The 57,671-nt window shown below is 31.7% G+C and carries 60 protein-coding genes (2 of these 60 only partly in view); 35 read left to right on the forward strand and 25 right to left on the reverse strand.

Annotated elements, in window-relative coordinates:
* Positions 1-2,442 carry the 5' portion of a gliding motility-associated C-terminal domain-containing protein gene (locus tag C7447_RS09785; RefSeq protein ID WP_170245980.1) on the reverse strand. It extends 438 nt beyond the left edge of the window, so 2,442 of the gene's 2,880 nt are visible here — the first part of the coding sequence; the start codon lies at positions 2,440-2,442; its stop codon lies beyond the left edge, outside the window.
* A gap of 330 nt (positions 2,443-2,772) precedes the next feature.
* On the opposite strand from C7447_RS09785, the gene C7447_RS09790 reads away from it, so the two are divergent.
* On the forward strand, positions 2,773-4,125 hold the full coding sequence (locus tag C7447_RS09790) for a UDP-N-acetylmuramate--L-alanine ligase (RefSeq protein ID WP_148870338.1): 1,353 nt from the start codon (positions 2,773-2,775) through the stop codon (positions 4,123-4,125).
* Here the strand turns inward: C7447_RS09790 and C7447_RS09795 are convergent.
* The 6 genes from C7447_RS09795 to C7447_RS09815 form a co-directional block, all read right to left on the reverse strand.
* Positions 4,109-5,173, reverse strand: coding sequence for a nucleotidyltransferase family protein (locus C7447_RS09795; protein ID WP_148870339.1), 1,065 nt, complete (start codon positions 5,171-5,173; stop codon positions 4,109-4,111). The genes C7447_RS09790 and C7447_RS09795 overlap by 17 nt on opposite strands.
* Positions 5,163-6,296: a phosphoenolpyruvate carboxykinase (ATP) gene (locus tag C7447_RS09800; RefSeq protein WP_148870340.1), complete on the reverse strand. Its 1,134-nt coding sequence runs from the start codon at positions 6,294-6,296 to the stop codon at positions 5,163-5,165. The genes C7447_RS09795 and C7447_RS09800 overlap by 11 nt, the downstream gene beginning before the upstream one ends.
* A 59-nt stretch (positions 6,297-6,355) precedes the next feature.
* Complete coding sequence (locus C7447_RS14800; RefSeq protein WP_170245983.1) at positions 6,356-6,529, reverse strand: hypothetical protein; 174 nt, start codon at positions 6,527-6,529, stop codon at positions 6,356-6,358.
* Positions 6,530-6,554: 25 nt separating this feature from the next.
* Complete coding sequence (locus C7447_RS09805) at positions 6,555-8,699, reverse strand: T9SS type A sorting domain-containing protein (RefSeq protein WP_148870341.1); 2,145 nt, start codon at positions 8,697-8,699, stop codon at positions 6,555-6,557.
* Between the two features lie 330 nt (positions 8,700-9,029).
* Positions 9,030-9,209, reverse strand: coding sequence for a hypothetical protein (locus C7447_RS09810; RefSeq protein ID WP_148870342.1), 180 nt, complete (start codon positions 9,207-9,209; stop codon positions 9,030-9,032).
* A gap of 25 nt (positions 9,210-9,234) precedes the next feature.
* On the reverse strand, positions 9,235-12,555 hold the full coding sequence (locus C7447_RS09815) for a beta strand repeat-containing protein (RefSeq protein ID WP_148870343.1): 3,321 nt from the start codon (positions 12,553-12,555) through the stop codon (positions 9,235-9,237).
* A 698-nt stretch (positions 12,556-13,253) separates the two neighbouring features.
* Here C7447_RS09815 and C7447_RS09820 point away from each other — a divergent pair.
* A complete protein-coding gene (locus C7447_RS09820) occupies positions 13,254-13,502 on the forward strand; it encodes a hypothetical protein (RefSeq protein WP_148870344.1) in 249 nt (82 codons plus the stop codon).
* Between the two features lie 245 nt (positions 13,503-13,747).
* On the opposite strand, the gene C7447_RS09825 is transcribed toward C7447_RS09820, so the two are convergent.
* The 4 genes from C7447_RS09825 to trkA all read right to left on the reverse strand — a co-directional run bounded on the left by C7447_RS09825 (position 13,748) and on the right by trkA (position 17,716).
* Positions 13,748-14,356: a phage tail protein gene (locus C7447_RS09825; RefSeq protein ID WP_148870345.1), complete on the reverse strand. Its 609-nt coding sequence runs from the start codon at positions 14,354-14,356 to the stop codon at positions 13,748-13,750.
* Between the two features lie 23 nt (positions 14,357-14,379).
* The gene (locus C7447_RS09830) at positions 14,380-14,733 is read right to left on the reverse strand and encodes a hypothetical protein (RefSeq protein WP_148870346.1); all 354 of its coding nucleotides are present in this window, start codon (positions 14,731-14,733) and stop codon (positions 14,380-14,382) included.
* A gap of 137 nt (positions 14,734-14,870) precedes the next feature.
* Complete coding sequence (locus tag C7447_RS09835) at positions 14,871-16,370, reverse strand: TrkH family potassium uptake protein (protein ID WP_148870347.1); 1,500 nt, start codon at positions 16,368-16,370, stop codon at positions 14,871-14,873.
* Positions 16,370-17,716, reverse strand: coding sequence for a Trk system potassium transporter TrkA (gene trkA, locus C7447_RS09840; RefSeq protein ID WP_148870348.1), 1,347 nt, complete (start codon positions 17,714-17,716; stop codon positions 16,370-16,372). Before trkA ends, C7447_RS09835 begins: the two co-directional genes overlap by 1 nt.
* A gap of 193 nt (positions 17,717-17,909) precedes the next feature.
* Between trkA and radC the strand changes: the two genes are divergently transcribed.
* From radC to C7447_RS09855, 3 genes are read left to right on the forward strand one after another with little or no spacing between them, the layout of a single operon-like run.
* The gene (gene radC, locus C7447_RS09845) at positions 17,910-18,596 is read left to right on the forward strand and encodes a RadC family protein (protein WP_148870349.1); all 687 of its coding nucleotides are present in this window, start codon (positions 17,910-17,912) and stop codon (positions 18,594-18,596) included.
* 57 nt (positions 18,597-18,653) lie between these two features.
* Positions 18,654-19,958, forward strand: coding sequence for a polysaccharide deacetylase family protein (locus C7447_RS09850; protein WP_148870350.1), 1,305 nt, complete (start codon positions 18,654-18,656; stop codon positions 19,956-19,958).
* Complete coding sequence (locus tag C7447_RS09855) at positions 19,958-20,863, forward strand: hypothetical protein (RefSeq protein ID WP_148870351.1); 906 nt, start codon at positions 19,958-19,960, stop codon at positions 20,861-20,863. The genes C7447_RS09850 and C7447_RS09855 overlap by 1 nt, the downstream gene beginning before the upstream one ends.
* On the opposite strand, the gene C7447_RS09860 is transcribed toward C7447_RS09855, so the two are convergent.
* Both C7447_RS09860 and C7447_RS09865 read right to left on the reverse strand, forming a co-directional pair.
* On the reverse strand, positions 20,853-22,115 hold the full coding sequence (locus C7447_RS09860) for an oligosaccharide flippase family protein (RefSeq protein ID WP_148870352.1): 1,263 nt from the start codon (positions 22,113-22,115) through the stop codon (positions 20,853-20,855). The genes C7447_RS09855 and C7447_RS09860 overlap by 11 nt on opposite strands.
* Positions 22,112-23,218, reverse strand: a complete 1,107-nt coding sequence (locus C7447_RS09865; protein ID WP_148870353.1) for a glycosyltransferase family 4 protein — start codon at positions 23,216-23,218, stop codon at positions 22,112-22,114. The genes C7447_RS09860 and C7447_RS09865 overlap by 4 nt, the downstream gene beginning before the upstream one ends.
* 76 nt (positions 23,219-23,294) lie before the next feature.
* Between C7447_RS09865 and C7447_RS09870 the strand changes: the two genes are divergently transcribed.
* The 4 genes from C7447_RS09870 to C7447_RS09885 are packed head-to-tail and all read left to right on the forward strand — an operon-like array spanning position 23,295 to position 26,708.
* Complete coding sequence (locus tag C7447_RS09870; RefSeq protein WP_148870354.1) at positions 23,295-23,978, forward strand: YjjG family noncanonical pyrimidine nucleotidase; 684 nt, start codon at positions 23,295-23,297, stop codon at positions 23,976-23,978.
* A 33-nt stretch (positions 23,979-24,011) separates the two neighbouring features.
* Positions 24,012-24,557, forward strand: a complete 546-nt coding sequence (locus tag C7447_RS09875; protein WP_148870355.1) for a hypothetical protein — start codon at positions 24,012-24,014, stop codon at positions 24,555-24,557.
* 2 nt (positions 24,558-24,559) lie between these two features.
* Positions 24,560-25,951 carry a DUF5723 family protein gene (locus C7447_RS09880; protein WP_148870356.1) on the forward strand — a complete coding sequence of 464 codons (1,392 nt, stop codon included), beginning with the start codon at positions 24,560-24,562 and terminating at the stop codon, positions 25,949-25,951.
* 1 nt (position 25,952) lies between these two features.
* Entirely contained in the window at positions 25,953-26,708 is a 756-nt protein-coding gene (locus tag C7447_RS09885) for a hypothetical protein (RefSeq protein WP_148870357.1), read from the forward strand.
* Positions 26,709-26,769: 61 nt separating this feature from the next.
* Here C7447_RS09885 and C7447_RS09890 read toward each other — a convergent pair whose 3' ends face one another.
* From C7447_RS09890 to C7447_RS09900, 3 genes are all read right to left on the reverse strand, one after another.
* Complete coding sequence (locus C7447_RS09890) at positions 26,770-27,261, reverse strand: VOC family protein (protein ID WP_211354913.1); 492 nt, start codon at positions 27,259-27,261, stop codon at positions 26,770-26,772.
* Positions 27,262-27,327: 66 nt separating this feature from the next.
* Positions 27,328-27,897: a sigma-70 family RNA polymerase sigma factor gene (locus tag C7447_RS09895; protein WP_148870358.1), complete on the reverse strand. Its 570-nt coding sequence runs from the start codon at positions 27,895-27,897 to the stop codon at positions 27,328-27,330.
* A 42-nt stretch (positions 27,898-27,939) separates the two neighbouring features.
* Complete coding sequence (locus C7447_RS09900; protein ID WP_148870359.1) at positions 27,940-29,211, reverse strand: replication-associated recombination protein A; 1,272 nt, start codon at positions 29,209-29,211, stop codon at positions 27,940-27,942.
* Between the two features lie 76 nt (positions 29,212-29,287).
* Here C7447_RS09900 and C7447_RS09905 point away from each other — a divergent pair, with 76 nt between their 5' ends.
* Positions 29,288-29,995 carry a rhomboid family intramembrane serine protease gene (locus C7447_RS09905; RefSeq protein ID WP_148870360.1) on the forward strand — a complete coding sequence of 236 codons (708 nt, stop codon included), beginning with the start codon at positions 29,288-29,290 and terminating at the stop codon, positions 29,993-29,995.
* Between the two features lie 23 nt (positions 29,996-30,018).
* Here the strand turns inward: C7447_RS09905 and rlmB are convergent, their stop codons facing one another.
* The 9 genes from rlmB to C7447_RS09955 form a co-directional block, all read right to left on the reverse strand.
* On the reverse strand, positions 30,019-30,756 hold the full coding sequence (rlmB, locus tag C7447_RS09910; RefSeq protein ID WP_148870361.1) for a 23S rRNA (guanosine(2251)-2'-O)-methyltransferase RlmB: 738 nt from the start codon (positions 30,754-30,756) through the stop codon (positions 30,019-30,021).
* Positions 30,757-30,842: 86 nt separating this feature from the next.
* The gene (locus tag C7447_RS09915) at positions 30,843-31,715 is read right to left on the reverse strand and encodes a hypothetical protein (RefSeq protein ID WP_148870362.1); all 873 of its coding nucleotides are present in this window, start codon (positions 31,713-31,715) and stop codon (positions 30,843-30,845) included.
* Positions 31,716-31,737: 22 nt separating this feature from the next.
* Positions 31,738-32,580, reverse strand: coding sequence for a hypothetical protein (locus C7447_RS09920; protein ID WP_148870363.1), 843 nt, complete (start codon positions 32,578-32,580; stop codon positions 31,738-31,740).
* A gap of 12 nt (positions 32,581-32,592) precedes the next feature.
* Positions 32,593-34,008 carry a SusD/RagB family nutrient-binding outer membrane lipoprotein gene (locus C7447_RS09925; RefSeq protein WP_148870364.1) on the reverse strand — a complete coding sequence of 472 codons (1,416 nt, stop codon included), beginning with the start codon at positions 34,006-34,008 and terminating at the stop codon, positions 32,593-32,595.
* An 11-nt stretch (positions 34,009-34,019) separates the two neighbouring features.
* Positions 34,020-37,196: a SusC/RagA family TonB-linked outer membrane protein gene (locus C7447_RS09930; RefSeq protein WP_148870365.1), complete on the reverse strand. Its 3,177-nt coding sequence runs from the start codon at positions 37,194-37,196 to the stop codon at positions 34,020-34,022.
* 766 nt (positions 37,197-37,962) lie between these two features.
* Positions 37,963-39,399 carry a tetratricopeptide repeat protein gene (locus C7447_RS09935; RefSeq protein ID WP_148870366.1) on the reverse strand — a complete coding sequence of 479 codons (1,437 nt, stop codon included), beginning with the start codon at positions 39,397-39,399 and terminating at the stop codon, positions 37,963-37,965.
* A gap of 17 nt (positions 39,400-39,416) precedes the next feature.
* On the reverse strand, positions 39,417-41,339 hold the full coding sequence (locus C7447_RS09940; RefSeq protein ID WP_148870367.1) for a TonB-dependent receptor domain-containing protein: 1,923 nt from the start codon (positions 41,337-41,339) through the stop codon (positions 39,417-39,419).
* Between the two features lie 267 nt (positions 41,340-41,606).
* The gene (locus tag C7447_RS09950; RefSeq protein WP_148870368.1) at positions 41,607-42,257 is read right to left on the reverse strand and encodes a carboxypeptidase-like regulatory domain-containing protein; all 651 of its coding nucleotides are present in this window, start codon (positions 42,255-42,257) and stop codon (positions 41,607-41,609) included.
* 123 nt (positions 42,258-42,380) lie between these two features.
* Positions 42,381-44,054, reverse strand: a complete 1,674-nt coding sequence (locus C7447_RS09955; protein WP_148870369.1) for a BamA/TamA family outer membrane protein — start codon at positions 44,052-44,054, stop codon at positions 42,381-42,383.
* Between the two features lie 177 nt (positions 44,055-44,231).
* Between C7447_RS09955 and rpsL the strand changes: the two genes are divergently transcribed.
* From rpsL to secY, 25 genes are all read left to right on the forward strand, one after another.
* A complete protein-coding gene (gene rpsL, locus C7447_RS09960) occupies positions 44,232-44,606 on the forward strand; it encodes a 30S ribosomal protein S12 (protein WP_018943587.1) in 375 nt (124 codons plus the stop codon).
* A 32-nt stretch (positions 44,607-44,638) separates the two neighbouring features.
* Complete coding sequence (rpsG, locus tag C7447_RS09965) at positions 44,639-45,115, forward strand: 30S ribosomal protein S7 (RefSeq protein ID WP_148870370.1); 477 nt, start codon at positions 44,639-44,641, stop codon at positions 45,113-45,115.
* A 3-nt stretch (positions 45,116-45,118) separates the two neighbouring features.
* Positions 45,119-47,236, forward strand: coding sequence for an elongation factor G (fusA, locus tag C7447_RS09970; RefSeq protein ID WP_148870371.1), 2,118 nt, complete (start codon positions 45,119-45,121; stop codon positions 47,234-47,236).
* Positions 47,237-47,241: 5 nt separating this feature from the next.
* Positions 47,242-47,547 carry a 30S ribosomal protein S10 gene (rpsJ, locus tag C7447_RS09975; RefSeq protein ID WP_148870372.1) on the forward strand — a complete coding sequence of 102 codons (306 nt, stop codon included), beginning with the start codon at positions 47,242-47,244 and terminating at the stop codon, positions 47,545-47,547.
* 239 nt (positions 47,548-47,786) lie between these two features.
* Positions 47,787-48,404, forward strand: a complete 618-nt coding sequence (rplC, locus tag C7447_RS09980) for a 50S ribosomal protein L3 (RefSeq protein WP_148870373.1) — start codon at positions 47,787-47,789, stop codon at positions 48,402-48,404.
* Positions 48,404-49,033: a 50S ribosomal protein L4 gene (gene rplD / locus C7447_RS09985; protein WP_148870374.1), complete on the forward strand. Its 630-nt coding sequence runs from the start codon at positions 48,404-48,406 to the stop codon at positions 49,031-49,033. Before rplC ends, rplD begins: the two co-directional genes overlap by 1 nt.
* A gap of 8 nt (positions 49,034-49,041) precedes the next feature.
* A complete protein-coding gene (rplW, locus tag C7447_RS09990) occupies positions 49,042-49,329 on the forward strand; it encodes a 50S ribosomal protein L23 (protein WP_148870375.1) in 288 nt (95 codons plus the stop codon).
* Between the two features lie 13 nt (positions 49,330-49,342).
* On the forward strand, positions 49,343-50,167 hold the full coding sequence (gene rplB / locus C7447_RS09995) for a 50S ribosomal protein L2 (protein ID WP_148870376.1): 825 nt from the start codon (positions 49,343-49,345) through the stop codon (positions 50,165-50,167).
* A 6-nt stretch (positions 50,168-50,173) separates the two neighbouring features.
* Positions 50,174-50,452, forward strand: a complete 279-nt coding sequence (gene rpsS, locus C7447_RS10000) for a 30S ribosomal protein S19 (RefSeq protein WP_148870377.1) — start codon at positions 50,174-50,176, stop codon at positions 50,450-50,452.
* Positions 50,453-50,458: 6 nt separating this feature from the next.
* A complete protein-coding gene (rplV, locus tag C7447_RS10005) occupies positions 50,459-50,863 on the forward strand; it encodes a 50S ribosomal protein L22 (protein WP_148870378.1) in 405 nt (134 codons plus the stop codon).
* An 11-nt stretch (positions 50,864-50,874) separates the two neighbouring features.
* Positions 50,875-51,594 carry a 30S ribosomal protein S3 gene (gene rpsC, locus C7447_RS10010; RefSeq protein ID WP_148870379.1) on the forward strand — a complete coding sequence of 240 codons (720 nt, stop codon included), beginning with the start codon at positions 50,875-50,877 and terminating at the stop codon, positions 51,592-51,594.
* 19 nt (positions 51,595-51,613) lie between these two features.
* Positions 51,614-52,045 carry a 50S ribosomal protein L16 gene (gene rplP, locus C7447_RS10015; protein WP_148870380.1) on the forward strand — a complete coding sequence of 144 codons (432 nt, stop codon included), beginning with the start codon at positions 51,614-51,616 and terminating at the stop codon, positions 52,043-52,045.
* An 11-nt stretch (positions 52,046-52,056) separates the two neighbouring features.
* Positions 52,057-52,248, forward strand: a complete 192-nt coding sequence (gene rpmC, locus C7447_RS10020; RefSeq protein ID WP_148870381.1) for a 50S ribosomal protein L29 — start codon at positions 52,057-52,059, stop codon at positions 52,246-52,248.
* An 18-nt stretch (positions 52,249-52,266) separates the two neighbouring features.
* Positions 52,267-52,524, forward strand: a complete 258-nt coding sequence (rpsQ, locus tag C7447_RS10025; RefSeq protein ID WP_148870382.1) for a 30S ribosomal protein S17 — start codon at positions 52,267-52,269, stop codon at positions 52,522-52,524.
* A gap of 1 nt (position 52,525) precedes the next feature.
* Positions 52,526-52,894: a 50S ribosomal protein L14 gene (gene rplN, locus C7447_RS10030; protein ID WP_148870383.1), complete on the forward strand. Its 369-nt coding sequence runs from the start codon at positions 52,526-52,528 to the stop codon at positions 52,892-52,894.
* Positions 52,895-52,907: 13 nt separating this feature from the next.
* Positions 52,908-53,216: a 50S ribosomal protein L24 gene (gene rplX, locus C7447_RS10035; RefSeq protein WP_148870384.1), complete on the forward strand. Its 309-nt coding sequence runs from the start codon at positions 52,908-52,910 to the stop codon at positions 53,214-53,216.
* Positions 53,217-53,218: 2 nt separating this feature from the next.
* Positions 53,219-53,770 carry a 50S ribosomal protein L5 gene (gene rplE, locus C7447_RS10040; RefSeq protein WP_148870385.1) on the forward strand — a complete coding sequence of 184 codons (552 nt, stop codon included), beginning with the start codon at positions 53,219-53,221 and terminating at the stop codon, positions 53,768-53,770.
* Positions 53,771-53,772: 2 nt separating this feature from the next.
* The gene (gene rpsN / locus C7447_RS10045) at positions 53,773-54,042 is read left to right on the forward strand and encodes a 30S ribosomal protein S14 (RefSeq protein WP_148870386.1); all 270 of its coding nucleotides are present in this window, start codon (positions 53,773-53,775) and stop codon (positions 54,040-54,042) included.
* A 384-nt stretch (positions 54,043-54,426) separates the two neighbouring features.
* Positions 54,427-54,825, forward strand: coding sequence for a 30S ribosomal protein S8 (gene rpsH, locus C7447_RS10050; RefSeq protein ID WP_148870387.1), 399 nt, complete (start codon positions 54,427-54,429; stop codon positions 54,823-54,825).
* Between the two features lie 15 nt (positions 54,826-54,840).
* Entirely contained in the window at positions 54,841-55,386 is a 546-nt protein-coding gene (rplF, locus tag C7447_RS10055) for a 50S ribosomal protein L6 (RefSeq protein ID WP_148870388.1), read from the forward strand.
* A gap of 14 nt (positions 55,387-55,400) precedes the next feature.
* On the forward strand, positions 55,401-55,751 hold the full coding sequence (gene rplR / locus C7447_RS10060) for a 50S ribosomal protein L18 (RefSeq protein ID WP_148870389.1): 351 nt from the start codon (positions 55,401-55,403) through the stop codon (positions 55,749-55,751).
* An 8-nt stretch (positions 55,752-55,759) separates the two neighbouring features.
* Positions 55,760-56,284, forward strand: a complete 525-nt coding sequence (gene rpsE / locus C7447_RS10065; protein ID WP_148870390.1) for a 30S ribosomal protein S5 — start codon at positions 55,760-55,762, stop codon at positions 56,282-56,284.
* Positions 56,285-56,295: 11 nt separating this feature from the next.
* Positions 56,296-56,478 (forward strand): 50S ribosomal protein L30, encoded by a 183-nt coding sequence (gene rpmD / locus C7447_RS10070; RefSeq protein WP_148870391.1) that lies wholly within the window; start codon positions 56,296-56,298, stop codon positions 56,476-56,478.
* A gap of 14 nt (positions 56,479-56,492) precedes the next feature.
* On the forward strand, positions 56,493-56,942 hold the full coding sequence (gene rplO / locus C7447_RS10075; protein ID WP_148870392.1) for a 50S ribosomal protein L15: 450 nt from the start codon (positions 56,493-56,495) through the stop codon (positions 56,940-56,942).
* Between the two features lie 13 nt (positions 56,943-56,955).
* Positions 56,956-57,671: the 5' portion of a preprotein translocase subunit SecY gene (gene secY / locus C7447_RS10080; protein ID WP_148870658.1), read on the forward strand. Its footprint extends 607 nt past the window's final position; 716 of the gene's 1,323 nt are visible here — the first part of the coding sequence; the start codon lies at positions 56,956-56,958; its stop codon lies beyond the right edge, outside the window.

The following is a 57,671-nucleotide window of genomic DNA, read 5'->3' on the forward strand; positions in this document are numbered from 1 at the left end:
AAGCTCGAAAGGATCCTCTGTAGAAATAATTTCTTCTAAGTCAAGAATTGTTAGATTGTCTAAAGCACATAATAAAAGGCTTCCTGTTAGTACTGGTATTGGTGGATCTATAATAGTAACATTGAATTGTAATCGTGAAGTGCTTTCACATATACTTATACTCTCTACAGCGAAGTAACTCGTTCCGTTTACAAGTTGCGTATTTGATTCTAATATATTGCCATCTGTTGCACTATCATACCATACTAATGCTCCTCCGTTTGTGGTAGCATTTAAATTAGCAATTGTTGCATTGTCGCTTGCACAAAAAATAGGATTAATATCTGGAGATGTAACCATTAATGTTGTGATGACTGATACAACAACCACAGCTCTTTCTGAACTATGACAATTATTATTAGGGTTGGTTGAAGTAACATAATAGTCTTCACTATCTAGAAGTAGTGTAGTAGGGTCTAATGGAGTTGTTGAGGTGTCATCTTCATACCATGTTAAGTTTTCACCAGAATCCACAACTATGTTTGAAATAGTAGGCCCGTTTGACCCATAATCAGAAAAACAAAAAGTTTGACTGGTGTTTAAGGTAGGAGGATCTGGTATTCCTCCAATCGAAAAACTTTCTGTTAGTTCAAATTCAAATTGAGTTCTACAAGGAGTTGTGTCATTTTGTGTACTTTTTAAAATCACTTCGTAATAGCCTTCTTCAAGGTTAGTGATATCTACTTGATAATTAGCTTGGCCACCAATAAATACAATTGTGTTATCTATTAAAAGTTCTGGGTTACCAACTTCAGTTACTTCATAGGTAACGGTGTATTCTCCAGTAGAAAGAGGAGGGGCTACAACATTAACTTCCATATTGGTTGCATTACACTGATTATCTACAATAAGATTTAATTGAATTTCTTCAGGAATGGGGTTTACATTAAAAGAGCCTGTAATACAATCTGTCATTAGTTCAGATGGTTGGAGTATATTAATGGTATAGCCATTATTTTCCGTTATTTGTAACAATGAAGAATCAATTGTAAATGTTCCTTTACCGTTTATAAAATCTAAAGGATCTGTAGTAATATTTATAGTATTTAATTGCGGGTCATTTAGAGAGTAAGTGATTTGAAATGTATCGTTTAAGGGGTTTCCTGTACTATCTAATATATTTTCAATATTAATTATAGCATCTTCATCAATACAAATATCATCAATAGAGACCATAGGGTCTTGAACAATAAAAGTTGAAGAAGGTACGTCGATTTGAATATCACAAAATTTGGTTAGCTCTAAATTTACAAGACTAATTATGGATACAGAATATAAACCACTTGTAGATTTCCCAGGAATTGGTAAGACGAAATTCCCATCAGAGATAGTGAAGTCAGATAAAAATATATTATCAATTAATGAGTTATTACTGTCATAAACCTGATAATTTATTAGGTACGAATCACTATGAACTTCATCTGGAGACGTAGAAAAATCATTCGGTAAAAATAAAACATCATAATCAACACTTACATTAAGAGGTTTGTTTACACAGTTCCCTATAATATTTTGAACACCAGATAAAACGTATTGTTTTTCAATAAAAATAGTTATTGTAGTTTTTTGCTCTAAACAAACTGGATGTAGCGGAGTAACAGTATAAGTAAAGCTATATGTTCCAGCTCCAAAATCATTGTATATTTCCTCTATATTGATTATTGTATCAAAAACATCAGTTAATTGTCCAGTACCATTGTTATCAGTCCAAATACCATTTGGGTCTTCACCAACCAATCTATCGTGTAAGTCAAGGTTTGTATATACAGACATGTCATCACTTTCACAGAGGTTAATGTTTAAGGGTTCTCCAGATTCAACACCTTGGTGTACTTCTAAAATAACATTTGAAACTCTCGAAGTACAGGTATTTACATCATCAACAGTATAAATAAGAGAATAGGTGCCTGGGCCAACGGAATCGGCATCAAAAAAATAATCATTGTGTATTGCTGCCGAAGAAGAACTTGAGGCTCCTGACCATACACCATTTATGTCTACATTTAAAGCAGTATTATTATTATCTAAAAAACTAAATAAATTAACCGCAGAATCATCGCTACAGGCATTAGCTCCTCCGTCTACATTATCTTCCCCAGGATAGCCACCTAAATTTAGGGTTACAATTGCACTTTCATTACAATCATTGTTTGTATAAGTAAAAGTATGAGTTCCAAACCTGTTAATTACCCATAAATTTACAGTACCTGTCGAGTTATTTAAAGCATTTTCATTAAGAGGGTTATTGGTTGTCCATGTACCTCCTGTTTGTGGAACTCCTCCTAATTGATTGAATAAATTAAAATTTTGTAAACTAGGATCAGATTCCTTATTACATATCGTAATAGAACTATCTGTACCTGCACATTGTGCATTTACATTATCTGTAAAAAGAGAAATCATGAGAATGACCAAAAGATAAAAAGCCCTAATTTTAAAATTAACTAGGTAGTTGTTTCGCATAGAATTTATTTAAGGTTGGTTACTTACTGTATGGTTTTTAAAGTAAAATCAGTAAAACTTGCAATTTTTATACAAATCAACATATTTTATTCAGAATAAGCAACTTTACTTAAAATATATTAACAGAGAATGTCATTTTAATGAATAATTCTTCAATTTAATAGATATAAGTAGTGAAGAGTTTTGTATGATGTTAAGGGATAGATCGTTTTTAATTTTTAGTGTATATTTTACTTCGCTATCTTTACCACAGAATAATTAATTATTTACATGAAGATTCATTTCATAGCTATTGGAGGAAGTGCAATGCATAATCTTGCTATTGCTTTACATCAAAAGGGATATCAAATAACAGGTAGTGATGATACAATTCACGATCCTTCTAAATCTCGATTAGAAAAACATGGATTATTACCAAAAGAGTTTGGTTGGTTTCCAGGAAAAATCACAAATGATTTAGATGCTGTTATTTTAGGGATGCATGCTAAAAAAGATAATCCGGAGTTATTGAAAGCACAAGAATTAGGTGTGAAAATTTATTCATATCCAGAATTTCTATATGAACAATCCAAAGATAAAACTCGTGTGGTTATTGGAGGTTCTCACGGAAAAACGACGATAACTTCTATGATTTTACATGTGTTAAATTATCACGATAAAAAAGTAGATTATATGGTAGGTGCTCAGTTAGAAGGATTTGAAACTATGGTGCATCTAACGAATGAAAATGAATTTATTGTTTTAGAAGGGGATGAGTATTTAAGCTCACCGATAGATAGACGTCCAAAGTTTCATTTATATCACCCAAATATTGCTTTGTTAAGCGGAATTGCATGGGATCATATTAATGTATTCCCAACGTTTGAAAACTATGTAGAGCAGTTTGGAATTTTTACAAATTCCTTAATTAATGGAGGAATTATGGTATATAATGAAGAAGATGCTACAGTAAAGCGAGTAGTAGAGGAAGCAACAAACCCGATTAAGAAATACCCTTATACAACACCAAATTATTTCATAGAGAATGGGATTACTTATTTAGAAACTGCTGAAGGAGATTTACCGTTGGAAGTATTTGGAGAACATAACCTACAAAATCTTGCAGGAGCTAAGTGGATTTGTCAACACATGGGAATTGATGAAGATGATTTTTATGAGGCGATAGCAAGTTTTAAAGGAGCTAGTAAACGTTTAGAAAAGATTGCGGAAAATAATTCGACAGTTATTTTTAAAGATTTTGCTCATAGTCCAAGTAAAGTTGAAGCGACTACGACAGCGGTTAAAAATCAATATAAAAATAGAAGTTTATTAGCTTGTTTAGAATTGCATACTTACAGCAGTTTAAATGCAACATTTTTATCGGAGTATAAAGGGGCACTTAAAAATGCGGACAAAGCTGTTGTTTTTTATTCTTCGGATGCTTTAAAAATTAAACAATTGGAAGAGGTTACCGAGAAACAAATAGCAGAGGCTTTTGAACGAGATGATTTAATTATTTATACAAATTCACAAGAATTTAAAGATTTTTTATTTTCTCTAAACCTAGAAAACACTGCCGTTTTATTAATGAGTTCGGGAAACTATGGAGGCTTAGATTTTGAGGAGGTTAAGAGTTTGGTTTAAAACTAAATTTTGACCTCCACCAATTTATGTCTGTAAATTTAGAAACTACAAATTTAAAATATGTTTTTTTGAATAAAGACTTTAATAGAATTTCTAGTCTAAATTTCGCAGATAAATAAGTTTGTATATATTTTTTTTCTCTACTAGTAGAATTGAAAAAAGTATTATAATATTTTATTGTAACTTCATCTGAAAATTCTGGTATATTAGATGGTTTATCTAATGCAGATAAATAAACCTTTAAGCCAGCTTTTAGTTCTTTTGATAATAAATCTTCTTCAATTTTTAATTTATTAGTTAGTTTGTAGCCAAGTAAAAAGACATCATAAGCTGCTCTTAAACTCATTTTTTTTAGAAGGTAAGCATCATCATTTATAAATTTGGAATAAACTGTAAGTTTTATTTGATTCTCAAATGATAAAAAACTAACTCCCTTTTTTTTTATTAATGTTGATTGGATTGTATTGTAATTAAAACATTTAGTTTTTTTCTTTATCATATTTCTATGAATTTCAACACCAGCTATCTTTTCATCATTAGTAATTCTTGGTAAGTGTCGGTGTTCATCAAATAATTCAGATATTTTATTATTATACCCCACATCATTTAGTAATATAAAAGCTGTATTACATGTTTCTTCCTCGACTAAAAAATCAATATCACCCACCATTCTTTCGGCAATATCTTCATACAAACCCTCTAATAAATTACCTGTTCCTTTTAAGAAAACAGGAGAAATATTATTTGAAAGTAGAAGTTCATTAATTTCTTTAGCTTGCTCGATAATTTGTTGATTTCTTTCACGGTTCAAGTCCGTAATATGTTCCATATATTCAACTAAATCTTGTGGCACATACCGCAAGAAATCAGCACGTTTTAGATTTAGATATAAAGCAGAGAAAACGTAGTGTTTTGTACTTAATTTCACAACGTTATCCCAGTCTATTTTTGCAGATTTAAGTTCTTCTTCAACTAAATCTCTATTTTGTTTTTCGTGGGTAATTGTTAAACACTTTCCAACAAAAAATAAAGTTTCTTTATAATTCATTATTGAATATCTTGTTAGTTGTCATAATCATTTCTTTATTGTCAGAATAAGTGAGTTGGTAGCAAGGTAATTTTTTAAACCAATCTAAAAATGTTTTCGCATTCTTAGTTATAGGTGATAACCAAGAATCAGGAACTAATTTTTCAAAAGCATCTAAGTTTGAAATTCTATTGATAATTAATTCTGAATTAGGTACGTATTTTATAAAAACTAGCGCTTTACAAGGTAAATGTTGTTTAAAATCGGTCGTGTTTGGAGGTAAATATCGAACTACTTTATTTAGAGATTTAAAATTATATTCTTTTGAATTGTTTAATTCAGGGTATAAAGGGAGTAAAGTTTCTAAACTATTTCTTTTGATTGAAATTGAAGAAGGAAAGCTATAAATATGTTGTTTTTCAACATCTACAGGAACAAAATCATCAGCGATACAGGTAAAACCGTTAGCTTGAAGGAGTGCAAGAGAAGTACTTTTTCCGTTGCCAGAATCTCCTAAGAAAAGAATAGTGTTTTTAGTATTGCTTACTGCGGAAGCATGAAAAATACCTAGCCACTTATCTTCTTTTTTTTGATGTATATGTTGAACCATTTGCATTGAAAATTTTCCTTGGAAATAGTGAATGTCTTTCCTATGCCAAGAACCAATGTAAATAGCGTCGACTAATAAAAAAGTATGATGATTTTCTGTGAAAACTTGATAGTTATAGTTGAATTCATCAGTTTTTTTAATTTCTAAGTGAGAAAATTTAGGATGAATTAGAAAGGATTCGTTTTCTGATTCAAAATCTACTTTAAAAATAAGATTATTAACCTTGTAGTATTTTGTTAATTTAAATTCACAATTGGCTTTAATGTTTTTGTAATCATGAGGAAAATTAGTTTCTTTTGTAGCATTAGGAATATATAATTTTTGCTCTATATTAATAACAAAGTCAATTGCTTTTTCGTGTGGAATATCCATTTCGTCAGCAAGTTGTTTACCAATATTTTTAATAGAAACTCCACTATCAATATCATTTAAAATATCTGCAGTTTTATTTTCTAAAACTACATATTGATTTTTTTTTGAAAACCAAACAATTGATTTGTCCTCAATCTGTTTATGTGTAAGTAAATATTCCATATGGTTCTAAAAATAGAAAATACTCAGGATTTTTGAGTTTTTTAAAATATATTTTATGATTAAAATCCGCCACTGCCTGGATCTTCAGGAGAAACTGCTTGTGCTTTCTTAGGATTTAAAATTATATATGTTCCCAAAGCAGTTAGTGCGGTATATTTTCCGTAATCACCTATTTTTTTTATAGCTTCTTTACGAGAAATTTCTTGATTAGTATTTTTTATTTTTTTGTTCATGATAATAAGCTTTAAAATTCTCGTATTATTCTAATATTATTTTTTTAGTTATTTCACCCAAATCAGAATTTACTTTAACGATGTAAATTCCCGTTGATAAAGTTGGTAAATTAATCTTACTTATTCCGTTTGAATTAATTGATGTTGTAATTAATTTCTTGCCTAATGGAGAATAAACTGTAACATTTGCTTTGGCTTGCAAACCAGTAATGGTAATTTCTTGTTTTTTAGATTTATAGACACTTACGGTATTAATGTTTTTGATGATATCTTTAACATTTAATTTTTGTGAAGTTGTGTGTAAATAAAATTGACCGATTCCGGTTGAAGCTTCATTTAAAACTATTTTATAAGTTTCTTCCAATAAATTAATAAACTTATTATTTAATCTATCTTCTAAGTAAATTTTAATACCAGAGGGAAGATTCATTGCATCTACAGAGAAAGTAATTTCTTTATCCGCTTCTGCAATCAAACCAATTGGTACAATCATGTTCTCAAAATTAGAGTTTGGTAGTGTTTGAATGGCTAATTTTTTTCCTTCATTGTTTGAAATTAATTCTGTAAATAAAGCGAAATTATAATTAGTCCCACTAAATAAGCTTCCATCATAACCATTATCAAAATCAGTAGTTTTTCCTTCTAAATAAAACAATTTAGTAGACTTTTTAGTATCTCCAATTTCAGCAAATAATTCAATTATTGGATTAGGACTTTGCCTCATAAATGTGTCTGTTCCTTGATGACTTTGATTAGCGATTCCAAAGGAAATATTACCATTTCCGTTAGCTTCTACAAAGAAACCTTGTGTGGGTGCAATTTCAATAGTATCGGCTGAATTTTTAGTAATATATTGAGTGCCATCCCATAACCAAATAGTCCCTTCTGTTAAGGCACTAATGTTTTCTGTAGTGAAAGTAGCCGAGTTTATATAGGATGTAAAAGGATTTCCAACTAAATTAAAATTTGTTCTATCTCCAGTAGTTATTCCATAAATAACATCTGTTGTATTAACAGTTCCTGTAAAAGAAATATTTCCAGGAGCAGCCAATTTAATAGAAGTACCCATTCCAGAAGTTATAGCTCCAGTTGAAGCTGCCGTTTGATAACTCCATGCATTTACGCCATCATTATTGTAAGGAGCTAACCCTAAATTACTTCCTGTACCCGTTGCTAGTGTATGATTTGTAATAATATCTTCAATTGTTTCACCAGATACTGGTGATGAAATTAAATACCAATTAGTGGTTGGTAAGTTTCTTTTATCCGTTACGACTCCTGTTAATGAAGCATTAGCTATTAAAGAAGCTCCAGATTCTATCGTTACGCTATTTACCGTAGTTGGAGAAATTATTGTTGGATAATTAGTTATGTCATTTGGAATTAAAACATCATCAGTTGAGATAGGTATTGTTCCTCCCGACCAATTTGAAGCTGTATTCCAATTTGAGTTGGTTGTTCCAGACCAAATTACAGATTGTATTGTAAAAGCTTCGATAGAGAAAGGAAGTAAAGACTCTCCGTCCTCATTAACGACATTAGTCCAATTGTTTTCATCGTCGATTAAAAGTGAATAGTAATCAGAAAATGTACTTTGTCCGGTTCTAGCACCGATATAAGCAGCCCCGTCTGGTGAAGCAGAATCGTCAAAAACAATAATTGACGTCCCAATAACTAATCCTGTATTTGTAAGTGTTATCCCATCTCCATCAAAAGGTCCTAATGTAGTTGGATCATTACCGATTTGAATTGCAGCAATAAAAGTTGTAGGTGTATTTACATCAGCACCTAAAAAAGCAATAATTCCATCTTTTGAGGCAGTTATGTTGAAACTCCCAGATTCAGATAGTGTGCCAATTGAAGAACCAAAACTAGATAAAGTTCCATCAACGTCTGTGAAAACAACAATAGTCCCAGCTTCTATTAAGTTTACTCCCGTACTCCAAGTTAATGTACCTTCGCCAGTTGTAAGCCCACTAGATCCATTAGATTCATTATCTGTAAAATAAATAGTTGAGTTTGCAGGGATATCTGCTAAAACAACTATGGCAAAATCTTTGTTTCCGTCTGCATTAAAAGCTGTAAAAGCAATATCCCCCAAAGATTGGCATATAATGTTGGAGGTAATTGATAACAGGAAAAAAGTTATTAAAAAGTATTGTTTTTTCATAAGCGTAAAATTTTCTTATAAAGTTAAAAAAATATTTTTACTTTATTAATAATTAACACGTTATAAGTACGCTAGCTTTTTCTGCAAAAAATAGAGTAAATAAAATTAGTACGATAAATAATTCTAAACAACCATTTTTTAGAGTAAATCTCCATCAATTTTTTCAACAGGGATTTTGTTGTTAATTTCGTTTAAAATAGTAGGTGGCAGTTTAATTTTATAGAATTAAACATTAATTTTTTTTTTGGGGAATAATAAATGTTCCATATGGTTCTAAAAAGAGAAAAACCTCAAGAATTTTTTGAGGTTTTGTTAAAAATATTTTAAAAATTAAAATCCATCCCCAGGATGTTCCGGGCTTTGTGCTTGCGCTTTTTTAGGATTTAAAATCATATAAGTACCTAATGCTGTTAAAGCAGCATATTTACCATAATTTCCAATTTTTCCAAGAGCTTCTTTACGAGAAATTTCTTGATTTTTATTATCAGTATTTTTTATATTTTTATTCATGATGATTGTTTTTGAAATAGTTGTGTTATTCTAAAATTATTTTTTTAGTTATTTCACCTAGGTTAGAATTCAATTTAACAATATAAACGCCAGTAGGTAATGTTGGTAAACTAACTTTACTAATTCCATTTGAGTTAATAGCTGTTGTAACTAATTCTTTTCCTAATATAGAATAAACACTAACATTTGCTTTAGCTTGTAAACCTGTGATAGTAATCTCCTGATTGGAAGATTTATAGATGCTTACATTGCTAATGTTCTTAATAATATCTTCAGAACTTAATCTTTGAGACGTAGTATGTAAATAAAATTGGCCGATACCATTAGCAGCACTATTTAAAGTAACTTTATAGGTATCTTTAGATAAATTGGAAAAAGCACCGTTTATTCTGTCTTCTAAATATACATCAACTCCTGAAGGAAGATTCATGGCGTTAGCTGAAAAAGTAATTTCCTTCCCTGCTTCAGCAATAAGTCCTACCGGAACAATTGTAGTTTCAAAATCTGAATTAGGTAAAGATTGAATGGCTAGTTTTTTACCTTGATTATCAGAGATTAATTCAGTAAATAAAGCAAAATTATAATCAGTACCACCAAATAAACTTCCGTCATACCCATTATCAAAACCAGTAGTTGTTCCGTTGATATAATATAATTTGGTTGATTTAGAAATGTTATTTTCTGTAATTGTTAGGTTAACTTCTGTTCTAGAATTTCTTTGAAAAGTATCTGTTTGATGACTTTGATTCGCTGCATCAAAAGTAACATTAGTATTGGCACCTGCACTCACAAAAAAACCTTGACCAGGAGCAATTTGAAAACCAGCATCTGTACCAGACATTTTTAGGTCGTAATTACCTGTGGCTTGATTCCATAACCATATTGTTGCTTCAGAAAGTACAGGTCCTGTAGGATTATCTGAGAAAAAATTACCAAGATTAATGTAAGAAGCATAAGGGTTACCTATCAAATTTAAAGTATTTGTAGCTTGTGTAATAGGATAGGTTACAGTATTTGTATTAATACTACCAACAAAATTTAAATTTCCGGCAGAAGTTAATTTAACAGAGAAACCTTGTCCAGGTGTTATTGTTCCGTTTGAAGCACTTGTTAAGTAATTCCATGCGGTACCATCATTTTTATAAGGAGCAATACCTATGTTAGTCCCAGTACCACTTGCTAAAGCATTGTTTGCAATTATATCTTCAAAAGTTTCATTAGCTAGTGGAGATGAAACTAAATGCCAGTTGGAGGTAAGTGTTCTTTTATAAGTGATATTTCCACTCGCAGTTCCTGTAGCAATAAGTGATCCACCACTATTAACAGTTATAGTAGAAGCAGGATCTATACTAATGTTTTTTACGGTTATTCCTTCTACTCCATATATAATAGGTGAATTAATAATATTTGGTATAACAACATCATCAGAGCTAGTTGGAATTATTCCATTGGCCCAGTTTATAGGTTCCGACCAATCATCATTAATAGCTGCTGTCCATGTAAATCCTGTAATTGTAATATTTACATCAGAAGAGTTTGAACAAGTTCCTGTTGTTGTATAGGTAATAGTATAGCTCCTAGGTAAAGATAAAGAAACATCTATAACCCCGGTCGTTGGGTTTATAACTAATCCAACAGGGGAAGATGTGAAATTACCTCCTGCTAAACCTGTAATACTAGGTGTTGGATCCAAATCAGTTACAGAGTATGCAGCAGTACCATAACTAAATGAAGCATCATCTAAAGCATTTATAGTAACATTAACTTGAGAAGTATTTGGACAGGTTCCTGTTGTTGTATAAGTAACGTTATAAGTATTAGGTGTTGAAGCCGAAACATCAATAGTTCCTGTAGTAGCATTAATAGACAATCCTGCTGTAGAAGAGAATGTCCCACCCGTTACGCCCGTAATAGTAGGTGTAGGATCAGCGCCATCTACACAGTATGCAGCAGCAGCATAACTAAATGAAGCATTATCTATAGCATTTATAGTAACACTAACTTGAGAAGTATTAGAACACGCTCCTGCTGTTGTATAAGTAATCGTATAGATGCTAGGTGTTGAAGCCGAAACATCAATAGTTCCTGTAGTAGCATTCATAGATAGTCCTGCGGTAGAAGAGAATGTTCCGCCCGCTACGCCCGTAATAGTAGGTGTAGGATCAGCGCCATCTACACAGTATGCAGCAGTACCATAACTAAATGAAGCATCATCTATAGGATTTATTGTGATAGAAGCAGTTTCTCTTCCATAACATAAACCATTAGTTTCATAAGAGACCGCATAGGTGTTAGGCGTCGAAGCTGAAACATCAATAGTACCCGTAGTAGCATTTATAGATAATCCTCCTGGTGCTGAAAAAGTACCTCCAGAAACTCCTGTAATAGTAGGTGTAGGATCAGCGGCATCTACACAATAAGCCGCAGCTCCATAACTAAAAGAAGCATCTTCTCTAGGAGTAGTATTTATAGTTATGGTTACGCAGGCTCCAGGAGTGGTACAACCACCTTCACCTCTTATATAATAAGTTGTACTTGGTGGTGTAGGTGTTACAATAATAGTTGAACCAGTTGTTGATCCAACTAATGTTCCGCCGCATGAGCCCGTATATACACGCCATTCTGTTGCATCATTTTTGGCTCCTGAAATAGTTAATAAAGAACTATTTCCGTCACATATTATTGGAGGAGCAAATACTGCTGTTGGTACGTCTGGGGCTGTACATGTACTAGCAGTAGTAACCACCATGTCATCAATAGAAAATCCTCCAAATATAGGGGTTGAAGGTTCAAAAACGATTTCATCAATGCTTGTAAATGAACCTGTGGTAGGAGAAGTAAAATCTAAACTGATATCTGAAATAGCAAGAGGAGAAGTTAACACTATAGTCCCTACAGTAATTCCGTCTTTTTTACCAGTAAAAGTAAAGGATGAAGGAGAACTTCCACCTGAAAGTTCATAGGCAAAATGCATCGAAGTTAAACCAATTTCACCTCCGCTGTCTGTTTTTAACGTTCCTGTTATAACAGATTTAGTACCATCTCCAATCCATCCTAGTACAGCATCTGCTGGACCACCAATAGCATCTGTTCCAGCAGAATTACCATTTAAAGCAAGAGCAAGAAAAATACTTCCATTAGATGTTCCCGACATATCAAAACCATTTAGTCTTGCATTATCTGATGGATCTAAACTATTATTAGAGTAGTCATGTGATGGGTTTACTGCATTTGCTATAACTACTGTTGTAGGGCCAAAATCCATTGTACCAGGTGTTTGGCTATACAATTGTATAGAAAGAGTAAAAAGGGGAATTAATAAAAGTTTGAAGTAATATTGTTTCATAATATTTTTGTTTTGTGGTTTGCTTTCAAATATACTTTTATATATAAGAAAAAAGGAAAGAAATTACTTAAAGCCAGATATATGGGTATGAGTGAAGTAAATATGGGTATAAGAGTAATAATTTTAATTTTGATTGAATTATTGTTAAAGCCATTAAAGTAGTTAATTATGATATCTAAAATAGAATTAAATAAAGTAACTTAATTTTCAATAAATTCAAATACGAAAGAAGAAGGAAAATTAGCCATAACTCATTTGTCTAACTTTTATAGAGAGCTTTCAAAAAATATAGTATTAGATTTCAATTAAATTAAAGAGACAAGGATAGATGGAGGAATTGCACTATCTCCTCGGCATGCAAAAGATTGTCTCGAAGATTATGTTAGAACAGCTCGTTTTATTAAAGGAACATACAAAGCAATAGAAAAGGCGTTACAAATTTTCAAAAAAACAAAAATTCAAATCGTTTATGCAGGAACGGGTCCACTGGGTACATTATTAATTCCATTGTTACCCTTCTTTCGTAGTGATGCTATTGCTATTACCTTTATAGACATTCATGAAAGCTCAATTTTAAGTTTAAAACAAATAATTAATTTTTTAGGTTATAAAGATTATGTAAAAGAGTACCTAGTTGAAGATGCAACAACCTTTAGATTAAAAAAGAAGAGTATTTACGTGGTGCCATTACAGAGACAATGGATAAAGGACTTACAAAAGAGCCTCAGGTTTCACTAACTCAAAATTTAGTAATGCAACTTTTTAAAAAAGGATATTTAGTTCCACAAGAAATAGAAAAAAGTTCTAGAAAATCATTTTACGCTAAAGAAAAACATTTGAGTCGAAATTATAAAGGCTATATCAATTTAGAAGAGAAAGAATTTTTATTTTCAATCAATAAAGAGATGAAGCCTTTAGAAAATGAACTTAGTTTTGAATCTGACTAGATATTTTTTGATTAAGATTTTGAAAACCACTTCAGATATTTGTATTTATACTAAAATAAAAATGTTTAAGATATTTTTATAAATAATGAAGAATTTTTGATAACCATTTATTATTGTATTAAGTCTTTGTATTCAAAAAAACGCAAAGTACAAATTATGTTACATTTCAAAGCAGTCACCAGAATGGAGTGTTGAAAATGCTCTTTAGCATTATAACCAAAGAGCATTTGAATTTGTTTTTAGTATTAGCTTCTTGAAGGATAAAGTCCTTCAATAGCAATAATAAAATTAACAGCCAAATATGGTTGCATGTTGTTGTGAGGTTGGCCATGACCATTGGTTAAAATAGTTAAACCAGCATTTCCACTAATAGTTTGGCCGTTTACAATATTACCTGCAGTTGGAGGTCCAAAGGCTTTTACTTCTGTAGCCCCTAAACCAGATCCAAATTGAGCAGCAGCAGGTACGTCTCCAGCAGCAGGCACTTCATTTACAGCAGGGGTAGTGCTTAATTGTATATATTGGTCTTCACTAACACTGTTATTTATTAAGTGATCATGATTAGGCATCTCTAAAATATTAAGAGTATGATATTCCTGTCCTGCCATTGACCCTAAGCTATGGTTAGATAACCCAAGTCCTTGACCAAAATGAATTGGAGCTCTACCACGTAAATCAGGTATTTTAAAGGTGTTTCCTTCGTTCTTATTACTGTAAGTATATCCTAAAAGAGAAAATAGAGCTTGGTGTTGAGCGATGGGTAGGTCTTGTCCGTTGCAAAACATCCAACCTCTTGGGGCAAAATTGCCTGCAAATGTACTGATTGATCCTAATAGTGGGTCTATTGATGCCATAATAATAAATTTGTAATTAATAATTAGTTTAAAATAAGTTCAGGTAATTTAATATGAATCATTGTGCCTTTTTTAGTACTAAGATGTAATGTTCCTAAATCATCTATAATAGCAGTTATTTCTCCTCCTCCTTCATATCTGTAATATGCTTCTGTACTATGGGTTCTTATTAAGATACCCCAAGTTTCTTTTGGATAAGGATATCCGTCTATTTTTTTTTTTGCTAAATCTATAAAGTTAATTTCTCCCATGCCAGGAACCGTTAAATATAAGGAGCCTCGTCTGTTGAAAGTATGATTACCTTTTTTAGGAATAATAACTCCATTGGAAACTCCAATATCCCATGCGTAATTGTTGTTTACTGTTAGTGTATACATAAGTAGGTTTTTAAAGATTAAAATAGTATTATGTTTCTATCTCAAATTTAGAGATAGAAAGAATTAAATCTTAATAAAATTACTTAGGCGTATTTATTTTATATATGAGTGTTGAAATATTTGGAATAAGAGGTGGGTTAATTCTTTCTCCAAAAGAAAGGAGTAAATAAGATTAACACAGTAAACAGTTCTAAACGACCGATTAGCATTAAAAAAGAACAAAACCATTTGGCTCCAACAGATAAATGAGAGTAGCTATTCACAGGACTAACATTTCCAATTGCAGGACCAATATTACCTAATGAAGAGGCGCATGCTCCTAAAGCAGATTGAATATCAAGTCCTAAAAAAGCTAACACTACAGTTCCAACAATAAAAATCAACATATATAAAATAAAGAAAGATAAAATATTGAAAACAATAGTTTGGTTTACAGCTTTCCCGTCATAACGAACAGGGATAATAGCATTAGGATGTAACGTTTTTTTAAATTCTAAAAAACTATTTTTTAACATTACTATGTGACGCACAATTTTTATACCCCCAGAGGTTGAACCTGCCGATCCTCCTAAGAAAAATAGGGAGAAAAATAAAGCCGTTACAAAATAGCTCCACATAGTAAAATCGGCAGTTACAAAGCCAGTTGTTGTTACTACTGAAATTACAGAAAACAACGAATGTCTAATTGCGCTTTCTGCTTTACCCCATACCATTGGATGATCTATCGAAGTTTGTAAACTAGGGTCTTGAAAAAAGATAATTATAATAGCAACAATTGTAGAAATACCCACTATTGTAAAAAAATAATAACGAAATTCTTCACTTTGTATCACTTTTCGTACTTTTCCTTTTAACGCAAAATAGGTTAATACAAAGTTGGTGCCAGCAATAAACATAAAAAGGATAATGATATATTGTACCATAGGCATTCCGTTCCAATAAGCAACACTTGCATTTTTGGTAGAAAACCCTCCAGTGCTTACTGTAGCCATAGCATGATTTATAGCGTCAAACCAAGTCATTCCTGCTACTTTTAAAAGTAAGAACTCAACAATGGTTAGTCCAACATAAATTAACCATAACCTTTTTGCAGTATCAGTAATTCGTGGATGAAGTTTATCTGCTGAAGGACCCGGAGCTTCAGCCATAAATAATTGCATTCCTCCAATTCCTAATAAAGGTAAAATAGCAATGGTAAGCACAATAATTCCCATACCACCAATCCAATGCGTTGCACTACGCCAAAAAAGAATTCCTTTAGGCATAGACTCTATATCGGTTAAAATAGAAGAACCTGTAGTTGAATAACCAGAAATAGTTTCAAAAAAAGCATCAGTTACGTTAGGAATTGTTCCAGTTAATAAATAAGGAAGCATTCCTGTAAAAGACAATATTAACCAACCAAAAGTTACAATTAAATAGCCTTCTTTTTTTTGAAGGTTTTTATTGTTGGGTTCATTAAAAAAGAAAAGTAACAAACCTATAGTGACTGTTATAATTCCTGCATTTAAAATACCCCATCCTGTTTTTTCACCATAGTATAAACTAAAAGGTAAACTTAACCACATAAAGGCACCGTTAAGGGTAGCGGTAAGACCAAGAAAACGGTAAATTAACTTGAGGTTTATATTTTCCATTAGTTAAATAATTCTTCTACAATTGCAATTGCTTCTGGCAAGCAAAAAACAATAACACAATCACCCTCTTGGATTTGTATATCCCCAAAAGACATTAAAGCTTTACCATTACGAATAATACCTCCAAAGACTGCTTCTCTTGGAAAACGCAACTCTTTAATAGGCTTTTCTGTGACCTTAGCTCCTTTTTGCACTTCAAATTCAAATACTTCAGCATCAATATTATGTAAATTGGCTAAAGCTAAAATTTCACCTTTACGGATATGACGAAAAATGTTACTAGCTGCTATTAATTTTTTATTGATAAGAGTATCTATCCCAATAGTTTGAGAGATATTTATATAATCCATATTTTCTACTAAAGCAACGGTTTTCTTAACACCTTTTGATTTAGCTACTAAACACGACATAATATTCATTTCCGAATCACCTGTTACAGCAATAAAAGCATCCATTTCTCTGATGTTTTCTTCTTCTAGCAATTGTAAATCTCTACCATCACCATAGATTAACAACGTATTTCTTAAATCTTCAGCAAGTGCAGCAGCTTTGTCTTTATCTCGCTCTATAAGTTTGACTTTAAAGTTGGCTTTACAGAGTTTTCGGGCAGTTTTTTTACCAACACTACTCCCTCCTAAAATCATAACATTTTTAATATCAATATGCTCTTTACCAATAATTGGGTATAATTTTTCAATACTGTAATTTGGTACAGAAAAATATACTTGGTCATTTATTTTATATACTGAATCACCACGGGGTATGATTGTTTGGGCAATACCTTCTCTTTTAATAGCAATGGTAATAAAATCAACCATGCTAAACTTGTCTTTAGCTTCTTTAACCGTTAAGTCTACAATTGGAGATTTATAACCAAGCGTAGCACCCATAACATTAAATAAGCCATTTTCGAAAGCAACAGTATCGTTAAAAGAAGACTGATGTAGTAATAATTTAATCTCTTCGGCAGCTAATTCTTCTGGAGAAATCATAAAATCTACACCATATTCTTTGAAATCAATTACATCACAGTTTAAAAATTCTGGATTACTAATACGAGCAATAGTTTTTTTTACACCTAATGCTTTTCCAATTACAGATATTGTGAAATTGGTATTTTGGCTATCGGTTACAGCAAGAAGTAAATCGGCGCTACTTATACCAATTTCTTTCAATAATTTCATCGAAGTAGCATCACCTTTTTTAGTGATTACATCTAAATGATTATTGATATAGTTTAACTTATCACCATCAAAATCAACAATGTATGTGTCTTGAGATTCGTAAGAAAGTAATTTAGCCAAATGAAAGCCTACATCACCAGCTCCGGCTATGATAATTTTCATATAAAAAATTAAGAAATAGGTTACAAAGATACATTTTTTTCACATTATAAAAATAAGTTTTATTTAGAGTAATTTTAGATTTTAGAATATTGTAAGTTGTATAAAGTCAATAATTAACAATGTTTTTATAGATGTTTCTCAATAGTATTATTTCATAGAGCACTTTTATTACATTTGTTTAAATTGTTTGATAATGAAAAAGTTAACGATAAAGTCTTGGGCGTTAGATGACCGCCCTCGTGAAAAACTAGTTGCCAAAGGAAAAACAGCTTTGTCTGATGCAGAATTGATAGCCATTTTAATAGGTTCAGGGAATAGAGAAGAAAGCGCAGTAGCTTTATCAAAACGTATTTTACAACATGTAGGTAATAATTTAAATCAATTAGCAAAATTATCGGTTGAAGAATTAATGCAGTTTAAAGGAATAGGTGAAGCCAAAGCTATTTCTATTACCACCGCTTTAGAGTTAGGGAAAAGACGACATTTTGAAGAAGAAAATGTAATTTCTAAAATAACATCATCTTCAGATGTTTGTAGACTGATGCAGCCTGTTATTGGTGATTTACAACATGAAGAGTTTTGGGTGTTATATCTTAATAATTCTAATAAGGTGTTGGCCAAACATCAGTTAAGTAAGGGAGGATTAACAGCCACTTTGGTGGATATAAGATTGTTATATAAGCGGGCATTAGAATTATATGCACTAGGTATTGTTCTTTGTCATAATCATCCTTCAGGAAAATTAAAGCCCAGTAATTTAGATATTCAACTTACTCAAAAAATAAAAGCAGCAGGGAGTACCCTAGATATAAAAATACTCGATCATTTAATTATTACTGAAAAAGCGTATTTTAGCTTTGCAGACGAAGGAATTATTTAGTCTGTAGATAATTTTAGCGAAAAAACTAACATTTATCGACTACCAATTAACGAATGAATGATACTGATATATACCCATAAAATTACCCCTAGAGTTCGCTACATATTTAAGCACATTTTTACTCGAACTTTAAAGATTGAAATTGATTTTACTTCGAAAATTGAAGATTTTGTTGCATATAATGGCCCGAAATTATCGTATACCTCTGTAGCTTTAGGAAAAGAATTTTTTATTAAAAGTACTAATTTACTGTTTCAACAAGGAGTAAATGATTTAGAAATCAATTTTTCAAAATGGGAGGAAGCACCTTGTTTTTTCGCAACAGGAATAAAATCAGCAATTCCTTTCGATATTTTTTCTGCGAGTTTTTACCTAATTACTAGATATGAAGAATATTTACCTCATCTAAAAGATAAACATGGACGTTTTACAGCAGAGCAAAGTTTAGCATTTCAACATGATTTTTTAGAGAAACCATTAATTGATATTTGGGCTTATAAATTACTTAAAGTAATTAAAGAGAGATTTCCTGAATACGAATATAAAAAACGGACCTATAAATTTATTTCGACAATAGATGTAGATAACGCTTTTGCATATAAATATAAAAGTATTATTAGATCAGTTGGAGGTATTGTAAGTGATTTATATAGGTTGAATATTTTTAATCTATGGGATCGTTTTGCGGTTCGTTTCAATATAAAAAAAGACCCTTTTGATAATTTTTTTAAAATTATTGATTATAAAAAAGAGTTTAAAGTTCGTACAATTTTTTTCTTTTTAATAGGTGATTATACAAGTTTCGACACTAACATTTCAGCTTCAAAAAAAAAATTTAGATTACTCATTAAAGATATGGTAGATTATGCTCGTGTTGGATTGCATCCTTCGTATTATACTATGGGAAATATAGAGTTATTAAAAAAAGAAAAAGAGCGATTAGAGCATATAACCAATATGCCAATGATACGTTCTAGACAACATTATCTACGATTTACTTTACCAGACACATACCAAGATTTAATAGATTTAGAAATTCAAGAGGATTATTCTATGGGTTATGCGAGTCATGTTGGTTTTAGAGCAAGTACCTGTACACCATTTTATTTTTATGATATCGATTTTGAAATTCAAACGCCGTTAAAAGTTTTCCCGTTTGCCTTAATGGATACGACTTTGAATGATTACATGAAACTTACCCCAAAACAATCTTTAGGGAAAATACGTGATTTAAAAAATGAGGTAAAAAGAGTCAACGGAACTTTTATTACACTTTTTCATAATGAGAGCTTAAGTGGATATTTACGTTGGAGGGGGTGGAGTAGAGTATATGGGTCTATGCTAAAAATAGCTTCAAGCTAATGATTATTAGAGTTACAAGAAAAGAGCTAGATATAGAAAAGTATAATGCATGTATTAAGAATTCTATACAATCAAACATCTATGGATTTTCTTGGTATTTAGATATTGTTTGTGATCATTGGGATGTTTTGGTGCTTAACAATTACGAAGCAGTAATGCCAATCCCTTGGCGGAAAAAATATTTTATGGAATATGTGTATCCACCATTTTGGGTGTTGCAGCTCGGAATCTTTTCTATTGAAATTGAAGATGAAAATGAATTTTTGATTGAACTCTTAGAGGATTTTAAGTTTGTGGAAATTCGAACAAATTCTAAGAATTGTTTTTCTATGTTCGATGATTTTCAGCAAGAAAAAAATCTTCAAATTTTAAGCTTGAAAGAAGATTATAATACTATTTTATTAAAATATAAAAAAGACCGAAAGAGAAATTTACTGAGAGCAAAGAAGTATGATTTAATAGAAAGGTGGAATGATAATCCTGAAAAACTAATTGAGTTGTTCAAAGCGAATGTTGGTAAAAGAGTTAAGAAAATTAAAGATAAGGATTACACAATTCTTTTAAAGGTGATGAAAATTTGTATTGAGAAAAAAGCTGGAGAAATTTTATCAATTTATGATAATAACGACAAATTAGTTGCCTCTGGTTTCTTTTTAAAATATAACAAACGAGTTACTATTTTAGTTTCTTCAACCGATTTTAAGAATAGAAAAAATGGAGCAAATACTTTTTTAATAGACAGAGCAATTTTTAAATATCGACCAAATTTTGATGTTTTCGATTTCGGCGGATCATCAATGAAAAATATTGCTAAATATTTTTTGAGTTTTGGGGGCAAAGATGAAAAATATATTCAGTTAAAATATAATAATTTACCCAAATTTTTAAAGTGGTTTAAGAGGTAGTACGAATACGTTTGTAAAAATAAAAAAAAGTAAAAGCAGACATTACTCCCGTGAACCACATTAAGGTTGCTGATGTAATAGCTGCTCCTTTTATCCCGTATTTTGGTATAAGTAATTGATTGCTAGTGTAGTTGATAACTAAGGCAACCAACGTAATGTAATAGTTAATTTTTACTAACCCGATAGATGATAATAGGTTCCCAAACAACCCTCTTAAAATTAAAATCCCACAAACCCCAAAATTTAAGATTAAAAAACTTAATTTGTATTTAGTGAACCCTTTATCGAACAATAGTAAGGTTTCATCAGCAAAAAAATAAAAAAAGCTGAAATAACATATGCTAATAAGCGTAAATAGTAAAACATAGCTTTTTATGTAATCAAAAATATATTTTTTATTGTTTATGTTTTCAGTAAAGGAAACAAAGTCTGTAGCAATAAAAACACGAGGTAAAAATAATATACTAAAGGGAATTAGAGAGACATATTTAAAAGCTGTAACAGCTTCTGAGTTTTTCAATAAATTACCAATTAGTAAAATATCTATGGAAAAAAGCAATAAAGTTGCTACATTCGATAATCCACCAAAAAAACCATATTTCCAAAATTCTCTATTTATAATTTTAAGTTTTTTTGTTTGCTTCAAATTAAACTGAAGCCGGTTAAAGAACACAAATGAAGTTAAAGTAGGTGTTAGGACTATTGCCCAAACATAACCAAGTTCTTTATATAAATAGCTTAGCATTAAAACGAGCAGAACTAAAATCAAATTATATACAACTTCGACTAAAGAAAAGGTTTTGTTATTGTGTTCTAATCGTAACTTAATTTTAATAACTTCAAACCAAAAGAGAGGAATGAAGCTCAAAGAAAAGACAGTTAAATAAATATCTGTTTTTTCAAATTCAAAAGAAAATAATAAACTAAAAGCTGTAACTAAGAGACTTAAAAAAAAACTTACAAAAGTTCCATTTTTAACCACATAGTTTGAAACAATTTTTTTATCATTTGTATTCGTAAGTAAAGCTCCGTAACGAATTAAACTTTGAGGCAGGCCAAAACCGATAAAAGGAATTAAAAAAGTTATAATATTCCACGCAAATAAAATGACTCCTAATTCTTTATTATCTATGAACTGTAGAGCAATCCATGAAGCAAAAAAAGAAAGTAAACGAGATATAATTGTAGCAACTAAGACGTAACTTCCTGCTCTGCTTAAAAATTGCTGTATGTAGTTTGTGAGCAATTTCATGAAACTGTTTTTTCGTAAAGTTTAGAAAAGTCTGTAGCAATATTTTTGTAGCTAAAATGCTGTTTTGCATAGTTGTGCATTTCTAATTCATTTTTAATAGGTTTCTGATACAATAAAGTTAGCTTTTCAACTAACTCATGTCTTTTGTTTTTTTTAATCAGATACCCAAAAGTTTCAGGAAAAAATTCACTAATTCCTCCAACATTTGTAGAAATAACAGGAATGCCACAAGCAAAACTTTCTAAAATTACACAAGGAAGGTTTTCGTAATTACTAAATAATGTAAAAACATCAGCTTGTTGTATATACTTAGACACTTCATTATGCGGAATATGATTTATAAATGTTACATTTTTAGAAAGACCAAGGCTTTTAGTAAGCGACTTGTATTGGTTAGAATTTTCACCTATCAAGATTAATTGATAAGGGAAGTTAAGCTCAGAAACAGCACTAATTAAACCAGATACATTTTTGTGTTCATCAATCATATTGGAGATGTGAAGGATTGTGAATACTGTTTTTTTTGATTTTGTTATAGGGTGAAAAATATGAGTATCAACAACATTAGGAACAATTTGGTAATTTCCTTTTAAACCTAAAAATTCCAAAGCTTGTTTTAAATTATTAGAAACAGGACATATAAATGTAGCGTTTCGAGTAATTATTTTTGATAAAAATAAATGAATTTTAGCTAAATTTTTAGCTTGTGGCTGATGATATCCTGTCCAATGTTCGGATATAATGTAAGGCTTATTTAATAAGAATATAAAAATACCAAACGGATAAATTTCGTTAAGGTGAACCAAATCAATTTCTCCAATTAATTTCATTAACCTTTTAAAGGCTAGATAAAACCTATAACCTTTTATTAATCTGTTCTTAGTTTGTTTTACATAAGCAATATAAGTAGTTACCCCTTTTTTTCTATCAATGCTAATCTCAATTTTTTTTTTACAATTTTTGTCGGTTATAATGTGTAAAACGGAAACTTTATGTTTAGTAGCTACTGCTTGTGCATGTCTTTGAATAAAATCGCCATTATTGGTAAGTACCCGAGAAGGATACCAACCGCATAAAAACAAAATATGTAGTTTATTTGCCACTTAAAAATAAAGTATTTACCTAAAAAATAATCACGAAAATAAGGTATATTCTTTAATTACTACTATTTTTGAAACTATGGATAATATCAAACATATCTTTTTCGATTTAGATCATACATTGTGGGATTTTGACAAAAATTCAAAACTTTCTTTTCAGCAAATATTTAAAGAACAAAATATAGATTTTGATTTTGAATTGTTTATTGAAACTTATATTCCTATAAATCATAAATATTGGGAATTGTACAGAGAAGAAAAAGTAAGTAAAGCCGATTTACGTTACGGGCGTTTGAAAGATACTTTTAATACTTTAAAATTTAATATTGATGATGAATTAATCAATTTAATAGCTGTGGATTATATAGAGTATTTGCCAAAATACAATCATTTAATTGATGGCTCTATAGACTTGTTAGAGTATTTAAAAAAGAAATATCAATTGCATATCATAACCAACGGATTTAAAGAAGTTCAATTTCAAAAGCTAGAAAAATCGAATATTAAGCAATATTTTAATATTATTGTAACTTCAGATTGTGTTGGAGTAAAAAAACCAAATCCAAGAGTGTTTGAGTATGCTTTAGAAAAAGTAAATTCCCCAGCACAAGATTGTGTAATGATAGGAGATAGTTATGAAGCAGATGTTTTAGGAGCCTTTAATACAGGTATTTTACCTATTCATTTCGATATTTATAAAAAAACTAGTACAAACAGTTTTGCAAAGGTGAATTCTCTAATGGAAATAAAGCAATATTTATAATCTTTATCCGTTTCGGTTAAACGAACAAAGTACATGAAAACATTTTTAAAAATTATCGTACTTAACACACTACTATTGGTAACTTCATGTGTTAAAGATATCGATTTTAATCAAGCTCAAGATTTTGAAATAACTCCAGAAGTGGCGGTCTCTTTAGTGAAATTTAATTTGGATCAAAACGATTTAGTGATGGGCGGTATTGAAATTGATTCAATTTCTCAAAGTACAGTTTTTACAATGTTAGATAATACAACAGCTCAAGAAGATTTAGTAAAAATTGATTTTCAATTTGAAGTTGTTAATACTTTTAATAGAGATTTTGAAATTAATTTAATTTTTTTAGATGATAATGATATAGAAACATACAGAATTTCAACTCTCAAAATAAACGCACAGGATGAAGATTTTAACTATATAGAAACTTTGGTTATATCAGATCATCAAGAATTCTTACTTTCAAGAAAAATTCAAGTGATATTAAGATTGTTACCTAGTTCTGATGGTTCTACGATAGATCCCAACGATCCAAGAACATTTGTTTTTAAATCAGCAGGAATCTTTTATTTTAGAATAGATTAATTATGAGGAAAATCTTACTTGCACTTTCTTTATTATATTTGATGACTACACAAGCTCAAAATAAACAAATTTTATATGGCTTTGATAAAATACCACAAGGGTTATTGTTAAACCCAGGAGCAGAAACTACTTATAAATATCATGTCGGAATTCCTTTTTTATCAGGATTATCTTTTAACGGAAATATGTCAGGTATTACAGTTGCTGATGTATTTAGAGATGATGGTATAGGTATTTTTAGTGGAACTGATTTTAATACTAAATTTAGAAATGCCATAGACAAACTGGGAGATAAAGATTACGCCTACATAAATACACAAATAGAAGTGTTAAGTGGTGGTTACAAGCTTAATGATAGAGATTATTTAAGTGTTGGTTTTTATACTGAAGCAGATGTGTTTATGAGCTTGCCGAAAGATATTTTCACCTTAATAAATGAAGGAAATGCCGCATATTTGAATAAAACATTTTCTATCTCAGATATAAGTGCAAAAGGAGATGTACTAGGGGTTTTACATGCTGGTATTTCACGTAGATTTAATAATGAATTTACAGCAGGAGCTCGTTTTAAAATCTATTCGGGTTCTATGAATGTAACTTCAACAGGTAATTCCGGAACATTTACAACTCGAGAAGGTCAAGACAATATATATGTTCATCATTTAAATAATATAGATGCAGGAGTTTATAGTTCTGGAATTTATGATGAAGAAAATGAAGTCGATATTTCAGCAGGAAGTATTTTTGGAAGTACTTTTTTAGGGGGTAATTTTGGTTTAGGGTTCGATGTTGGTTTAACGTATCATTATAATGAACAAATTGAATTGACAGCAAGTTTACTTGATATTGGTTTTGTAAGCTATTCAAAAAACACTAGAAATGGTACTGTAAATGGAAGCTATACTTTTTCTGGAGTAGAATTTCAATACGATGATCAAAATACTAATTACTGGGCAGATTTAGAAGATGATTTTGATGCGAATGTGATTAGAGAAGAGAATAGAGAGTCTTATACGGTTATGCGCCCTATAAAATTTAATAGTTCATTCCGATATAGTTTTGGGAAAAGCAGAAATGAATTAAATTGTCATGATATAACTTTTAAAGATTTTTATGATAATGCAGTAGGAGCACAGTTGTATTCCGTTTTTCACCCCAATGGAACTGCATTTGCTTTAACTGGATTTTATGAAAGAAAATTCTCTAATTATTTAAACACAAAATTCACTTATACAATTGATGATTTTTCATACACTAACTTTGGAGTTGGTGTTTCTGCGAATATTTGGAAGTTAAATATTTATGGAATGGTAGATAATATCTTTCAACTTTCCGATATTGCAGATGCTAATAGAGCAACGTTCCAATTAGGAATTAATTTAATTTACAACTAATATGAAAAGAGTAACTTTTTTATTACTATTTGTTTGTTCAACAATTTTTGCGCAAAAAAACATCAATAATTATAAATATATTATAGTACCAGAGCAGTTTGAGTTTTTAAATCAAGCAGATAAATATCAAACAAGTTCATTAACAAAATTTTTATTTAATAAATACGGATTTACTGCTTTCTTAAGCAATGAAAGTTTCCCTGATGATTTATCAAATAACAGGTGTATTGCACTAACAGCGAATGTTAAAGATAAATCGGGTATGTTCACCACTAAAAGTGTTATTGAATTAAGAGATTGTTTTAACAAAGTGGTGTATACTTCTTCAGAAGGAAAAAGCAAGAATAAGGAATATAAAAAAGCTTATCAAGAAGCCATTAGAGAGGCTTTTAATTCAGTTAAAGCTTTGGGTTATAAATATGTTCCTTTTAAGAGTGAGGTAGTTGTTAAAGGGGGTAAAATTGATAAAAAAGAAGGAGCTCCTGTTGTTGGAAAAGAAAATGTTATTGTAATCAATCAAAACCCTGTTACAGTAAATGAATCTGTTGAGGTTTTATATGCACAAGTAAAAGAAAATGGGTTTCAATTGGTAAATACAAAACCAGAAGTAGTTTTTGAAATTTTAAACACTAATGTAAAGGATGTATTTATTATTAAAAATAAAAACGGTATTTTATACAAAAATAACACTTTCTGGACTGTTGAGTTCTATCAAAATGGAAATAAAACTACCAAAGAATATAAGATTAAATTTTAGGTTTTAAAATGATATTATGAAAGAAAAAGCAAGTATTTAAACTTGCTTTTTCTTTGTAATCTTATAAGGTTGAAGAACAACTTCCATCGCAATTTTTGGTATCTTCAACTTTCATTTCTATGTTATCATTTCCATTCCATTTTGCCATAGCTTCTGGTGCTGGTCTAGCATTTATTCCTTCTCCATAAACAGTTGAAGTACCATGTGTATAAAAAGCTTCCCAATCTACTCCTTGAGGGTCTGTAATCCATGATTTTTGGCTTTTAGAATAACAACAGGTACATTCTCCTTCTTCTACTATTTTTCCTTTGGCGTTTTCCATATTAGCATATACCTGATGTAATTCATCTTTACTTTCTACTTGTAACCCTAAGTGTTCTATTCCTGTTTCACTATGACCAATTGATATAGCAAAATTAATTTTAGGGTCGTTTAGCATCCATTTTGCATAATCTGATTTAACGATTGTAGCTTTTGAACTGAATAAAGAATTATAAAAGTTAATACTTTCTGTTAAGTTTTTTACTCTTACATGAACGTGAAATGTTTTCATCTTTTTTTGTTTTAAGAATTAAGTTTTATAGCAAGACTTTCTTATTCTTAAAAAGACGCAAAATTTTTACTTTTTTTGATTTAGTTTTTTAAGAGGCTTACACACAGATAATACTTCATCATAAATCGGGATGCCATTCTTATCTAATTTAAAATTACAACAAGTTAATATTTCGTTTTTTAACATTTCTCTGGCTCGTTGTATTCTACTTTTTGTCGCGCTAAGTCCAAGCCCAAGTTTCAAAGCAATATCCTTTTGTTTTTCTCCTTCAATATCTGACATTTTTAGAGGAAGAGCATATTTTTCTGGTAAAAAATCAATCATAGGTTCTAAAAAAGAAGAAATTTTTACCCAAATATTCTCATCTTTATCATTGCTAAACTGAGTTAAATTTTGTTGTCTTTTTTCTTTTTTAAGAATATCTAATGCTACATTGTGTGTAATTTGGAAAAGCCAAGAATTAATATTCTCTATTTCTTTACCCGAGCAACAGGATTTATGTATTTTTAACAAAACATCTTGTGTAACATCTTTAGCGAGTTCTTCATTTTTAAACCTAGATTTCATGTATTTATAGAGCCTGTCTTTTGATTCCATCCAGATGTCCCATACTTGATTGTATTTTTCTATTTTCATTTTATGTTAATAAGTATGAGTTTTTTTAAATTATGTTAAAATCTAATATTTATATTTACCTTTCCAACGTTGTTTTAAGATTTCTCTAAAACTATTTTCACGAGCGTTATTTCCTGGTTCATACAATTTAGTATTTGCTATTTCATCAGGTAAAAACTCCTGTTCTATAAAATTACCTGAGTAATTATGAGAATACATATAATCTTTTCCGTAATCAAGATCCTTCATCAATTTAGTAGGAGCATTACGTAAATGTAATGGAATGGATAAATCGCCTGTTTTTCTCACTAAATTCTGCGCTTCTCCAATCGCCATATAGGAAGCATTGCTTTTTGCTGAATTTGCCAAATAAATAGCACATTGACTTAATATAATACGAGATTCGGGATGTCCTATTACAGAAACTGCTTGAAAGGTGTTATTTGCCAAAATTAAGGCTGTTGGATTTGCGTTTCCAATATCTTCGGAAGCTAAGATGAGCATTCTACGAGCTATAAATTTTACATCTTCACCACCTTCAACCATTCTTGCTAACCAATAAACAGCTGCGTTAGGATCACTTCCTCTTATTGATTTTATAAAAGCGGATATAATATCGTAATGTTGTTCACCAGTTTTATCATAGCGAACTGTATTTTTCTGAATTTTTTCAAGAACCATTTTATTGGTGATTTCTACTTTATCTTCAGAAGAAACTAATAATTCAAAAATATTTAACAGCTTACGGGCGTCTCCACTAGAAACTTGTAGTAAAGCATCGGTTTCTTTTAAGGTTATATTTTTTTTTGATAAAAATTCATCCTTTTCCATAGCTCTGTAGAGTAAAGCGATTAAATCATTTTTATCAAATGAATTTAATATATAAACTTGACATCGAGAGAGTAGGGCAGGTATTACTTCAAAACTTGGGTTTTCAGTAGTCGCACCAATTAAGGTAACCCAACCCTTTTCAACGGCACCTAATAAAGAATCTTGCTGTGATTTACTAAAACGATGAATTTCATCAATAAATAAAATAGGATTTTTTTGGGTAAACAACCCACCACTTTTCTTTGCTTTATCAATAATCTCACGTACATCTTTAACTCCAGAACTAATAGCGCTTAACGTATAGAAAGGGCGTCCTGATTCTTCAGCAATAATATTAGCTAAAGTGGTTTTTCCAATTCCGGGAGGTCCCCATAAAATTAACGAAGGAATTATTCCTTGTTTAATATGGTTGGTTAAAATACCGTTTTTGCCTACCAAATGTTGTTGACTAATATAATCATCAAGCTTTTTTGGGCGTATTCTTTCTGCCAAAGGTGCATTCATAAAGTAAAAATAATAAAGATTTCTGACAGAACTTCGGTTATTTTAAATTGGTTGCATTTTTGCTAATTTAGACTTTATGAATAATGACAATCAATTTAAATTTTCACAGTCTGTTTTTGTACTTCCTTTTTTGTTTGTTTTTCTAATTTGGTTTGTTTACTGGCTAGAAATTCAATTTGGATGGAATTTTAATAAACTTGGAATTTATCCTCGAAATCTGAGTGGTTTTAAAGGTGTTTTTATCTCTCCTTTTATTCATAGTAATATAAGTCATCTCTTTAATAATTCAATACCTTTATTTGTACTCTGTGCAAGTCTTTTCTATTTTTATAAAGATGTTGCCCTTAGAGTTTTATTAATCGGTGGGTTTTTAACAGGACTATTAACATGGGTTATTGCGAGAGAATCATTTCATATAGGTGCTAGCGGAATTGTATATTTATTGTTCAGTTTTGTTTTTTTTAGCGGAATCATAAAAAAACATTATCGATTGGTAGCGATGTCGTTGATAACTATTTTTCTCTACGGAAGTATGATTTGGTATGTTTTACCAATTAAAGAAGGAGTTTCTTGGGAAGGACATTTGTCAGGTCTTATTATTGGGTTTTCTTTAGCAATAATTTATCGAAACAGAGGAATTGTGAAAGAAAAATTTCAGTTTTCCAAAACAGCATTTGATACTATGTTTGATGAAAATGGTAACTATATTCCACCTGTAGAACCTGAAGAAACCAAGAGTGAATTAAATTATAAGTATGTATACTTAGCTGACGAAGAAGAATAAAGCCTGTTTTTAACAGGCTTTTTTTATAGCCTTTGTCTTACAGCTTCGTATAAAAAGGCACCACAAGCAACAGAAACGTTTAATGATCCTATCTCTCCTAACATGGGTAGTTTTGCTTTGTAATCCATCATTTTTAAAACGGAAGTACTAACACCTTTGTCTTCAGAACCCATTACGATTGCCATAGGTTGATTAAAATCAATGTCATACACAGAGTCTTCTGTTTTTTCAGTAGCCGCTACTAATTTTATATCAGCAGCTTTTAATTGAAAAATAGCATCTTTAATATGATCTACTTTACAAATAGGAACTTTAAAAGCAGCTCCAGCAGATGTTTTTATAGTTTCTGCATTTACGGGTGCACTTCCACTTTTTTGAATGATAATTCCATTAACACCAGTACATTCAGCAGTCCTTATAATTGCGCCAAAATTTCTTACATCCGATAATTGATCGAGTAGGAGGAATAGAGGGGTTTTATCAGAAGCTAAAGTTTCTTCAATTAAACTATCTAAATCGGCAAACTCAATAGGAGAAATTTTAGCGACCGCTCCTTGATGATTGTTATGTTTTGATAAACGATCTAACTTTTCTGTAGGAACAACACTTGTAGAAATTTTATTCTTTTTGATGAGTTTTTCTAATTCAAAAAATAAATCTCCACGCAGTCCCTTTTGGAAATATACTTTGTTAATTGTAGATCCACTTTCTACAGCTTCAATAATGGCTCTAATACCAAAAATAGTTGTGTCTTTTTCCATGCTGTAAATGTAGTTATATTGTATGAATAAAAAACCACCTCAATTGAGGTGGTTTTATATTTTAAATTTATTATTAATAAATAAACTTATAGAGGATTAACAGTATATACATAACCGTTTACAACCTCTATCTCAGCAGCAATTATAGTTGTAGGAGCTGTGTCTGTAGTAAAACCTGAATAAACAAAACTTGTAGCTTCAATATTGTACTCTTGAGAGTATGTTATTGTTACAGGTACAGGACCATTAGCATTTAGATCAACAAAAGGGTTTTCATACAAATCTAAAGCAAGTAAGTATTTACCATCTGCTAAACCAGAAATAGTACCACTTTCAGGACAAGAGGCGGTTGCAGCAGTATAATCAACTAAACCACCAGTTTCTGTCAATAAAACAACATCAATATCAATATCACATAAATCAATTGTTACTTGACCTACACTAGCAGTATATGTAAATTCTCCAGACCAATCTGCTGTAACTTCTAAAACATCATTAATATAGTCATCAGACATTGAAATCTTTAAAGTTTCACTTCCTTTAAAGTTTTGCTCATTGGCTCCAATAGACAATGTTAATGTTTCATTAGGTTCTGCATTTCCTGTTTTATAAACAGTAACCGTACCACTACCAGATGTAGATCCAGCAGGTATTAAAATATAACCACTTGTTTCAAAATCAGAATGCTCTACAGATGTTCCACCAATTTGTTTTATGTCAAGTACTAAATCTGCTTGAACAGCTTCAGTAATTGAAGCTTCTATTGTATAAGTAAGACCATCATCTTCTGGGATGTCATTTTCTGATGTAGTTATATCAAACCCATTAGCTGAAGTAATCGTAACAGTAGGAGCTACATATTCTAATGTACTAGCACCAGTGTATTTATCGTCATCACAAGCTACCATTAATGCTAAGGCACCAATAGCAAAAGTTGCTTTTAAAAATTTATATTTCATGTTCTTTTCTATTTATAAATTATTATTGTCTTGTATACGTTGAAGTCCAAGAACCATCACGACTAGCCGACCAAGTTTGCGTATGTTCCATAGTTAGAACACCTGTTGCTTGATCCCAAGTACCTCCTTGTATATCTCCAATATCATAAGAGCCACCATTAGATCCATAATCTAAATCACCAGTTGGTTGAATTTTACCACAAACAACAGTTATGTTGGCTGAATTCAATAAACTAGTATTTCCTGTACATTGGTGTAACCAACCTCCATCACCACTTCCAATATGCCAAGTTCCGTCAGCATTTTTAGAAATTGTAGTTGTAAAAGAAGGGTTACATGAGCTGTTAGTAACTAAATATGTTCCTGTTAAATCTGCAGAACAGTTTATAGTTACATTAAAAGTACCTTCTGTACTCGCAGCATAAAAAACACCATCAGGAGTTGTCATTTTAGTTTTAAATGTAATAACGTCACCAATTCTAAGGTTAGCTTCTTCTAATCCTAGATCATCTATATAATCTGCAAGAGTTGTGTAACTTATATTTATAGGAAGTGTTGCAGAAGAAGCAACTACAACTTCACTACCTCCATTATAAGTTTTTACAACCTCATAATTACTTACATTATCACCCCCTGTTGCTAAATCAACGGTAAGGTTTAATTCTGTATCAGAAAAGATAACTTGTGAATTCTCTAAATCATCAGAATCAACTGCTGATCCTAAAAGTTTACCTTCAGAAGAATCTGCTATAGTTACTATAGCTCCGTGTCCGATAGTACCTACAGTACCATTCTCTTCACTATCACATGAATAAAGTAAGGTTACTGCAGTTAATATGTATAATAAATTTTTTATTTTTTTCATGATTTAAATTATTTATCTAATAGATGTTGTTAATAAATCAGCTCCTTGAGCGGCAACAGCTTCGTTGTAGTTTGTAGCATTTAATGATTCCTCATCTGTTGGATAAAGAAATCTAGAAGGCACTTCATCTATAACACCATTAATTGCTGGTGTAAGAGCAGGAACTCCAGTTCTTCTCCATTCAGCCCAACCTTCTAAAGGTTGCATAAATAGAGCAATGTATTCTTGCTGAGCAATTTGTTTTAAACCATCAGTACCACCTGAATAAGAGGTAGGGTATAAACCAATAGAAAGACCATTACTTGCAAATGAAGAAACAATACCATTTTTATAATGCTCTGCAGCAGAAGTATTAATCCATCCTTTTTCAGCCGCTTCTGCTAATAAAAATTGTAACTGAGAATAAGTCATAAAGTAAGCATAAGCTTCAGCTTTTACATATTCAGTTCCAATTTGAGAAGCTTCTAGAGGAAAGTCAACACCAGGCTCATTTAATCCTGGAGGTAAACCTACATATTCTCCATCTCCATTTTTCTTAGCATAAACCTCTAATCGTTTATCATAAAAACCTAAATCTGTACCATCAAGCATGTGTACAAGTTTTTCTCCAACAGCCCATTCTCCTTCTCTAGAAAGTTCAACTATACCTTCAAAATAAGGGTTAGCATTAGGTGTAGAAGATAAATATTTAAGCTTAGCTTCATCAGAATTTGAAGCAAATACATTATTTAATAAAGATGGTAATAAATCAGTATGATCAAAATCTGGTAATCCTTGTCCTCTAACTATAACTCTAACTAATAAAGAGTTAGCGAATTGCTTCCATTTAGATAAATCACCACCATATATAAAGTCTTGAGAAGCTTCAATACTACCATTAACATTAATCATATCACTGGCTTCAGTTAATTCTTTAACTAACTCATTATAAATAGTTGAAGGAGAATCGTATTTTGGATAAAAACTACCGTTTTTACCTTTAATAGCTTCTGTATAAGGAGCATATCCCCAAGCGTCAGTTATTGCTTGGAAATTATGAGCTTTCAAAATTTTACAAACAGCAACTAAGTTAGTATTCCCTTCTACAATTGCTAAATCTTGCATATCATCAATTTTATTAATATTTAAATAAAATGCGTTCCATAAAGAACCGATACTAGATCTAGATACATCATACTTATCACCATCATTGTATTGAGGTTTAGATAAGTGTTGTGTCCAATTTCCTGCATAACCACCAGCAATCCCTACATTGTTAATAAGGTTTGCATTTGTTCTCAAAATCCCCCCTAAAAAGAAATCAGCAGGTGCTTCTGTAGGAGCACTAGGATTTGTGTTAGTTTCTTCAAAATCTCCATCGCAACTAGTACACATCAAAGAGATGAATATGCTGAAAGCGATAAGTTTTATTTGTTTTATTTTTTTCATTTTCTATTCTTTTAAAATTTAACATTTAAATTTAAACTAATACTTCTTGTAGGTGGAATTTGAGAATATTCAAGACCTTGTGTTCCAATACTGTTACCAAAAGAAGTTTCAGGGTCAATATGAGGTACTTTTTTATATAAAATAGCTACATTTCTAATAGATGCACCAATTGAGATTGCATCTACTCCTGTATTTTCTATAAGGCTACTTTTAAAAGCATAGCTTAATGAAAGTTCTCTCCACTTAATAAAAGAAGCATCATATATACCAGCTTCACCAATAGCTTGGCTGTATGTTGATGAATTGAAATCTTTTGCAGTTACTAAAATATTGTTTGGAACATAAGTATTAGTGGTAGGATCTAACATAACTCCATCACCAACTATACCTGTTTCACGACCTTCTAAAGTTTCTTTTAATACACCTGTTAATCTACCCCATGTATTTGTTTGTGAATAAATTTCACCTCCTTTTTTACCATCAAAAAGTGTTGATAAAGAAAAACCTTTGTATGAAGCATTAAAAGAGATACCTGCTGTCCAATCTGCAGTAGAATTACCTAATACAGCATTACCTCCTTGGGTAGGTTTACCGTCTTTAAAAATAATATTTCCTTCATCATCTCTGGCAAAAGTAGTACCATATAAAACACCTACAGGTTGTCCTTCTCTAGCTTGTGTACTAACATTCCAATAAGTAGCATAGTTAAGAACACCGTTATTAGTTGTAGGATCATCATCAATGTTATTAACTTCATTATCATTTTGACCAAAATTAATAGTAGTAGAAAGTTTAAAACCATCGTCTACATTATCAAATATTTTAGCACCTAAAGTTAATTCAATCCCTTTATTTGTAATAGTTGCTGCGTTATCCCAAACACTAGAATAACCAGAAGAGTTAGGTAGGTTCTTTTGTAGAATAACGTCCTCTGTTTTCTTGTCGTAATAAGTAAATCCTAAGTTAACTCTATTTCTGAATAAACGAGTATCTAAACCAAATTCAACCTCTTTTGTATCTTGATTTTTAATATTTGGATTCCAAAGGGTAGATTGTATTTGTAATATTGGAGTAGTACCCCAAGATTCTGGACTATACTCATAAGAAGGTGTAATTGAGTATGGAGATAAAGGTCCTGCATCCCCTACTTTAGACCATCCTCCTCTTAATTTTAAATAAGAAAAAGTTTCACCCATATCTACCATGTCTGATATAATTGCACTCAAAGATACAGCAGGATAGAAAAAGTTATTATTATCTACAGGTAATACACTAGCCCAGTCATTACGTCCTGAAAATTCTAAAAATAAATAATCTTTATAACTTAATGACCCAAAACCGAATAAACTGTTAATTTCTCTTTTACTAATATACTCGCTTACTACTGGAGTAACACCATCTTTTGCGTTAGCAAGAGTATATAAATCTGACAATTGTAAACCGCTAATACCTCTGTATGAGTATTCATAATCATTTGACATACTATTACCACCAAAATTAAGAGATAAATTTAAATCTTCATTAATATCAGTATTATATGATAAAAGTAATTCTGTGTTTATTTCTGTTCTATTTCTAATGATTTCTCTATAATAACCATCAGGATTACCAGAAGTTCCTTTAGCAGCTCTTCTTGTTTGTTTATCTCTAAAAGTATCAATACCAGTTCTTAAAGCTAATTTAAATTCATCAGATATTTGATATCCAATATTAAAGTTACCGAAAAATCTAGTCTTATCTTGAGTGTTTGTGTTGTTATCTAACATCCAATAAGGATTGTTATTGTATGCTTGATTCCAGTTAACAGGAGTACCTGCATTATTTCCAGTTTCAACTAAAGGTAAGTTTTGGTAATCTTTTAAATCAGCCCAATTTACTTGTCTTCCTCCCCAAACTAATTGAGAGATAACGTTATTATTATCAGCTGTATCATAACCAGTAGAAGGAGAGTTGTCACTTTCTGTTACGACATAGTTAGCAGAGAAACCTGCATCCCATTTTTCAGATAATTGAAAATTCACATTACCACCGAAATTCTTTTTATTTAAGTCAGTATTATGTAAAATTCCTTTATCATCCATTTGACCAATTGATAAACGATATGTTGCTTTGTCTGTACCTCCAGATAAAGAGATGTTATTAACAGTTGTTATACCTGTATTATAAAAATCTTTAACAGCATCTGGTGCAGAAACCCAAGGTTTTGGTTGCCCATCAAAAGAATCCCATTGAACAAACTCTAATCCAACGTCTAATGGTGGTCCCCAACTTTCATCTAAACCACCTAAACCTGTAGTCAAAGCGTTAGAATTACCGTAACCATCAACATATTTAAATAAATATGGGTTGTTTCCTTGACCGTATGAATTTTGATAATCAGGGAAAATGTATGCATTGTTAAAAGAAACAGTTGAATTTATTGATATTCCTAATTTTTCAGATGTTGTTCCTTTTTTAGTTGTTATAACAATAACCCCATTAGCTCCTCGCATTCCATATAAAGCAGTTGCTGCTCCACCTTTTAAAACGTTCATGCTCTCAATATCCTCTTGGTTTACATCAGCCATACCATTTTGGGTATCTACACCAGAGCTAGTTCCGTTAGAGCTACGACCATAAGAATTGTTATCTATAGGCACACCGTCAACTACAATTAAAGGTTGATCATTACCACTTAAAGTTGAAACACCTCTAATTGTTATTCTACTTGAAGAGTTAACAGAACCACCAGTACTAGTAACATTAATACCTGCTACTTTACCTGATAAAGCGTTTACAATGTTTGTTGTCTTAACTTCTGTTAAATCTTTAGCTTTAACAACTTGTGCTGCATAACCAATAGATTTTTCAGATTTCTTAATACCTAAAGCAGTAACAATAACTTCATCTAAAACATTATCACCAGTCATTTCAACATTAATTCTGTTAGAAGTACCAACAGTTTTTTCAACAGATTTCATTCCTACAAAACTAAAAACTAACACGTCTCCTGTTTTAGCATTTATAGAATAATTCCCATCAAAATCGGTTTCGGTACCACTTGCTGTACCTTTTTTTAGAATACTAACCCCAGGTAACGGTCCGGTTTCATCAGAAACAGTACCTGAAATTGTCTTGTCTTGTGCAAATGATATTTGCACAACCAACGCTAACAAGAGCGTTAAAATCCCATTAAACTTTGTTTTCATTGTGTAATTATTTGAATTAATTAAGCGCTAAAATCTTAATTTTATCTTAAATAAACAATTTTTTAACACAAAATATTAATGTTATTTATGGTAAGAAGGCAATCTTCTTTATTATTTATAGTTTTATTGATATTAATATTTAATTTGTTTTAAATAATAAGGCTTTTACTTGAAAAAAAAAGACCAATATATCATTATGATTGGTAGTGTTTCTAGTTGTTTACTTGTCTTAGTTTATGATCAAGTTATTATAAATTTTCACTTTTTTATATAAAAGAAAGTTGAAACGTATTTTTAGTTTTATAGCTAAGTGTTTTGTTTGTGTCTAGTTAGTGAAATGAGCAGGTGGCCCTATATGGGTAAGTAAATGAGAAAAGAGTTTAGGTATTAGATTTTTAATTTAACTCAGGAAATATGGTATTGTAAAACAAATAGAAAAAAATAAAGACATATGTGTTGTTATTGTTTTAAAGATTGTTTGTGATAAGTGAATAAAATGTTTTTAAATGTAAATAAATATCAAAAATTAAGTCTTTTGTGATGTCTTATAGTAGAATTATATAAAATAAGATACATAGTCTAATTAATTATCAAAGTTTTTTTTGGGGATATGAGTGATAAAGTAGGTGTTTTTAATAGTGTTTCAAAGAATAATTTTATTTGCAAATTAAAAAAGTAGTTAACTTTTTAATGCAATAAAAAACCAGAATAAATTAATATTCTGGTTTAATTTATTTAAAACTATTACCTGTTTTAAAAGATATGTTTAATTAAAGGGTAAAACTAGATTTGAAGTTTTGTTTTGAACTAGAATTTTATTAAGATTATGTTTTATTATTACTGTACCTGTGCCAGCATCATATGTAAAGTCGTCTAATTCTGCCTTGATTGAATCTATAAAAGGGGGTATTACTCTTGTTAGACCAGGGTTGTTTTCGTCAATGTTTGGATTTAATAATAATTCAGTTTCATGGATTACATATTTAATACCTAAGTCTATAACTCTTCTGCCCTCAGCTATAAAAACTTCTTGTCTAACTAAAAATAAAAGTTCTAAAGCTTCATCAATAGAAGCTAAGGCGTCTATATCTACATCTGTAACAGAAGTTCCAGAAACAACAGGTACAGTCACAGTAGTGCTTCTATCAATAACAAGTCCAGTTTTAAAGTCAATATCACCCTCATATTTTACAACTATGGATGAGTTATCTGGTCTAGATCCAGGATGGTCTTGATCTCTACCTTCAACAGTATCATCAATAGTTCTAGTATCTCTCGAATTTATTAATGTTAGCAAATTTTTTAATGTAGTTTGAGCTGCAGGTAAATCATTATCTGAAAGTTGAGCTTCGGCAATTATTAAATGTGCTTCTTCAGCCTTTAAAAAATATAAAGGTTGATCAATATCATTTGATAAAAATGAATATTTAGGGTCTAAAAAATCTAACGAAGGTAAAGGTTGAAGATCGTCAAAAGTACCTCTGCCATATAAAGCAGCTTCCATGGTATTAGATGGGCCATTGGATTGGTCGTAAGCAACTTCCATTAATAAGGTTGCGTCTAAATTTAAAGCATCTTGTGCAGCTGTTACAGCTTCTGCTTTATTACCTAAAGAATAATTAGCTCTTGCTATAGCCATGTGATAAGAAGCAGAATTTGATAATGATAAAGCTGTGTTAAAGCTTTCTATAGCCAGATTTAAGTTTTCTTCAGAAGATAAAGGAACGCCATTTGCTTCCGCTGGTAAAAAACTAAAGTATTCTCCAGCAAGTAAATGAGATATACCTTTATAAAAGTTAAATTCTGCTAATGTATTATTAGAAGAGTTAATATCATTGGGAGCGACTCTATTTAGTCCAAATAAGGCCATTTCTCTTAATTTAGCTATGTCAAAATGTAACTGAGACATATCGGCATCTTGAAAATCAATATTAAGATTATCTAATAATTGATTGTAGAAAGTTTGAGTATTTTCATAATTGTCTGATGCTATTTCAGATATAGTAACATATTCATTACTTAATTCAGCCATTTGTCTTTCAACTCCATATAACCAAGATTGAGCAGAGTTAGGTTGACCGATAATACTAGATTCAGAAAGTTCGGGGTTTGTAACTTCTGTAAAATCGACTAATTCTTTTTCACAAGAAGAAAGGTTAATTCCCAGAAATATCACGAATATTATATGTATACGTTTTTTCATCATTTTCTCTTTTATTATTATAATTTAAACTTTAAAGACATGGTGTAGATTCTAGGAGCAGATTCTGTTCCAAATCCAAAACCTCCACCCGCAAATCCATTTTGTCTTGCTGTACCAGCACCAGTAGCTTCAGGATCAAAAGATGTATCAGAGAAATTAAATGGGTTTGATACATTGAACCCTAATGTAAAACTTTCTACTTGCTTTACAAATTTACCAAAGTTATATGAAGCACCAATGTTTCTTATTTTAACAAAATCAGTATCTTCTACCCAATAGCTAGCTAAATCAAAAAAGGTTAAGGTAGGGGCACCAGCATTAGCTTGTGCTTCTTGATAATCTAATATTTCTTGAGGGAATCTATCGGCATCACTTACACCACTGAAAAACCTTAAAACATCATCAACTGCTACTCCTTGACCTCCAAGTTGATAATCTCCATTTAAGAAAAAGCTGAGTTTGTTGTTAAATGTATAGTTTAGAGAAAAGTTACCAAAATGGGGAGCAAAAGTCGTTCCTAAGTTTTGATTTCTTTTAATAACAGCTGTTCCATTTTCGATAGTAGTATGAGCACCTCTTAAGTAACCTAAAGGGAAACCTTCTTTTACAAAAGAACCTAAGAAAGTAAATCCACCTACATTAAATTCAGGAGCTCCCCCAGAACTAACCACTTTATTTTCATTCTTGTTATAAGATGCATTAAACTGTAAGTTGTGTTTTTCTGTGTTTACTAATGTTGACTGAAGAGATACTTCAAAACCTTTATTGCTAATTTCACCAATATTCTTTAGTTGAGGATCTAATCCTGATGAATCAGGTTGTGGAGGAGTAAACAAAGCGTCTTCTGTAACTCCATTATAATATGTAAAACCAAATCTAAGACGTTCGTTGAAAAAACCTAAATCAGCACCAAATTCAGTAGTAGTTACAGTTTCTGAAGTTAAATCTCTGTTACCTGGGTTTAAAAATTCAAAAGATTGATTACCTAAATAATTATTTGCTTTAATTGTTAAGTCACCACTAAAAGGTGTGGGGAAGTTTGTTGCTTGTCCCCAATTTCCTCTTAATTTAAAAGAAGAGAATGTACTGCCAAAAGTATTTTTCCAAAAATTTTCTTCAGAAATAATATAAGAGGCACCAAATTTAGGTAAGTATAATAATCCAATATCTTCACCAAAAGCAGTGTTTCCATCTATTCTTAAGCCTAAATCTATATAGAGCTTATCCCAAAAACTTATATTTTCTGAAAAATATAAACCATAATTAGCAAATCCACTTTGATAATCTTCTGCGAAAATATCTGAACCATTGATGGTAATTGCCCCGTCTGTTACTCCAGATCCTACAACAGATTGTTGGAAATCATCATTTCTGAAGAATTGACCTCCAATACTGGAGATAAATGAAAAATCATCACCTATATAAGCTTTATGTTGAGCATTAATTTCTCCTGTCAAAGTAAAAAAATCTCTTGTCGCTCTCTCTATTGAGCCTTGATTTGTTGTGCCATCGGGAACTGCACCCTTTGCAATAAGTAAAGCATTAGTTTGTATATTCTCTTGTCTATTATTTCTTGAATCGAATCCAACTATAGCATTAATCATGAAATTATCAGTAAATTCGTATGTGAATTTATTTGATATTTGGAATCTCTTAACCCTATCGGTTATATCTGTTAACTCACCTTGTTTTTTCAAATTATTTTTCAAATCATTGAACTCTTCATCATTAAGTTGATCAACATCTCCAAAGCTCCCTCCTTCAATGCTTCCGTATCTAGCCAAACTATTATTGGCATTATAATCTCTGGTGTATCCAAAAGATGAAAAAGCCATTGATCCTTGGTAAGTGAATTTATCGGTAATCTTAGCAGTAAATCCAGATCTAATGTTTCTGCGAATTTGCTCGTTTACGTTATTAAAGCTGTTATCATAGTACATTGATCCTGAAAAGTTGTATCTAAATTTATCACTACCACCATTCAATCCAACCCTGTAGTTTTGTAATGTACCATTTCTATATACAAGATCACCTGTTCTTTTAAATCTGTTGAATTGTGTAGTACCACTTATTACACCTGTTTCAGATTCTAAACTTATGGTTGTTTTTCCTACTGTTCCCTTCTTAGTGATAATTTGTATAACGCCATTTGCGGCATCAGCTCCATAAAGTGTAGTTGCTGCCCCTCCTTTAACATATTCTATTTTTTAAATTGATTCAAGTGGAATATCTGCTATTGAAGAACTATTAGCCCCTCCCGTAGCAATTCCAAGCTCAGAATTTGAATTTAAATTATCCACTCTAATTCCATCTACTATAATAACAGGAGTTGTATTGCCATTAGCGGTTATTGGCCCTCTTGTTCTTATGATTGAAGATGTACCAGGTTGCCCAGAGCTTAATTTAATTTGAGCTCCTGGTGCACTAGCCTGTAAAAGTTGGTCTAATTGCTTTGTAGGTGTTTTTTCAATATCCTTGCTTGATATTACATCAACCGTAGTGCTTAATCTTTTTCTGCCAATTCCTGCGCCTTGTCCAGTAACTATGATTTCATCAAGAATATTTGTATCTCCTTGGAGAGTAATATTAATAGTATTAGAAGAGCTTATAGCTTTATCAATACTTTTCATGCCTAAAAAACTAAAAACTAAAATATCACCTGTTTTAGCTTTGATGGAGTATTTTCCATCAAAATCAGTCTCAGTACCTAGTGTGGTTCCTTTTTTTAATATACTAACTCCGGGTAGTGGGCCTGTTTCATCAGAAACAATACCTGAAATTATTCTATCTTGTGCAAAAGAGATTTGCACAACCAGCGCTAACAAAAGCGTTAAAATTCCATTAAACTTTGTTTTCATTGTATAGCTGTTTGAGTTAATGATCAGCTAAAATCATAAAATTATATCAAAATAGCAATTTTATTGAGAAAAAAAAGTTAAAAAAGTTAATAAGATGCAAATTATTTAAATAACGAGCTAATATTAGAAATAATTAATAAAAGTAACAGATAGTTTTGAGCTGTTGTAATCAAAGGGTTTATTTGTTTCTTTTCCTATTGAAACATTGAGGTTTATTTGGGAACTGTTGATTCGATAATTGTATCCAACGCCAATTCCTAAAAGAGAAATAGTTTTATTTTTGATATTAACTAAAGAAGCTAAGTCTGTTATACTATATAAATATGATTTTGATAAGGTAAGATATCTGTATTCTATATTAAAAAAAGAAAACTGAGAGGTAAAAATACTTTGTTCATTAAAGCCTCTTATAGAGTTTACTCCACCTATCCTGTATAATTCGTTTTTAAACAGTTTGGTTGAATTTAAGTAGCCTGTTGTATTTTTGATGTAAATCGAGCTTCTTTGGTTAAGACCCCATAAAAAGGAAGTTTCAATGTCAATTTTTAACTGATTTTCGTTTTTACTACTTGATGTTCGTGAACCAATTTTAGGATTTACATAAAAAAAGAACTTCTTATTAAAAAAGAGATCCTTACTCATTGCTTGGTATTTGAAAAGAAAACCAATAAATGAGCTGTTAAGATTGGCTATATCATTATTTAAAGTATCCTTCAAAGTATTGTTTGAAGAATCAAAATCAAAAGTCAAGCCTAAGGAAGTTTTAGGGTTTAAATTGTAGTATGTGTAGTTGTTGAATCTTGTGCTTAAAAAAGTCGAATCTTGTTTGTGTATATTGAATTTAAATCCAGTTGTGATTCCTGAGTTAAAAATATAGGGAACGCTTGCACTAACTTGTAGATCTTGATTATCATTACCATTTGCTTTCCATAGTAATTTAAATTGTTCACCTGTGTGTAATGTATTATTAAGGTTTAGGTTTAAATGACCGTTTAATGAAATTCCTTTCTTTGTTGTGTTGTTTGGATTAAAATTTAAAAGACCATCAAAATTATTTACGCTATTTTTTTTTAGATATAGGTAGAGTATAGTTGAATCTTTGCTGAATAATATTTCTGGTGGTTTTATTTCAGAAACAAATTCTAATGATTTTATGGAAGAAGAGATGTTTTTTAATTTTTGATGATTAAAAACAGTGTTAATGTTGATGTTTAAAAAGTGCCTGATGTGAGATTTTGAAAACTGTTCATATCCTTTGATTATAATCTTGTTGATTTTTCTTTTTTTAGATTGTATGATTGATAGGTCGGCAAATAGTGTTGTTTTTTTTAATTTGATATTAATGAGTTTTACTTCAGAAAAAGATTTCCCAGTTTTTTCTAGTTCGTTAGAAATAGATAAGAGAGTGTTTGAGAGTTTACTTAAGGGTATTGTTATCGTTTTTTTGTTTTTGAAAATTAATGGTTGGTAAAGATTGTTTTTGGGAATTGTGATGGTTGCATGTTTTGTTATTTGACCTAAAGAAAAATAAGCAGTATAATTTGAGTCTTTAATCTGGGTGCTGTCTATTCTGTTTAAAAAGTAGCCTTGGGCTCTAAGTTTTTCAGAAAAAATATTAATTTCTTTTTCTATTGAAGTTTTGTTTGTGTGATTCTTTTTAAAATCAATTTTTTTTAAAACAGAATTTTCTAAACTGTCTTTTGAGGTTAATTTTAGTGTTAATTCCTGTGCAAATGCGTAATTTGAAATTGCAAATAAGAATACTATATAGATATGTAGTTTAAATTTTACTGTCAAGTTGAGTTAGAAATTGCAAATCAAAAGTAATGTAATTCCTTAATATTTTTAGGATGAAAAAATACTTTGTAAAAAATAACTTACTGATATTTGAATAATTGGATATTAATCGTACATTTGCACTCTCTTAAAATGAGAGTAAATTAGTAATACAAACGAAAACAGTAATTAATTAGTATGCCAACTATTCAACAATTAGTTCGTAAAGGAAGAACCAAAATAACTAAGAAGAGTAAATCGGCTGCTTTATCGTCTTGTCCTCAAAGACGTGGAGTTTGTACGCGTGTTTATACTACAACACCAAAGAAACCTAACTCAGCAATGCGTAAAGTGGCGCGTGTTAGATTAACAAATGGTAATGAGATTAACGCGTATATTCCAGGTGAAGGACATAACTTACAAGAGCACTCGATAGTATTAGTTAGAGGTGGAAGGGTAAAAGATTTGCCAGGTGTTAAGTATCACGTTGTACGTGGTGCGTTAGATACTGCAGGTGTTGAGGGAAGAACTCAACGTAGATCTAAGTACGGAGCAAAACGCCCAAAGAAGTAAAATTATTCAATTAACTTTTTTAATGTAAAGACATGAGAAAAAGAAGAGCGAAAAAAAGAGTATTATTACCGGATCCTAGGTTTAACGACCAGTTAGTAACACGTTTTGTGAATAACTTAATGTGGGACGGTAAGAAATCTGTCGCGTTCAAAGTGTTTTACGATGCAATGGATATCGTAAACGAAAAGAAAACTGATGAAGAAAAATCAGCTTTAGAAGTGTGGAAAGATGGTTTGTCAAATGTAATGCCGCATGTAGAGGTTCGTTCTCGTCGTGTAGGTGGTGCTACATTCCAGATTCCAATGCAAATTCGTCCAGACCGTAAAGTGTCTATGGCGATTAAATGGATGGTTTCATATGCGCGTAAGCGTAATGAAAAAACAATGGCACAACGTTTAGCGGCAGAGATTTTAGCTGCTTCAAAAGAAGAAGGAGCTGCTGTTAAGAAAAGAGTTGATACTCATAAGATGGCTGAAGCAAACAAAGCATTCTCACACTTTAGATTCTAAGAAATGGCAAGAGATTTAAAATTCACTAGAAATATTGGTATTGCTGCGCATATTGATGCGGGTAAAACAACAACTACTGAGCGTATCCTTTACTATACAGGTGTGAGTCATAAAATTGGAGAGGTGCACGATGGTGCTGCTACAATGGACTGGATGGAGCAAGAGCAAGAGCGTGGTATCACGATTACTTCTGCTGCAACTACATGTGAGTGGAAATTCCCTATCGAAAATGGGCAGCCAACTCCTGATACTAAAGGGTATCATTTCAATATTATTGATACTCCTGGTCACGTTGACTTTACTGTAGAGGTAAACCGTTCGTTACGTGTGCTTGATGGATTAGTATTCTTGTTTAGTGCTGTTGATGGTGTAGAGCCTCAATCAGAAACTAACTGGAGACTTGCTGATAACTACAAAGTACCACGTATTGGTTTTGTAAATAAAATGGACCGTCAAGGGTCTAACTTTTTGGCTGTTTGTCAACAAGTAAAAGATATGTTGAAGTCTAACGCTGTGCCAATCGTTTTAAATATTGGTGATGAAGCAGATTTTAAAGGGATTGTTGATCTTGTGAAGAATCGAGCTATTGTATGGCATGATGAAACTCAAGGAGCAACTTTCGATGTAGTCGATATTCCTGAAGACATGAAAGAAGAGGCAAGAGAGTATCGTGCAAAATTAATCGAAGAGGTTGCCGCGTACGATGAGAACTTGTTAGAGAAATTTATGGAAGATGAAGATTCTATTACAGAAGAAGAAGTACATGCTGCATTAAGAGCTGCTGTAATGGACATGTCTATTATTCCTATGATCTGTGGATCTGCATTTAAAAACAAAGGAGTTCAATTCTTATTGGATGCTGTTTGTCGTTACTTGCCTTCTCCAACAGATAAAGATGCAATTGTAGGTACTGATCCAGATACAGGAGAAGAAATTTCTCGTAAACCAGATGTAAAGGAGCCGTTTTCGGCATTGGCATTTAAGATTGCTACAGATCCTTTTGTAGGACGTTTAGCATTCTTCCGTGCATATTCAGGACGTTTAGATGCAGGTTCATATATCTTGAATAACCGTTCAGGTAAAAAAGAACGTATTTCTCGTATCTACCAAATGCACTCTAACAAGCAAAATGCAATTGATTATATTGAAGCTGGTGATATTGGAGCAGCTGTAGGATTTAAAGATATCAAGACTGGAGATACTATGTCTGATGAAAAACATCCTATTATTTTGGAATCTATGGATTTTCCAGATCCCGTAATTGGTATCGCTGTTGAGCCAAAAACTAAAGCGGATGTAGATAAATTAGGAATGGCTTTATCTAAATTAGCTGAAGAAGATCCAACATTTACTGTTAAAACTGATGAGGCCTCTGGTCAAACTGTTATTTCAGGAATGGGTGAGTTACACTTAGATATTATTGTAGATCGTTTAAAACGAGAGTTTAAGGTTGAAGTAAACCAAGGAGAGCCACAAGTAGAGTACAAAGAAGCTTTAACGGCTACTGCAGAACATAGAGAGGTTTATAAGAAACAATCTGGTGGACGTGGTAAGTTTGCTGATATTGTATTTACTATGGAGCCTGCAGAAGAAGGTAAAATCGGATTGCAATTTGAATCTATTATTAAAGGTGGTAATGTTCCTAAAGAATTTATCCCTTCAATTGAAAAAGGATTTAAAGAAGCAATGAAAAACGGGCCATTAGCTGGATTCGAAATGGATTCTATGAAGATTACCTTAAAGGATGGGTCTTTCCACCCTGTAGATTCTGATCAGTTATCGTTCGAATTAGCTGCTAAAATGGGTTATAAAGCTGCTGCTAAAGCTGCAAGAGCTGTAATTATGGAGCCTATAATGAAACTTGAGGTAATTACACCTGAAGAAAACATGGGTGATATTGTTGGAGATTTAAATAGAAGAAGAGGACAAGTAAGTGATATGGGAGATAGAGCAGGAGCAAAAACTGTGAAAGCTACTGTGCCATTATCGGAAATGTTTGGTTATGTAACAACATTAAGAACATTGTCTTCAGGTAGAGCAACTTCTACAATGGAATTTTCTCACTATGCAGAAACTCCATCTAATGTATCAGAAGATGTAATTGCTAAAGCTAAAGGTTAATTAAGATGAGTCAAAAAATTAGAATAAAATTAAAATCTTACGATTACAATTTAGTAGATAAATCTGCTGAGAAAATCGTAAAGACTGTAAAGAGTACTGGTGCTGTTGTTAACGGACCAATACCATTACCAACTCACAAAAAGATTTTTACTGTATTACGTTCACCACACGTAAACAAAAAATCAAGAGAACAATTTGAATTATCTGCTTACAAAAGATTATTAGACATTTATAGTTCTTCTTCGAAAACTATTGATGCTTTAATGAAACTTGAGTTGCCAAGCGGTGTTGAAGTTGAGATCAAAGTATAAGTAAAATATCAGCTTTCGGTTTGATTTGTTCAAACCGAAAGTTTTTACTATATTTGCACGCCCAAAAGTATTTGGGCGTTATTTAAAATTTTGAAAAGTTTCAAAATTAACATGTCCGGAGGGTTTCGCGAAGGAAAAATGGTAAAAATATTTCAGGATTAAAGGAAGTATTTTTAATCCTTTTTTTGTGTTAAAATCTAAAAGGGAATAAAAAAGTAAACAATTAATAATTATTTAATATGTCTGGGTTAATAGGAAGAAAAGTAGGAATGACCAGCTTATTCGACGAAAACGGGAAGAATATTCCTTGTACAGTAATCGAAGCAGGTCCTTGCGTTGTTACCCAAGTCAGAACCGAAGAGGTTGACGGCTACAGCGCGTTGCAACTTGGTTTCGATGACAAAAAAGCAAAAAGTTCTAACAAAGCGTTAGACGGTCACTTTAAAAAAGCTGGCACAACTGCTAAAAAGAAAGTCGTAGAATTCCAAGGATTTGAAGGAGAGTACAATTTAGGAGACTCTATTACAGTTGAATGTTTTACCGAAGGTGAATTCGTAGATGTTTCTGGGATTTCTAAAGGTAAAGGATTTCAAGGTGTTGTTAAAAGACACGGTTTTGCTGGTGTAGGTCAAGCTACTCATGGTCAACATAACCGTTTAAGAGCGCCAGGATCTATTGGTGCGGCATCATACCCTGCAAGAGTATTCAAAGGAATGCGTATGGCAGGTCGTATGGGAGGAGATACAGTTAAAGTTCAAAATTTAAGAGTATTAAAAGTAGTTCCAGAAAAGAACCTTTTAGTTGTTAAGGGAGCAATTCCTGGTCACAAAAACTCTTTTATAACTATCGAGAAATAATGAAAGTAGCGGTATTAGATATCACAGGAAAAGATACTGGTAGAAAAGTCGAACTTTCTAACGAAGTATTCGGAGTAGAGCCAAACAATCATGCAATTTATTTAGATGTAAAGCAGTACTTGGCTAATCAAAGACAAGGTACTCATAAATCTAAAGAAAGAGCAGAAATTGCTGGTAGTACAAGAAAGATTAAAAAACAAAAAGGAACAGGTACAGCTCGTGCGGGTAGTATTAAGTCTGGAGTTTTTAGAGGAGGAGGACGTATGTTCGGTCCAAAACCAAGAAATTATTCTTTTAAGTTAAATAAAAACTTAAAGCGTTTAGCGCGTAAGTCAGCTTTAAGTATTCAAGCTAACGATAAAAATATTTTTGTAATTGAAGATTTTAATTTTGAATCTCCAAAAACTAAAAATTTCGTTAATGTATTAAAAGCGTTAGAGTTAGATTCTAAAAAATCATTATTTATATTAGGGGAATCAAGTGCAAATGTTTATTTGTCTTCTCGTAATTTAAAAGGCTCTAAAGTTGTGGACGCTTCAGGATTAAATACTTACAGTGTTTTAAATGCTAATAAAGTTGTGATTTCTGAAAGTTCATTAGAAGGAATTGAATCTAATTTAAGTAAATAGGGAAGAAAATGAGTATTTTAATAAAACCTATTATTACAGAAAAAGCAACAAGTCATAGCGAAAAGTTTAATCGTTATACATTTGTTGTAAACAAGAAGGCTAACAAGCTTGAAATTAAAGATGCTGTAGAGGCAGCTTATGGTGTTACTGTTAAGGCCGTAAGAACTTTAAATCATCCAGCTTTACGTAAAAGTAAGTATACTAAAAAAGGTATGGTTACTGGTTTAACAAGCGGGTATAAGAAAGCAGTTGTTCAGTTAGCTGAAGGAGAAATTGATTTTTATAACAATTTATAAGAAGTAAGACAAAATGTCAGTTAGAAAATTAAAACCAATAACACCAGGTCAGCGTTTTAGAGTTGTGAATGGGTTCGACACCATCACTACTGATAAGCCGGAAAAGTCATTATTGGCACCGATAAAAAGAACTGGAGGTCGAAACAATCAGGGTCGTATGACTACTCGTAACAGAGGTGGAGGTCATAAAAGAAGATATCGTATTATCGATTTTAAAAGAGATAGATATAACGATCCTGCAACAGTAAAAACTATTGAGTACGATCCAAACCGTACTGCATTTATTGCATTAGTTCAATTTGCTGATGGAGAAAAACGTTATGTAATTGCACAAAACGGTTTAAAAGTAGGTCAAACTATCGTTTCAGGTAATGAAGCAACACCAGATGTTGGTAATGCTATGTTGTTAAGCGATATTCCTTTAGGAACTACAATTTCTTGTATAGAGTTACGTCCAGGGCAAGGAGCTGTTATGGCACGTTCTGCTGGTTCATTTGCTCAATTAATGGCAAGAGATGGTAAATATGCAACAGTAAAGTTACCTTCAGGAGAGACAAGATTAATCTTGTTAACATGTATGGCAACTATCGGAGTTGTGTCTAACTCAGATCACCAATTATTAGTATCTGGTAAAGCAGGTAGAAGTAGATGGTTAGGTAGAAGACCAAGAACGAATGCTGTAAGAATGAACCCTGTAGATCACCCAATGGGTGGTGGTGAAGGACGTTCTTCTGGAGGACATCCAAGATCTAGAAATGGTATACCTGCTAAAGGATATAAAACTAGATCTAAGACCAAAGCTAGTAATAAGTATATTATAGAACGTAGAAAGAAATAATAAATCATGGCAAGATCACTAAAAAAAGGACCTTACGTTCACTATAAGTTAGAGAAAAAAGTTTTAGCTAACGTAGAATCAGATAGTAAATCTGTTATCAAAACTTGGTCAAGAGCAAGTATGATAACTCCTGATTTTGTTGGACAAACAATTGCTGTTCACAATGGAAAGCAATTTGTACCAGTATACGTTACAGAAAACATGGTAGGTCATAAATTAGGCGAATTTTCACCAACACGTTCATTCCGTGGACACGCTGGTGCAAAAAATAAAGGAAAAAAATAGTAGGAAATGGGAGTTCGTAAACAAAATATGGCAAAACAGTTAAAGGAAGCTAAAAAGCAACGTGCTTTTGCAAAGCTTACTAACTGTCCTACATCACCAAGAAAAATGCGCTTGGTAGCAGATTTAGTAAGAGGAGTAGAGGTTGAAAAAGCTTTACAAATCTTAAAATTTAGTCCAAAAGAATCATCTAGAAATTTAGAGAAATTGTTATTGTCTGCAATCGCAAACTGGCAAGCTAAAAATGAAGATGCAAGTATTGAAGAGGCTGGATTATTCGTGAAATCAATTTGTGTTGATAGCGCAGGTATGTTAAAAAGATTAAGACCAGCTCCACAAGGGCGTGCTCATAGAATTCGTAAGCGTTCTAATCACGTTACTTTAGAGTTAGGTGCTAAAAATAACAGTAATTAATCAAAGTAGAAATGGGACAAAAAACAAATCCAATAGGAAATCGTTTAGGAATCATCAGAGGATGGGAATCTAACTGGTATGGTGGAAATGACTACGGAGATAAATTAGCTGAAGATGATAAGATAAGAAAGTATGTAAATGCTAGATTATCTAAAGCAAGTGTATCTCGTGTAATTATTGAGCGTACTTTAAAACTTGTAACCGTTACTATCACTACTGCTAGACCTGGTATTATTATCGGTAAAGGTGGACAAGAGGTAGACAAGTTAAAAGAAGAGCTTAAGAAAATTACAGGTAAAGAAGTTCAAATCAATATTTTTGAAATTAAACGTCCTGAGTTAGATGCTACATTAGTTGCAGCTAGTATTGCGCGTCAAATCGAGAATAGAATTTCTTACAAAAGAGCTACAAAAATGGCTATCGCTGCAGCAATGCGTATGAATGCAGAAGGAATTAAAGTTCAAATTTCTGGTCGTTTAAACGGTGCAGAAATGGCACGTTCAGAGCATTATAAAGAAGGAAGAATTCCACTTTCTACTTTTAGAGCAGATATCGATTATGCACTTGTTGAAGCCCATACTACCTACGGAAGATTAGGTATTAAAGTATGGATAATGAAAGGTGAGGTTTATGGTAAACGTGAATTATCTCCATTAGTAGGATTATCTAAGCAAAAAGGTAGTGGTTCTAAAGGTGGAAATTCTAAACGTCAACCTCGCAAAAGAAAATAATTTTTAAAAGAAATTAAAGATGTTACAGCCAAAAAGAGTAAAATACCGTAAGGTACAGAAGGCGAAGGGAAATATGAATGGTATTTCTGGAAGAGGTAACCAACTTTCTAACGGAATGTTTGGAATCAAATCTTTAGACCAGAATTTACTTACCTCTCGTCAAATAGAGGCAGCTCGTATTGCGGCAACTCGTCATATGAAAAGGGAAGGACAGCTTTGGATTAAAATATTTCCAGACAAACCTATTACCAAAAAACCATTAGAAGTACGTATGGGTAAAGGTAAAGGTGCTCCTGATCATTTTGTTGCTGTTATTAAACCAGGTAGAATTTTGTTTGAAGTTGGTGGAGTGCCAATGGAAGTAGCGAAAGAAGCTTTACGTTTAGCAGCACAAAAACTTCCAGTAAAGACGAAGTTTGTTATTGCAAGAGATTTTGATTTTAACGCTTAATTCTATATATAATGAAACAATCAGAAATTAAAGAATTATCAATAGCTGACTTACAAGAGAAGTTAGGTACGTTGAAGAAAAATTATACGGATCTTAAGATGGCTCACGCCATAACTCCATTGGAAAACCCATTAGAGATTAAAAGCTTAAGAAAAACTGTGGCAAGAATTGCTACAGAATTAACTAAAAGAGAATTACAATAATTCTAGTCAGTTTTAAAGATGGAAAGAAGAAATCTTAGAAAAGAAAGAATAGGTGTTGTATCAAGTAACAAGATGGAAAAATCTATCGTTGTTAATGAGGTAAACAGAGTAAAGCACCCAATGTACGGTAAGTTCGTTTTAAAAACGAAAAAGTACGTTGCTCATGACGAGAATAATGATTGCAACATCGGAGATACAGTAAAGATCATGGAAACAAGACCTTTAAGTAAATCTAAGCGTTGGAGATTAGTAGAAATCCTAGAAAGAGCGAAATAATATGTTACAGACAGAATCAAGATTAAAAGTAGCTGATAACACTGGAGCAAAAGAAGTTTTAGTGATTAGAGTTTTAGGAGGAACAAAAAAGCGTTACGCTAGTGTTGGAGATAAAATTGTTGTTACAGTAAAAGCAGCAACTCCAAATGGAAGTGTAAAAAAAGGACAAGTTTCTAGAGCTGTTGTTGTTCGTACAAAGAAGGAAGTTAGACGTAAAGACGGGTCTTATATTAGATTTGACGACAATGCATGTGTACTTTTAAATCCTACAGAGGAAATGAGAGGAACTCGTGTATTTGGTCCTGTAGCTCGTGAATTACGTGAGAAACAATTTATGAAGATCGTATCATTGGCACCTGAAGTGCTTTAATATTGTATTTAAGATGAAGAAGTTCAAAATCAAATCAGGAGATACTGTTAAAGTAATAGCAGGAGATCATAAAGGATCTGAAGGAAAGGTTTTACAAATTCTTAAAGAAAAAGATAGAGTTGTAGTAGAAGGTGTTAATATGGTATCTAAACACACCAAACCAAGTGCTGCAAATCCACAAGGAGGAATTGTAAAAAAAGAAGCTCCATTACACATATCAAACGTTGCTTTAGTTGAAAACGGTGAAGCAGTTAGAGTTGGTTATAAAGTAGAAGGAGATAAGAAAGTGAGATTTTCAAAAAAATCAGATAAAGCAATATAACCATGAGTTACGTACCAAGATTAAAAGAGGAGTACAAGAGCAGAGTTATCAAAGCTCTTACTGATGAATTTGGTTATAGCAATGTAATGCAAGTGCCTAAATTACAAAAAATCGTTGTAAGTAAAGGTGTTGGAGCAGCTATAGCAGATAAGAAATTAATAGAATATGCTATTGACGAGTTAACTACAATTACAGGTCAAAAAGCAGTATCAACTATTTCTAAGAAAGACGTTGCTAACTTCAAATTACGTAAAGGGATGCCAATTGGTGCTAAAGTTACGTTAAGAGGTGATAAAATGTACGAGTTTTTAGATAGATTAGTTACTGCATCTTTACCACGTGTAAGAGATTTTAACGGAATCAAAGCTAATGGTTTTGATGGTAGAGGTAATTACAATTTAGGAATTACCGAACAAATCATCTATCCAGAAATTAATATTGATCAAGTGAAAAAAATTAGTGGTATGGATATTACTTTTGTAACATCTGCAGATACTGATAAAGAAGCTAAATCATTATTAGGAGAATTAGGTTTACCATTTAAAAAGAATTAAAGATGGCTAAAGAATCAATGAAAGCGCGTGAGCGTAAAAGAGCAAAAATGGTTGCTAAATATGCTGAAAAAAGAAAAGCTTTAAAAGAAGCTGGAGATTATGAAGCATTACAAAAGTTACCAAAAAACGCATCACCAATTAGAACACACAATCGTTGTAAACTAACTGGACGTCCTAAAGGATATATGCGTCAGTTCGGATTATCACGTGTAACATTCCGTGAAATGGCTAATCAAGGATTAATTCCTGGTGTAAAAAAAGCTAGCTGGTAAGGCAAGATAATTATTTTTATAAATTTATAAGGTTGTGTTCTTCGAACACGACCTTTTTTGTTTTTTAACTTTATAAGTAGGCTATAAAATGCTTATAAAAAGCTAAATAATATTACTTAAAATAACAGTGAAAATCAAAATAAACAAAACACTTTGATTTTCAAAAAGTTTACGTATATTTGCACACTGTTTTTGGAGGGTAATTATGCCTTGTTGTCAATGACTTACAGAGTTTTAATATTTTGTAAAAACTGTAACAATGTAAAAATCAACTATTAAAAACAAAAAAAACAAATATTAACTGGTTTAAGGTTTAATGATTACGGATGTTATCCGTAGGGAAAATAGAAATCATTAAAAACCAAAACCGCAATTTAATTTTTTATGTATACAGATCCAATCGCGGATTTTCTTACTCGAGTTAGAAATGCAGTGGCTGCAAATCACCGAGTAGTTGAAATTCCTGCTTCAAAATTGAAGAAGGAAATGACGAAAATTTTGTTTGATCAAGGTTACATTTTAAGTTATCAGTTTATTGAAGATAAAGTTCAAGGAACGATTAAGATAGCTTTAAAATACGATCGAGACACAAAAGAGTCAGTTATTAGAAAGATTCAAAGAATCTCTACACCAGGTTTACGTAAATACGTTGGCGCTAAGGAAATGCCAAGAGTATTAAACGGTCTTGGTGTTGCAATCGTATCAACATCTAGAGGAGTGATGACTAACAAGAAAGCACGTCAAGAGAATGTTGGAGGAGAAGTTTTATGTTACGTTTATTAATCAACAATTTGTAAAATGAGTAGAATAGGAAAAAATCCAATCGCATTACCACAAGGTGTTGAATTTAAAGTAGACGGAAACGTGGTTACAGTAAAAGGAAAATTAGGTGAATTAACTCAAGAGTTAAAATCTGATATTACTGTAAAGGAAGAAGATGGTAATATTGTAGTTGAAAGACCATCAGATAGTAAACCTCATAGAGCAGCACATGGTTTGTACCGTGCTTTAATAGCTAATATGGTAGAAGGTGTTACTAATGGTTTTACTAAACAATTAGAATTAGTAGGTGTAGGTTATAGAGCATCTAATCAAGGTCAGAAATTAGATCTAGCTTTAGGTTATTCGCATAACATATTATTAGAAATAGCTCCAGAAGTTAAGGTTGAAACTGTATCTGAAAAAGGTAAGAATCCAATCGTTAAGTTATCTTCATTTGATAAGCAATTAGTAGGTCAAGTTGCAGCAAAGATCCGTTCTTTCCGTGCTCCAGAACCATACAAAGGAAAAGGAGTTAAGTTCGTAGGAGAAGTATTAAGAAGAAAAGCAGGTAAATCTGCATAATAATATTTAGTGTTATGGCATTATCAAAGCTTGAAAGAAGACAACGTATTAAGTATAGAATTAGAAAGATTGTTACGGGAACAGCAGAAAAACCAAGATTATCGGTTTTTAGAAGTAACAAAGAAATCTATGCTCAATTAATAAATGATGTAGACGGAGTAACAATTGCTGCGACATCATCAAGAGATAAAGAAATTACATCTAGTTCTAAAGCAGAAACTGCAGCAGCAGTTGGAAAGGCAATTGCTGAAAAAGCGACTAAAGCTGGAGTAGATACTATTGCTTTTGATAGAAACGGGTATTTATACCACGGTCGAGTTAAAGTATTAGCAGATGCTGCAAGAGAAGCTGGTTTAAAATTTTAAGAAATTATATTATGTTAGGATATAAAAACGTAGAAAGAGTAAAACCAAGCGGATTAGAGCTTGTAGATAAATTAGTAGGCGTACAACGTGTAACGAAAGTAACTAAAGGGGGTAGAGCATTTGGTTTCTCTGCAATCGTAGTAGTTGGTGACGGAAACGGTGTTGTAGGTCATGGTTTAGGGAAATCTAAAGATGTAGCATCAGCGATTGCAAAAGCAATTGAAGACGCTAAGAAAAATTTAGTTCGTATTCCTATTATAGACGGAACATTACCTCACGAGCAAAAAGGTAAGTTTGGTGGAGCAAAAGTTTTCATTAAGCCTGCTTCTCATGGTACCGGAGTTATTGCTGGTGGTGCTGTACGTGCGGTATTAGAGTCTGTTGGTATACACGACGTATTATCAAAATCTCAAGGATCATCTAACCCTCATAACGTAGTTAAAGCAACTTTTGATGCTTTGTTACAATTACGTAGTGCAGCAACTATTGCTAAGCAAAGAGGTATTTCTTTAGAGAGAGTTTTTAACGGATAAAATTTAAGACGATGAAAAAAATTAAAGTTACACAAGTAAAAAGTAAAATCGGTCGCCTTAAAAATCAAAAAAGAACGTTAGAGGCGTTAGGTTTACGTAGAATGAACCAAACTGTAGAGCACGAAGCAACGCCTACAATTTTGGGAATGGTAAATACAGTTAAACACTTAGTTTCTTTTGAAGAAACTAAATAAGACATTTATATAAGATGAATTTACATAACTTAAAACCAGCTGAAGGTTCTGTTAAAAGCGGAAAAAGAATAGCAAGAGGTGAAGGATCTGGAAAAGGTGGTACTGCAACAAGAGGACACAATGGTCAAAAAGCACGTTCGGGTTATTCTCGTAAAATTGGATTTGAAGGTGGGCAAATGCCTCTTCAAAGACGTGTGCCTAAGTTTGGTTTCACAAACATAAACCGTAAGGAGTATGTTGGTATTAACTTAGACAAATTACAAGAATTAGTTGACAACGGAAGGATTACTGATACAGTAAATATGGAAGTTTTAATTGAAAACAGATTAGCTCGCAAAAACGAATTAATAAAAATATTAGGACGTGGAGAGTTGAAAGCTAAATTAAATATAACCATACATAAATATACTGCAACAGCAAAAGCGGCTATCGAAGCAGCTGGAGGAGAAGCAGTAACATTATAAGAAATTGTAAATGATGAATTTTATAAATACTTTAAAAGACATTTGGAAGATTGAAGAGTTAAAGGAAAAATTACTTTTAACTTTAGGTTTAATTGCTGTTTATCGCTTTATGGCTTCTGTTCCATTACCAGGAATAGATCCAACACAGTTAACAGCATTAAAGGATCAAACCGGAGGAGGTCTTTTAGGTTTATTAAACGCATTTACAGGAGGGGCATTTGCACGAGCGTCAGTTATGGCTCTTGGTATAATGCCTTATATTTCTGCATCAATTGTAGTTCAATTAATGGGAATCGCGGTTCCTTATTTACAAAAACTACAAAAAGATGGAGAAAGTGGACGTAAAAAGATTACTCAAATTACAAGATGGTTAACAATTGCTATTACGTTAGTTCAAGGACCTACGTACATTACAGCAATTAAGACTCAGTTTGGTTTACCAGATTCGGCCTTTTTAGTTGGAGGAGCAACATTTTGGATTTCATCTATGATCATATTAACTGCCGGTACCATTTTTGCAATGTGGTTAGGAGAGCGTATTACAGACAAAGGAGTTGGTAATGGAATATCATTATTAATTACTGTAGGTATTTTAGCAAATTTTCCAGCTGCATTTATGCAAGAATTAGTTTCTAAAACAACTAATGCTGGTGGTGGTGGAATTATGATGATTTTAATCGAATTAATAGTTTGGTTTGTAGTAATCTTGTTAACTGTATTATTAGTTAC

The organism is Tenacibaculum adriaticum, assembly GCF_008124875.1.
Classification (GTDB): Bacteria; Bacteroidota; Bacteroidia; order Flavobacteriales; family Flavobacteriaceae; genus Polaribacter; species Polaribacter adriaticus.

What these genes read in the sequence shown, in the direction of transcription:
- C7447_RS09790 (WP_148870338.1), top strand. Translation starts at nt 2,773, where the DNA reads ATGAAGATTCATTTCATAGCTATTGGAGGAAGTGCAATGCATAATCTT.
- C7447_RS09795 (WP_148870339.1), bottom strand. Translation starts at nt 5,173, where the DNA reads ATGAATTATAAAGAAACTTTATTTTTTGTTGGAAAGTGTTTAACAATT.
- C7447_RS09800 (WP_148870340.1), bottom strand. Translation starts at nt 6,296, where the DNA reads ATGGAATATTTACTTACACATAAACAGATTGAGGACAAATCAATTGTT.
- C7447_RS14800 (WP_170245983.1), bottom strand. Translation starts at nt 6,529, where the DNA reads ATGAACAAAAAAATAAAAAATACTAATCAAGAAATTTCTCGTAAAGAA.
- C7447_RS09805 (WP_148870341.1), bottom strand. Translation starts at nt 8,699, where the DNA reads ATGAAAAAACAATACTTTTTAATAACTTTTTTCCTGTTATCAATTACC.
- C7447_RS09810 (WP_148870342.1), bottom strand. Translation starts at nt 9,209, where the DNA reads ATGAATAAAAATATAAAAAATACTGATAATAAAAATCAAGAAATTTCT.
- C7447_RS09815 (WP_148870343.1), bottom strand. Translation starts at nt 12,555, where the DNA reads ATGAAACAATATTACTTCAAACTTTTATTAATTCCCCTTTTTACTCTT.
- C7447_RS09820 (WP_148870344.1), top strand. Translation starts at nt 13,254, where the DNA reads ATGGATAAAGGACTTACAAAAGAGCCTCAGGTTTCACTAACTCAAAAT.
- C7447_RS09825 (WP_148870345.1), bottom strand. Translation starts at nt 14,356, where the DNA reads ATGGCATCAATAGACCCACTATTAGGATCAATCAGTACATTTGCAGGC.
- C7447_RS09830 (WP_148870346.1), bottom strand. Translation starts at nt 14,733, where the DNA reads ATGTATACACTAACAGTAAACAACAATTACGCATGGGATATTGGAGTT.
- C7447_RS09835 (WP_148870347.1), bottom strand. Translation starts at nt 16,370, where the DNA reads ATGGAAAATATAAACCTCAAGTTAATTTACCGTTTTCTTGGTCTTACC.
- trkA (WP_148870348.1), bottom strand. Translation starts at nt 17,716, where the DNA reads ATGAAAATTATCATAGCCGGAGCTGGTGATGTAGGCTTTCATTTGGCT.
- radC (WP_148870349.1), top strand. Translation starts at nt 17,910, where the DNA reads ATGAAAAAGTTAACGATAAAGTCTTGGGCGTTAGATGACCGCCCTCGT.
- C7447_RS09850 (WP_148870350.1), top strand. Translation starts at nt 18,654, where the DNA reads ATGATACTGATATATACCCATAAAATTACCCCTAGAGTTCGCTACATA.
- C7447_RS09855 (WP_148870351.1), top strand. Translation starts at nt 19,958, where the DNA reads ATGATTATTAGAGTTACAAGAAAAGAGCTAGATATAGAAAAGTATAAT.
- C7447_RS09860 (WP_148870352.1), bottom strand. Translation starts at nt 22,115, where the DNA reads ATGAAATTGCTCACAAACTACATACAGCAATTTTTAAGCAGAGCAGGA.
- C7447_RS09870 (WP_148870354.1), top strand. Translation starts at nt 23,295, where the DNA reads ATGGATAATATCAAACATATCTTTTTCGATTTAGATCATACATTGTGG.
- C7447_RS09875 (WP_148870355.1), top strand. Translation starts at nt 24,012, where the DNA reads ATGAAAACATTTTTAAAAATTATCGTACTTAACACACTACTATTGGTA.
- C7447_RS09880 (WP_148870356.1), top strand. Translation starts at nt 24,560, where the DNA reads ATGAGGAAAATCTTACTTGCACTTTCTTTATTATATTTGATGACTACA.
- C7447_RS09885 (WP_148870357.1), top strand. Translation starts at nt 25,953, where the DNA reads ATGAAAAGAGTAACTTTTTTATTACTATTTGTTTGTTCAACAATTTTT.
- C7447_RS09890 (WP_211354913.1), bottom strand. Translation starts at nt 27,261, where the DNA reads ATGAAAACATTTCACGTTCATGTAAGAGTAAAAAACTTAACAGAAAGT.
- C7447_RS09895 (WP_148870358.1), bottom strand. Translation starts at nt 27,897, where the DNA reads ATGAAAATAGAAAAATACAATCAAGTATGGGACATCTGGATGGAATCA.
- C7447_RS09900 (WP_148870359.1), bottom strand. Translation starts at nt 29,211, where the DNA reads ATGAATGCACCTTTGGCAGAAAGAATACGCCCAAAAAAGCTTGATGAT.
- C7447_RS09905 (WP_148870360.1), top strand. Translation starts at nt 29,288, where the DNA reads ATGAATAATGACAATCAATTTAAATTTTCACAGTCTGTTTTTGTACTT.
- rlmB (WP_148870361.1), bottom strand. Translation starts at nt 30,756, where the DNA reads ATGGAAAAAGACACAACTATTTTTGGTATTAGAGCCATTATTGAAGCT.
- C7447_RS09915 (WP_148870362.1), bottom strand. Translation starts at nt 31,715, where the DNA reads ATGAAATATAAATTTTTAAAAGCAACTTTTGCTATTGGTGCCTTAGCA.
- C7447_RS09920 (WP_148870363.1), bottom strand. Translation starts at nt 32,580, where the DNA reads ATGAAAAAAATAAAAAATTTATTATACATATTAACTGCAGTAACCTTA.
- C7447_RS09925 (WP_148870364.1), bottom strand. Translation starts at nt 34,008, where the DNA reads ATGAAAAAAATAAAACAAATAAAACTTATCGCTTTCAGCATATTCATC.
- C7447_RS09930 (WP_148870365.1), bottom strand. Translation starts at nt 37,196, where the DNA reads ATGAAAACAAAGTTTAATGGGATTTTAACGCTCTTGTTAGCGTTGGTT.
- C7447_RS09935 (WP_148870366.1), bottom strand. Translation starts at nt 39,399, where the DNA reads ATGAAAAAACGTATACATATAATATTCGTGATATTTCTGGGAATTAAC.
- C7447_RS09940 (WP_148870367.1), bottom strand. Translation starts at nt 41,339, where the DNA reads ATGTACTATGATAACAGCTTTAATAACGTAAACGAGCAAATTCGCAGA.
- C7447_RS09950 (WP_148870368.1), bottom strand. Translation starts at nt 42,257, where the DNA reads ATGAAAACAAAGTTTAATGGAATTTTAACGCTTTTGTTAGCGCTGGTT.
- rpsL (WP_018943587.1), top strand. Translation starts at nt 44,232, where the DNA reads ATGCCAACTATTCAACAATTAGTTCGTAAAGGAAGAACCAAAATAACT.
- rpsG (WP_148870370.1), top strand. Translation starts at nt 44,639, where the DNA reads ATGAGAAAAAGAAGAGCGAAAAAAAGAGTATTATTACCGGATCCTAGG.
- fusA (WP_148870371.1), top strand. Translation starts at nt 45,119, where the DNA reads ATGGCAAGAGATTTAAAATTCACTAGAAATATTGGTATTGCTGCGCAT.
- rpsJ (WP_148870372.1), top strand. Translation starts at nt 47,242, where the DNA reads ATGAGTCAAAAAATTAGAATAAAATTAAAATCTTACGATTACAATTTA.
- rplC (WP_148870373.1), top strand. Translation starts at nt 47,787, where the DNA reads ATGTCTGGGTTAATAGGAAGAAAAGTAGGAATGACCAGCTTATTCGAC.
- rplD (WP_148870374.1), top strand. Translation starts at nt 48,404, where the DNA reads ATGAAAGTAGCGGTATTAGATATCACAGGAAAAGATACTGGTAGAAAA.
- rplW (WP_148870375.1), top strand. Translation starts at nt 49,042, where the DNA reads ATGAGTATTTTAATAAAACCTATTATTACAGAAAAAGCAACAAGTCAT.
- rplB (WP_148870376.1), top strand. Translation starts at nt 49,343, where the DNA reads ATGTCAGTTAGAAAATTAAAACCAATAACACCAGGTCAGCGTTTTAGA.
- rpsS (WP_148870377.1), top strand. Translation starts at nt 50,174, where the DNA reads ATGGCAAGATCACTAAAAAAAGGACCTTACGTTCACTATAAGTTAGAG.
- rplV (WP_148870378.1), top strand. Translation starts at nt 50,459, where the DNA reads ATGGGAGTTCGTAAACAAAATATGGCAAAACAGTTAAAGGAAGCTAAA.
- rpsC (WP_148870379.1), top strand. Translation starts at nt 50,875, where the DNA reads ATGGGACAAAAAACAAATCCAATAGGAAATCGTTTAGGAATCATCAGA.
- rplP (WP_148870380.1), top strand. Translation starts at nt 51,614, where the DNA reads ATGTTACAGCCAAAAAGAGTAAAATACCGTAAGGTACAGAAGGCGAAG.
- rpmC (WP_148870381.1), top strand. Translation starts at nt 52,057, where the DNA reads ATGAAACAATCAGAAATTAAAGAATTATCAATAGCTGACTTACAAGAG.
- rpsQ (WP_148870382.1), top strand. Translation starts at nt 52,267, where the DNA reads ATGGAAAGAAGAAATCTTAGAAAAGAAAGAATAGGTGTTGTATCAAGT.
- rplN (WP_148870383.1), top strand. Translation starts at nt 52,526, where the DNA reads ATGTTACAGACAGAATCAAGATTAAAAGTAGCTGATAACACTGGAGCA.
- rplX (WP_148870384.1), top strand. Translation starts at nt 52,908, where the DNA reads ATGAAGAAGTTCAAAATCAAATCAGGAGATACTGTTAAAGTAATAGCA.
- rplE (WP_148870385.1), top strand. Translation starts at nt 53,219, where the DNA reads ATGAGTTACGTACCAAGATTAAAAGAGGAGTACAAGAGCAGAGTTATC.
- rpsN (WP_148870386.1), top strand. Translation starts at nt 53,773, where the DNA reads ATGGCTAAAGAATCAATGAAAGCGCGTGAGCGTAAAAGAGCAAAAATG.
- rpsH (WP_148870387.1), top strand. Translation starts at nt 54,427, where the DNA reads ATGTATACAGATCCAATCGCGGATTTTCTTACTCGAGTTAGAAATGCA.
- rplF (WP_148870388.1), top strand. Translation starts at nt 54,841, where the DNA reads ATGAGTAGAATAGGAAAAAATCCAATCGCATTACCACAAGGTGTTGAA.
- rplR (WP_148870389.1), top strand. Translation starts at nt 55,401, where the DNA reads ATGGCATTATCAAAGCTTGAAAGAAGACAACGTATTAAGTATAGAATT.
- rpmD (WP_148870391.1), top strand. Translation starts at nt 56,296, where the DNA reads ATGAAAAAAATTAAAGTTACACAAGTAAAAAGTAAAATCGGTCGCCTT.
- rplO (WP_148870392.1), top strand. Translation starts at nt 56,493, where the DNA reads ATGAATTTACATAACTTAAAACCAGCTGAAGGTTCTGTTAAAAGCGGA.